At 44.1% G+C, this 57,671-nt stretch carries 61 protein-coding genes, 1 riboswitch and 1 other annotated feature (2 of these 63 only partly in view); of the genes, 41 read left to right on the top strand and 20 right to left on the bottom strand.

Annotation, left to right across the window (positions count from 1 at the left end; all coding sequences use genetic code 11):
* Positions 1–556: the 3' portion of a metal ABC transporter permease gene (locus tag NSS75_RS16490; protein ID WP_339233962.1), read on the top strand. 332 nt of this gene lie to the left of the window's left edge; only the last 556 of its 888 coding nucleotides appear in the window; its start codon lies beyond the left edge, outside the window; its stop codon occupies positions 554–556.
* A gap of 22 nt (positions 557–578) precedes the next feature.
* Here NSS75_RS16490 and NSS75_RS16485 read toward each other — a convergent pair whose 3' ends face one another.
* Genes NSS75_RS16485 through NSS75_RS16475 form a run of 3 tightly spaced genes read right to left on the bottom strand, consistent with a single transcriptional unit; the run spans position 579 to position 3,208 of the window.
* Complete coding sequence (locus tag NSS75_RS16485) at positions 579–737, bottom strand: DUF1540 domain-containing protein (protein WP_010331596.1); 159 nt, start codon at positions 735–737, stop codon at positions 579–581.
* A gap of 53 nt (positions 738–790) precedes the next feature.
* Positions 791–1,834, bottom strand: coding sequence for a cytochrome d ubiquinol oxidase subunit II (locus NSS75_RS16480; RefSeq protein WP_024122596.1), 1,044 nt, complete (start codon positions 1,832–1,834; stop codon positions 791–793).
* A 42-nt stretch (positions 1,835–1,876) separates the two neighbouring features.
* Positions 1,877–3,208 carry a cytochrome ubiquinol oxidase subunit I gene (locus NSS75_RS16475; RefSeq protein WP_024122595.1) on the bottom strand — a complete coding sequence of 444 codons (1,332 nt, stop codon included), beginning with the start codon at positions 3,206–3,208 and terminating at the stop codon, positions 1,877–1,879.
* Positions 3,209–3,409: 201 nt separating this feature from the next.
* On the opposite strand from NSS75_RS16475, the gene NSS75_RS16470 reads away from it, so the two are divergent.
* Both NSS75_RS16470 and NSS75_RS16465 read left to right on the top strand, forming a co-directional pair.
* Positions 3,410–3,658: a type B 50S ribosomal protein L31 gene (locus NSS75_RS16470; RefSeq protein WP_010331593.1), complete on the top strand. Its 249-nt coding sequence runs from the start codon at positions 3,410–3,412 to the stop codon at positions 3,656–3,658.
* Positions 3,659–3,768: 110 nt separating this feature from the next.
* Positions 3,769–4,332, top strand: coding sequence for a carbonic anhydrase (locus tag NSS75_RS16465; protein ID WP_024122594.1), 564 nt, complete (start codon positions 3,769–3,771; stop codon positions 4,330–4,332).
* Here the strand turns inward: NSS75_RS16465 and yidD are convergent.
* Entirely contained in the window at positions 4,329–4,556 is a 228-nt protein-coding gene (gene yidD / locus NSS75_RS16460) for a membrane protein insertion efficiency factor YidD (RefSeq protein ID WP_010331591.1), read from the bottom strand. The genes NSS75_RS16465 and yidD overlap by 4 nt on opposite strands.
* Positions 4,557–4,683: 127 nt before the next feature.
* Between yidD and NSS75_RS16455 the strand changes: the two genes are divergently transcribed.
* Both NSS75_RS16455 and NSS75_RS16450 read left to right on the top strand, forming a co-directional pair.
* Positions 4,684–5,157, top strand: a complete 474-nt coding sequence (locus tag NSS75_RS16455) for an S-ribosylhomocysteine lyase (protein WP_010331590.1) — start codon at positions 4,684–4,686, stop codon at positions 5,155–5,157.
* 121 nt (positions 5,158–5,278) lie between these two features.
* A complete protein-coding gene (locus NSS75_RS16450; protein WP_268498575.1) occupies positions 5,279–5,722 on the top strand; it encodes a FixH family protein in 444 nt (147 codons plus the stop codon).
* Here the strand turns inward: NSS75_RS16450 and ytzI are convergent.
* On the bottom strand, positions 5,716–5,865 hold the full coding sequence (gene ytzI / locus NSS75_RS16445) for a YtzI protein (RefSeq protein WP_024122592.1): 150 nt from the start codon (positions 5,863–5,865) through the stop codon (positions 5,716–5,718). The genes NSS75_RS16450 and ytzI overlap by 7 nt on opposite strands.
* Positions 5,866–5,988: 123 nt before the next feature.
* On the opposite strand from ytzI, the gene NSS75_RS16440 reads away from it, so the two are divergent.
* From NSS75_RS16440 to ytkD, 3 genes are all read left to right on the top strand, one after another.
* Entirely contained in the window at positions 5,989–6,426 is a 438-nt protein-coding gene (locus NSS75_RS16440) for a Dps family protein (protein ID WP_010331587.1), read from the top strand.
* A 158-nt stretch (positions 6,427–6,584) separates the two neighbouring features.
* Complete coding sequence (locus NSS75_RS16435) at positions 6,585–6,989, top strand: holin family protein (protein ID WP_024122591.1); 405 nt, start codon at positions 6,585–6,587, stop codon at positions 6,987–6,989.
* 212 nt (positions 6,990–7,201) lie between these two features.
* Complete coding sequence (gene ytkD, locus NSS75_RS16430; RefSeq protein ID WP_024122590.1) at positions 7,202–7,678, top strand: RNA deprotection pyrophosphohydrolase; 477 nt, start codon at positions 7,202–7,204, stop codon at positions 7,676–7,678.
* Positions 7,679–7,701: 23 nt separating this feature from the next.
* Here the strand turns inward: ytkD and NSS75_RS16425 are convergent, their stop codons facing one another.
* Genes NSS75_RS16425 through NSS75_RS16415 form a run of 3 tightly spaced genes read right to left on the bottom strand, consistent with a single transcriptional unit; the run spans position 7,702 to position 10,288 of the window.
* Positions 7,702–8,514 (bottom strand): ABC transporter permease, encoded by an 813-nt coding sequence (locus tag NSS75_RS16425; RefSeq protein ID WP_024122589.1) that lies wholly within the window; start codon positions 8,512–8,514, stop codon positions 7,702–7,704.
* Positions 8,489–9,271, bottom strand: coding sequence for an ABC transporter ATP-binding protein (locus NSS75_RS16420; protein ID WP_024122588.1), 783 nt, complete (start codon positions 9,269–9,271; stop codon positions 8,489–8,491). Before NSS75_RS16420 ends, NSS75_RS16425 begins: the two co-directional genes overlap by 26 nt.
* 12 nt (positions 9,272–9,283) lie before the next feature.
* Entirely contained in the window at positions 9,284–10,288 is a 1,005-nt protein-coding gene (locus NSS75_RS16415; protein ID WP_339233955.1) for an ABC transporter substrate-binding protein, read from the bottom strand.
* A gap of 149 nt (positions 10,289–10,437) precedes the next feature.
* Here NSS75_RS16415 and NSS75_RS16410 point away from each other — a divergent pair, with 149 nt between their 5' ends.
* Positions 10,438–11,211 (top strand): prolyl oligopeptidase family serine peptidase, encoded by a 774-nt coding sequence (locus tag NSS75_RS16410; RefSeq protein WP_095714577.1) that lies wholly within the window; start codon positions 10,438–10,440, stop codon positions 11,209–11,211.
* A 51-nt stretch (positions 11,212–11,262) separates the two neighbouring features.
* Complete coding sequence (locus NSS75_RS16405; RefSeq protein WP_024122585.1) at positions 11,263–11,505, top strand: DUF2584 domain-containing protein; 243 nt, start codon at positions 11,263–11,265, stop codon at positions 11,503–11,505.
* 39 nt (positions 11,506–11,544) lie between these two features.
* Here the strand turns inward: NSS75_RS16405 and pckA are convergent, their stop codons facing one another.
* Positions 11,545–13,128, bottom strand: coding sequence for a phosphoenolpyruvate carboxykinase (ATP) (gene pckA / locus NSS75_RS16400; protein ID WP_095714576.1), 1,584 nt, complete (start codon positions 13,126–13,128; stop codon positions 11,545–11,547).
* Positions 13,129–13,325: 197 nt separating this feature from the next.
* A riboswitch (SAM riboswitch) is annotated at positions 13,326–13,465 on the top strand.
* 168 nt (positions 13,466–13,633) lie between these two features.
* Here pckA and metK point away from each other — a divergent pair.
* From metK to alaP, 3 genes are all read left to right on the top strand, one after another.
* A complete protein-coding gene (gene metK / locus NSS75_RS16395) occupies positions 13,634–14,836 on the top strand; it encodes a methionine adenosyltransferase (protein WP_010331578.1) in 1,203 nt (400 codons plus the stop codon).
* 149 nt (positions 14,837–14,985) lie between these two features.
* The gene (gene asnB / locus NSS75_RS16390; protein ID WP_101860080.1) at positions 14,986–16,884 is read left to right on the top strand and encodes an asparagine synthase (glutamine-hydrolyzing); all 1,899 of its coding nucleotides are present in this window, start codon (positions 14,986–14,988) and stop codon (positions 16,882–16,884) included.
* Positions 16,885–17,020: 136 nt separating this feature from the next.
* Positions 17,021–18,412: an alanine permease AlaP gene (gene alaP, locus NSS75_RS16385; RefSeq protein ID WP_339233948.1), complete on the top strand. Its 1,392-nt coding sequence runs from the start codon at positions 17,021–17,023 to the stop codon at positions 18,410–18,412.
* Positions 18,413–18,667: 255 nt separating this feature from the next.
* On the opposite strand, the gene NSS75_RS16380 is transcribed toward alaP, so the two are convergent.
* A complete protein-coding gene (locus NSS75_RS16380) occupies positions 18,668–19,183 on the bottom strand; it encodes a gamma carbonic anhydrase family protein (RefSeq protein WP_216394990.1) in 516 nt (171 codons plus the stop codon).
* Positions 19,184–19,233: 50 nt separating this feature from the next.
* Here NSS75_RS16380 and NSS75_RS16375 point away from each other — a divergent pair, with 50 nt between their 5' ends.
* Positions 19,234–20,013 (top strand): alpha/beta hydrolase, encoded by a 780-nt coding sequence (locus NSS75_RS16375; protein ID WP_101860081.1) that lies wholly within the window; start codon positions 19,234–19,236, stop codon positions 20,011–20,013.
* A gap of 18 nt (positions 20,014–20,031) precedes the next feature.
* Complete coding sequence (gene tbcS / locus NSS75_RS16370; RefSeq protein WP_339237660.1) at positions 20,032–21,135, top strand: tetraprenyl-beta-curcumene synthase; 1,104 nt, start codon at positions 20,032–20,034, stop codon at positions 21,133–21,135.
* Here the strand turns inward: tbcS and NSS75_RS16365 are convergent.
* Both NSS75_RS16365 and NSS75_RS16360 read right to left on the bottom strand, forming a co-directional pair.
* Positions 21,125–21,709, bottom strand: a complete 585-nt coding sequence (locus NSS75_RS16365; protein ID WP_339233943.1) for a class I SAM-dependent methyltransferase — start codon at positions 21,707–21,709, stop codon at positions 21,125–21,127. The two genes, tbcS and NSS75_RS16365, sit on opposite strands and share 11 nt — an antisense overlap.
* Complete coding sequence (locus NSS75_RS16360) at positions 21,706–22,674, bottom strand: TIGR01212 family radical SAM protein (RefSeq protein WP_213417855.1); 969 nt, start codon at positions 22,672–22,674, stop codon at positions 21,706–21,708. The genes NSS75_RS16365 and NSS75_RS16360 overlap by 4 nt, the downstream gene beginning before the upstream one ends.
* A 161-nt stretch (positions 22,675–22,835) precedes the next feature.
* Here NSS75_RS16360 and NSS75_RS16355 point away from each other — a divergent pair, with 161 nt between their 5' ends.
* The 12 genes from NSS75_RS16355 to NSS75_RS16300 all read left to right on the top strand — a co-directional run bounded on the left by NSS75_RS16355 (position 22,836) and on the right by NSS75_RS16300 (position 33,280).
* Complete coding sequence (locus NSS75_RS16355) at positions 22,836–23,108, top strand: YtzC family protein (RefSeq protein WP_010331570.1); 273 nt, start codon at positions 22,836–22,838, stop codon at positions 23,106–23,108.
* A gap of 157 nt (positions 23,109–23,265) precedes the next feature.
* A complete protein-coding gene (locus tag NSS75_RS16350; RefSeq protein WP_339233938.1) occupies positions 23,266–23,403 on the top strand; it encodes a hypothetical protein in 138 nt (45 codons plus the stop codon).
* 33 nt (positions 23,404–23,436) lie between these two features.
* Positions 23,437–23,829 carry a GntR family transcriptional regulator YtrA gene (ytrA, locus tag NSS75_RS16345; protein WP_024122575.1) on the top strand — a complete coding sequence of 131 codons (393 nt, stop codon included), beginning with the start codon at positions 23,437–23,439 and terminating at the stop codon, positions 23,827–23,829.
* Positions 23,822–24,700 (top strand): ABC transporter ATP-binding protein YtrB, encoded by an 879-nt coding sequence (gene ytrB, locus NSS75_RS16340; protein WP_095714569.1) that lies wholly within the window; start codon positions 23,822–23,824, stop codon positions 24,698–24,700. Before ytrA ends, ytrB begins: the two co-directional genes overlap by 8 nt.
* Positions 24,694–25,677, top strand: coding sequence for an ABC transporter permease YtrC (ytrC, locus tag NSS75_RS16335; protein ID WP_216394992.1), 984 nt, complete (start codon positions 24,694–24,696; stop codon positions 25,675–25,677). Before ytrB ends, ytrC begins: the two co-directional genes overlap by 7 nt.
* 30 nt (positions 25,678–25,707) lie before the next feature.
* Positions 25,708–26,685 (top strand): ABC transporter permease, encoded by a 978-nt coding sequence (locus NSS75_RS16330; RefSeq protein WP_339233931.1) that lies wholly within the window; start codon positions 25,708–25,710, stop codon positions 26,683–26,685.
* Between the two features lie 14 nt (positions 26,686–26,699).
* The gene (gene ytrE / locus NSS75_RS16325; RefSeq protein WP_095714566.1) at positions 26,700–27,395 is read left to right on the top strand and encodes an ABC transporter ATP-binding protein YtrE; all 696 of its coding nucleotides are present in this window, start codon (positions 26,700–26,702) and stop codon (positions 27,393–27,395) included.
* Positions 27,385–28,695: an ABC transporter permease YtrF gene (gene ytrF / locus NSS75_RS16320; RefSeq protein ID WP_095714565.1), complete on the top strand. Its 1,311-nt coding sequence runs from the start codon at positions 27,385–27,387 to the stop codon at positions 28,693–28,695. The genes ytrE and ytrF overlap by 11 nt, the downstream gene beginning before the upstream one ends.
* A gap of 99 nt (positions 28,696–28,794) precedes the next feature.
* Positions 28,795–29,490 carry a response regulator transcription factor gene (locus NSS75_RS16315; protein ID WP_024122569.1) on the top strand — a complete coding sequence of 232 codons (696 nt, stop codon included), beginning with the start codon at positions 28,795–28,797 and terminating at the stop codon, positions 29,488–29,490.
* Entirely contained in the window at positions 29,483–30,487 is a 1,005-nt protein-coding gene (locus NSS75_RS16310; protein ID WP_198097391.1) for a sensor histidine kinase, read from the top strand. Before NSS75_RS16315 ends, NSS75_RS16310 begins: the two co-directional genes overlap by 8 nt.
* A 101-nt stretch (positions 30,488–30,588) precedes the next feature.
* The gene (gene bceA / locus NSS75_RS16305) at positions 30,589–31,350 is read left to right on the top strand and encodes a bacitracin ABC transporter ATP-binding protein BceA (protein WP_024122567.1); all 762 of its coding nucleotides are present in this window, start codon (positions 30,589–30,591) and stop codon (positions 31,348–31,350) included.
* Positions 31,340–33,280 (top strand): FtsX-like permease family protein, encoded by a 1,941-nt coding sequence (locus tag NSS75_RS16300; protein ID WP_095714562.1) that lies wholly within the window; start codon positions 31,340–31,342, stop codon positions 33,278–33,280. The genes bceA and NSS75_RS16300 overlap by 11 nt, the downstream gene beginning before the upstream one ends.
* Positions 33,281–33,316: 36 nt before the next feature.
* Here NSS75_RS16300 and NSS75_RS16295 read toward each other — a convergent pair whose 3' ends face one another.
* The gene (locus NSS75_RS16295) at positions 33,317–34,063 is read right to left on the bottom strand and encodes an LMBR1 domain-containing protein (protein ID WP_024122565.1); all 747 of its coding nucleotides are present in this window, start codon (positions 34,061–34,063) and stop codon (positions 33,317–33,319) included.
* A gap of 189 nt (positions 34,064–34,252) precedes the next feature.
* On the opposite strand from NSS75_RS16295, the gene NSS75_RS16290 reads away from it, so the two are divergent.
* Complete coding sequence (locus tag NSS75_RS16290; protein WP_044153739.1) at positions 34,253–35,446, top strand: MFS transporter; 1,194 nt, start codon at positions 34,253–34,255, stop codon at positions 35,444–35,446.
* A gap of 30 nt (positions 35,447–35,476) precedes the next feature.
* Here the strand turns inward: NSS75_RS16290 and NSS75_RS16285 are convergent, their stop codons facing one another.
* Positions 35,477–36,262, bottom strand: a complete 786-nt coding sequence (locus tag NSS75_RS16285; protein ID WP_095714559.1) for a blue-light photoreceptor — start codon at positions 36,260–36,262, stop codon at positions 35,477–35,479.
* Between the two features lie 402 nt (positions 36,263–36,664).
* On the opposite strand from NSS75_RS16285, the gene NSS75_RS16280 reads away from it, so the two are divergent.
* The 3 genes from NSS75_RS16280 to NSS75_RS16270 all read left to right on the top strand — a co-directional run bounded on the left by NSS75_RS16280 (position 36,665) and on the right by NSS75_RS16270 (position 40,271).
* Positions 36,665–37,000 (top strand): DUF4257 domain-containing protein, encoded by a 336-nt coding sequence (locus NSS75_RS16280; protein ID WP_003223352.1) that lies wholly within the window; start codon positions 36,665–36,667, stop codon positions 36,998–37,000.
* A gap of 103 nt (positions 37,001–37,103) precedes the next feature.
* Positions 37,104–37,318, top strand: a binding site (T-box leader).
* 110 nt (positions 37,319–37,428) lie between these two features.
* Complete coding sequence (gene leuS / locus NSS75_RS16275; protein ID WP_095714558.1) at positions 37,429–39,843, top strand: leucine--tRNA ligase; 2,415 nt, start codon at positions 37,429–37,431, stop codon at positions 39,841–39,843.
* A 116-nt stretch (positions 39,844–39,959) separates the two neighbouring features.
* The gene (locus NSS75_RS16270; protein WP_024122561.1) at positions 39,960–40,271 is read left to right on the top strand and encodes a rhodanese-like domain-containing protein; all 312 of its coding nucleotides are present in this window, start codon (positions 39,960–39,962) and stop codon (positions 40,269–40,271) included.
* Positions 40,272–40,295: 24 nt separating this feature from the next.
* On the opposite strand, the gene melA is transcribed toward NSS75_RS16270, so the two are convergent.
* Genes melA through NSS75_RS16245 form a run of 5 tightly spaced genes read right to left on the bottom strand, consistent with a single transcriptional unit; the run spans position 40,296 to position 45,693 of the window.
* A complete protein-coding gene (melA, locus tag NSS75_RS16265) occupies positions 40,296–41,594 on the bottom strand; it encodes an alpha-galactosidase MelA (protein WP_024122560.1) in 1,299 nt (432 codons plus the stop codon).
* A 21-nt stretch (positions 41,595–41,615) separates the two neighbouring features.
* Complete coding sequence (locus NSS75_RS16260) at positions 41,616–42,446, bottom strand: carbohydrate ABC transporter permease (protein ID WP_024122559.1); 831 nt, start codon at positions 42,444–42,446, stop codon at positions 41,616–41,618.
* Positions 42,443–43,354 (bottom strand): sugar ABC transporter permease, encoded by a 912-nt coding sequence (locus NSS75_RS16255; protein WP_095714556.1) that lies wholly within the window; start codon positions 43,352–43,354, stop codon positions 42,443–42,445. The genes NSS75_RS16260 and NSS75_RS16255 overlap by 4 nt, the downstream gene beginning before the upstream one ends.
* A complete protein-coding gene (locus tag NSS75_RS16250; RefSeq protein WP_185848702.1) occupies positions 43,347–44,624 on the bottom strand; it encodes an ABC transporter substrate-binding protein in 1,278 nt (425 codons plus the stop codon). Before NSS75_RS16250 ends, NSS75_RS16255 begins: the two co-directional genes overlap by 8 nt.
* A gap of 10 nt (positions 44,625–44,634) precedes the next feature.
* Entirely contained in the window at positions 44,635–45,693 is a 1,059-nt protein-coding gene (locus tag NSS75_RS16245; protein WP_339233914.1) for a LacI family DNA-binding transcriptional regulator, read from the bottom strand.
* Between the two features lie 246 nt (positions 45,694–45,939).
* Between NSS75_RS16245 and NSS75_RS16240 the strand changes: the two genes are divergently transcribed.
* The 10 genes from NSS75_RS16240 (at position 45,940) to NSS75_RS16195 (ending at position 56,795) form a co-directional block, all read left to right on the top strand.
* On the top strand, positions 45,940–46,839 hold the full coding sequence (locus NSS75_RS16240; RefSeq protein ID WP_339233911.1) for an alpha/beta fold hydrolase: 900 nt from the start codon (positions 45,940–45,942) through the stop codon (positions 46,837–46,839).
* Between the two features lie 268 nt (positions 46,840–47,107).
* Positions 47,108–47,902, top strand: coding sequence for a 6-carboxyhexanoate--CoA ligase (bioW, locus tag NSS75_RS16235; protein WP_339233908.1), 795 nt, complete (start codon positions 47,108–47,110; stop codon positions 47,900–47,902).
* A complete protein-coding gene (gene bioA / locus NSS75_RS16230; RefSeq protein ID WP_339233905.1) occupies positions 47,874–49,220 on the top strand; it encodes an adenosylmethionine--8-amino-7-oxononanoate transaminase in 1,347 nt (448 codons plus the stop codon). The genes bioW and bioA overlap by 29 nt, the downstream gene beginning before the upstream one ends.
* The gene (gene bioF / locus NSS75_RS16225; RefSeq protein WP_339233902.1) at positions 49,210–50,382 is read left to right on the top strand and encodes an 8-amino-7-oxononanoate synthase; all 1,173 of its coding nucleotides are present in this window, start codon (positions 49,210–49,212) and stop codon (positions 50,380–50,382) included. Before bioA ends, bioF begins: the two co-directional genes overlap by 11 nt.
* Complete coding sequence (gene bioD / locus NSS75_RS16220; protein WP_339233899.1) at positions 50,379–51,074, top strand: dethiobiotin synthase; 696 nt, start codon at positions 50,379–50,381, stop codon at positions 51,072–51,074. The genes bioF and bioD overlap by 4 nt, the downstream gene beginning before the upstream one ends.
* Before the next feature lie 2 nt (positions 51,075–51,076).
* Positions 51,077–52,084 (top strand): biotin synthase BioB, encoded by a 1,008-nt coding sequence (gene bioB / locus NSS75_RS16215; protein ID WP_216394416.1) that lies wholly within the window; start codon positions 51,077–51,079, stop codon positions 52,082–52,084.
* 89 nt (positions 52,085–52,173) lie between these two features.
* Entirely contained in the window at positions 52,174–53,358 is a 1,185-nt protein-coding gene (locus NSS75_RS16210; protein ID WP_339233896.1) for a cytochrome P450, read from the top strand.
* An 86-nt stretch (positions 53,359–53,444) separates the two neighbouring features.
* Positions 53,445–54,215, top strand: a complete 771-nt coding sequence (locus NSS75_RS16205) for an NAD(P)-dependent oxidoreductase (protein WP_268498586.1) — start codon at positions 53,445–53,447, stop codon at positions 54,213–54,215.
* A 205-nt stretch (positions 54,216–54,420) separates the two neighbouring features.
* On the top strand, positions 54,421–55,281 hold the full coding sequence (locus NSS75_RS16200) for a carbohydrate ABC transporter permease (protein ID WP_081638357.1): 861 nt from the start codon (positions 54,421–54,423) through the stop codon (positions 55,279–55,281).
* A 23-nt stretch (positions 55,282–55,304) separates the two neighbouring features.
* Positions 55,305–56,795: an extracellular solute-binding protein gene (locus NSS75_RS16195; protein WP_024122547.1), complete on the top strand. Its 1,491-nt coding sequence runs from the start codon at positions 55,305–55,307 to the stop codon at positions 56,793–56,795.
* A 39-nt stretch (positions 56,796–56,834) separates the two neighbouring features.
* Here the strand turns inward: NSS75_RS16195 and NSS75_RS16190 are convergent, their stop codons facing one another.
* Positions 56,835–57,671, bottom strand: the 3' portion of a protein-coding gene (locus NSS75_RS16190) for a helix-turn-helix domain-containing protein (protein ID WP_339233892.1). The gene runs 1,479 nt beyond the window's last position; only the last 837 of its 2,316 coding nucleotides appear in the window; its start codon lies beyond the right edge, outside the window; it ends in the stop codon at positions 56,835–56,837.

Raw genomic sequence — 57,671 nt, 5'->3', positions numbered from 1 at the left:
CCATCTCGATATTGAACATTCATTAATGGGAGAAATCGCTTTTGTGCCATGGAATACGATCACGGTATTCGGAGTGGACATCGGGCCAAAAGCGTTTTGGATGCTGGTTGTTGTGCTGATTTTCAATATAACGATGGTCAGTGTGTGTTATAAGGAGTTCAAAATTTCTTCGTTTGATCCGCAAATGGCTTTGGCCATCGGAATACCGGTCATGCTGATTCATTACCTCCAGATGGGGATGCTGTCGCTTACGACCGTTGCCTCCTTTGATTCGGTCGGCGCCATATTGGTTGTGGCGATGCTGATTGTTCCGCCTGCTGCCGCCCATCTATTAACGGACCGGCTGCTTTATATGCTGATTATCAGCGCGGTGATCGGAGGGCTGTCAGCTCTATTGGGCTATATCTGCGCAACATGGCTCAATGTTTCCATCTCCGGAGCGATGGCGGCAATGACAGGAGTTTTTTATGCAGGTGCCTTTTTATTTTCGCCGTCAAACGGAGTGATGACGAAAAAGATAAGAATGCTCAAAACAGAAAAAGAAAGAGCTGTCTGATGCCAGCTCTTTCTTTTGATTTTTACAAATCTTGCGGTTTAAACGTTTTGCAGTCTGTTTCCCGGCTGTTTTCGGCAGTCTCGCCAGTATGGCTGACAACATAAATGGCATCGGCTGTGCATCTGTTGCCTTTGTCCCAATAAGAACAGTTGTTGACCTCGCATAGGATTTTCTGGTCCATGCCATCCCCTCCTTATAAAGGTTCAAGCTTAGTATAGCCGGAGGGCTTGGGCCCTATTCTTCCTGCTGGCGGATATACCGTTTATCCTTCATAAACAGCTTCCAGAAGAAGTAGAAGCCTGGGAACAGGATAATGAATGCAACGATATATGTCATAAACAGCGCTCTGAACGTGGCGGGCTCGGTGAAACCGGACATGATCGTCACGTCCGGATAAATCATATAAGGGAGGTGGGCGCGGCCGTACGCGTAGCTTGCCAGGAAATACTGTATCGCAATCGCGACAAGCGCCAGTCTGGGTTTCCCAATCTTTTTGCCGAAGCTTTTGTTAGGCAGAAAAAGAGCTATGCCTGCGATGATGAATGTAATAAACGACGCAATAATCCAGGAAAAATCATTCATCATTCCAGTATAAAGCCAGTTTGCTTCATTCCGCATCGTCAGCATAATGCATACGGCAAATAGGAGCGAAATCGGGCCGGTGATTAAGGCGCTTTTTCTGTACGCCGTGTAGGCGTCCTGTTCCTCAGCCACATTCGAAACATCCGCCAGCAGCAGGGAGGATAAAAATAAAGTGCTTAAAATCGCAAACCCTATAAATGAATAGGCGTTTGGGCTTGTCAAAATGGTAGACATATTCAAGCTGTATACGCCGTCTGTGTTTTCGATAAATCCACCGTGTGTCACCGGGAGAACCAAAATCAGAACAGCGGGAATAATAAAACCGGAGATGCCGGAAATATATCTGAGCAATTTCCTTTCCTTCGCTGTGTTTGAAAAAACGAGAAATCCGCTTCGGATTGCTAAAAGCAATAAAATAATGCTGCCGGGAATTAATAAAACAGTTCCGAGCACAAACGTCGCACCTGGAAAAAAGCTGAAAAGTGCAACGACGATGGCCACGATAAAGACGTTAGTGACCTCCCAAGTCGGCGACAGAAAGCGGTTTGCGATATCAGTCGCCTTCATATGCTCCTTATTTAAATAGATCATAGACCAAAATCCCGCTCCGAAATCCATTGTGGCCATGACGGCGTAAATAAACACAAAACCCCAAATAATTGAGATGGCGATCAGAGCGTCAGTTGAAATGTCCATTTGTCGATCTTCCTTCCATTTAGTTTCCTGCTTGCGAAGCTATTAAGACTCCGCCGTATTTAAATCCTCATCCACAGGGTGCTTTTTGAAATAGTAAAGCAGCACATAAACGACAGCTGCGCCCAACACGGCGTAAACAAATGTGAAAAACAGAAAGAGCACACCGATCGAGCCTGTCGTCGTGACGACATCTGATGTTTTCAGCAGATGATAGATGACCCACGGCTGTCTCCCCGTACAAGCAAAAATCCAGCCGAATTCAATTCCGATAATGCTGAGAGGACCGGCCGTCATGAAAATCAACAGCAGCCAGGTTGGAAAACGATCTTTCTTTAATACTTTTCTCCAGACGACACCGATAATGGAATAAAGAATGAGCAGCATTCCGACACCGACCATCGCATTAAATAACGTGTGGATAAAAAGCGGCGGCCATTCGTCTCTCGGAAACGCATTTAATCCTTTTACAACAGTGTCAAAACTGTTGGCTGCCAAAAAGCTTAATGCCCACGGAATCTCGATTGCCCATTTCACTTTTTCCTCTTCCGGATCGGTAAATCCGCCGATTGCAAGCGGGGCATGGGATCTTGTTTCAAACAGGCCCTCTGCTCCGGCGAGTTTTTCCGGCTGATATTCATGCAGCATCTGTGCTGATTCGTGGCCGTTTAAGGCTGTTATCAATGAAAAGATACCGCCGATCGTCAGCGCGAGCAGCAGGGCCTTCCGGTGAAAGCGATAGACGTTTTCTTGTTTTCTCGACCGGATCATTTTGTATGCGGCAACAGAAGCAACGATAAAGGCTCCTGTCATGAACGCAGACAGAACGACATGGCCGGCGGTTACAAAAAAGCTTGGGTTAAAAAACGCGGCCCACGGATCAACGTCAGTTATCTTTCCGTTTATAATTTTAAATCCGGCCGGGGTTCCTTCAAAGGCATGGACATTCGTGATCAGAATGGCAGACGCCGCGGCCCCGATCAGCACAAAGACAACAGCGATAATCCTCATGACCGGCGATAAGCGGTCTGCGGCATATACATAAATCGACATAAACAGGGCTTCGATAAAAAAAGCGTAGATTTCAATTTGGAATGGCAGGGACATGACCCGGCCGATGACTTCCATAAAACCCGGCCATAAAAGCGCGAGCTGAGTACCGGCAATGGTTCCGGTCGGAATGGCGACCCCCAGCAAAACAGCCTGTGCTTTTGTCCATCTCTTCGCCATGATGGCATAATGGTCATCCTTCGTTTTTTGATAGATCAATTCAGCTATTAAAATCATGAGCGGCAGACCGACTCCCAAGGTTGCGAAAATGATATGAAAGCCCATTGTCGTACCAAAAAGACTCCTAGCCAAAACTAAATCATCCACAATAATAAACCACCTTTCTCAAAACGATCTGTATGTAATATGGGTTTATTATTTGCTTCCTCGGTTAGATTATTCTTCCTGTTCTTAAAAGCATGAGGTTTATGAAGCGAAAGATCGGGAAACCTGTAAGGAGATTGACAAAATGTTTGTTAGGATATAAAATAAAACGTAATTATTACGATTTAATAAGGAGAGATAGACATGAAGGAAGGAATTCATCCGAAGAATCACAAAGTAATATTTCAGGATGTAAACAGCGGATACCGCTTTTTGAGCAGGTCTACCAAAACATCGGAAGAAACAGCGGAGTGGGAAGATGGAAACACATATCCGGTTATTAAAGTAGAGGTAAGCTCAGATACTCATCCGTTTTATACAGGCCGCCAGAAATTCAATGAAAAAGGCGGAAGAGTCGAGCAGTTCAACAAAAGATATAACATGGGAAAATGAGGCAGCCGCGGGGCTTGCCTTTTTTTCTGGCCTCAACATCTTGCCGATAGGATGACGAAAGGCAGAGGCTGTGATATATTGAAGAAAAAAGACCGGAAAGGAATACCGCTATGAGTCTTCTAAATGATATTCTTGACTTTAATAAAACTTTTATTGAACAAAAAGATTATGAAAAATATCAGACATCAAAATTCCCGGATAAAAAAATGGCGATTCTTTCTTGCATGGACACTCGTTTGGTTGAATTGCTGCCGCATGCGATGAATATGCGAAACGGTGACATCAAAATTATAAAGAGTGCCGGTGCGCTTGTTACACACCCGTTCGGAAGCATTATGAGAAGTTTACTGGTTGCAGTGTACGAGCTGAACGCAGATGAAGTCTGTGTAATCGGACACCACGATTGCGGTATGAGCAAAATCAGCAGTGAAAGCATGCTTAATAGAATAAAGGAAAGAGGAATTCCGGAAGAACGCATCGAAACATTGAAGTACTCCGGAGTTGACTTTGACCAATGGTTTAAAAGCTTCGATTCAGTGGAAGCGAGCGTAAAAGACAGCGTGGACGTCATTAAACATCATCCGCTGTTCCCGGAAACTGTGCCTGTCCATGGTTTAGTCATTGATCCTGAGACAGGAAAACTGGATGTTGTCGTAAACGGCTATAACGCTTAATCTTTGCGCTTTTTTTCAGGGACGGGGTCGACTCCGCCCGGATGAAATGGATGGCATTTCAAAATCCGTATGAGAGTCAGCCATCCGCCTTTAAGGGCGCCGTGCGTTTTAATGGCTTCGATTCCATATTGTGAACAAGTCGGATAAAAGCGGCATGTTGGCGGCGTCAGCGGCGAGATGAATTTTTGGTACCCTCTGATCAGAGCAATAAATATGGTTTTCATGTGTCTTCAGCAACCTTTCTGATGCAAGTATAAAAAAAATAACGCGGTTTGAAAAGTTATTCGATAATTCTTATCGGAAAGGTATGTTATAATAAAAATACATTTTTAAAAAAGGGAGAGTGCCATTATGCCTTCAGTAGAAAGTTTTGAACTTGACCATAATGCGGTTGTTGCCCCATACGTAAGACATTGCGGTGTGCATAAAGTAGGAACAGACGGTGTTGTAAATAAATTTGATATTCGTTTTTGCCAGCCGAATAAACAGGCGATGAAGCCTGATACGATCCATACACTTGAGCATTTGCTCGCTTTTACGATTCGCACTCATGCTGAGAAATATGATCATTTTGATATTATTGATATTTCGCCAATGGGCTGCCAAACCGGCTACTATCTTGTTGTCAGCGGAGAGCCGACTCCTGCGGAAATCGTTGACTTGCTTGAAGACACAATGAAGGAAGCTGTAGAAATTACCGAAATTCCGGCTGCCAATGAAAAGCAGTGCGGCCAGGCGAAGCTTCATGACCTGGAAGGCGCAAAACGTTTGATGCGTTTCTGGCTGTCACAGGATAAAGAAGAATTGCTAAAAGTATTTGGCTAAATAGAAAAAAGACCTTTTTGCCCGAAAGCAAAAAGGTCTTTTTTGTGACGTTACAGATTTTGTATACCATTTGCTGTAAGCGTTTGCTACTATTGATGTAAACGACGAAAAGGGTGATGGAATGAAAAAGACGGTCGCTGCAGTACTTTTTTCTGCTGTTTTTTTATTGAACGGGTGCGGATCTGAGGAGAATAAAGCACATACAGCAGCTGAGACGCCTGAGGTATTAGATGTAAAACTCACCGGACCGGAAAAAGTGAAGCCGGGAGAGAATGCTGCTTATGAAGCGGCGGTTTCTTACGGAGATAAAGCGGTGACAGATGCTGATGAAGTGGAGTTTGAGGTATGGAAAGACGGAGAAAAAAACGACAGCAAGATGTTTAAAGCCAAACAGGAAGATGGCGTATATCGATTTGAGACAGAGTTTAAGGAAGATGGCGTATACACTGTCCAATCTCATGTAACTGCAAAAAAACAGCACAGCATGCCGACCTTAAAAGTCCAAGTCGGAGACGCCGATGCTGCCACCAAGCAACCTGAAGAAGAGCAATCACACCATCATTGACTTTTTGGGTCTGAACCGGGAGCATTTCCTTCTTGAGGAGGGTCAATCGTGTGTTTTACATTATAGGCTTTTACAGTCGTCCAAACACTTACGAGCAAAACAGCCAGCACAATCAAAATACTTATCGTGATGAGAAGCGTCATGATTCCACCTCCGTTTTCAATAATTGTAACATAGTGGAAGACATTGTGACAGACGGGTAAAATAAAGGTTTTAGCGTACGATATGAAGGGTATACACCTAATATAAATAAGGAGGAAGATAATATGTCAGAACAATTGATTCAAGCCGTGAACAAACAAGTAGCCAACTGGACAGTCATGTATGTGAAACTACATAATTATCACTGGTATGTAAAAGGGAAAGATTTCTTTACACTGCATGAAAAATTTGAAGAGCTTTATAACGAGACAGCAACTTATATTGATGATTTGGCAGAGCGTCTTTTGGCTTTGAACGGAAAACCGATCGCGACAATGAAAGAATCTTTGGAAACAGCTTCTGTAAAAGAAGCGAACGGAAACGAAACAGCAGAACAAATGGTTCAGAGTGTGTATGATGATTTTACAGTTATCGCGGAAGAACTGAAAAGCGGCATGGACTTAGCTGATGAAGTCGGAGACGAAACAACAGGGGACATGCTTCTTGCCATTCACCAAAATATTGAAAAACATAACTGGATGCTGAAAGCTTACCTTGGATAATAGAAAAGAAAGACCGGATATCTTTGAAGATGTCCGGTTTTTATTTTGCCTCGCAAAAATAGGCGACAACTAGTCCATTTTTCTGAAAAATCCAATCCGTTCGGCGTGCTTTCCATAGAATATGGTAAGGCCGTTTCTGTGAAAGGATGTTGGGATAAATGGATAGAGACTTTGGCATCTTTTCGTTTTTTGCAGTCAGCGTTTCAGCAGCGGGGTTTTTCTTCGGAGGTTTTCAGTACTCACTCCTCATTCTGCTGTCTCTTATGGCAATTGAATTTATCAGTACGACCTTGAAGGAAACGATTATTCACAAACTGGCGTTCAAGAAGGTTTTTGCCCGTTTCGTCAAAAAATTAGTTACGTTGGCTCTGATCTCTGTCTGCCACTTTTTTGACCAGCTGCTGAATACACAGGGATCAATACGTGACTTGGCCATTATGTTTTATATTCTTTATGAATCTGTGCAAATTGTCGTGACAGCCAGCTCTCTCGGTATACCTGTTCCGGAAATGCTTGTGGATCTATTAGAAACGTTAAAAAATAAATTCAGGCGCAAACCGTAACTTTTATCTGTTCGCGGGTCATAATAAAGCCCAGAGCGTCAGTCATTTACATTTTGACAAGAGCTGCGGCCAAAAGCTGTACGAGCTGGTCTATCGTTTCAGATCCGGATGGCGTGCTGGGTTTCCCTTATTTTTTGATAAAAAGCTTCCGAAGAAACGTAACTGTGGTATGATGTATGGAAGATAGCTAGGAACGGATTTGAGGGATAAACATGTACGAGTTTAAAGATTATTATCAGAATACTGTTCAGCTCTCCTTTGACAATCAGCCCTTTTCGGACAGCCCGAAGCATGTCTGGGTCATCTGCCGTTTTGGTGACAAATGGCTTTTGACAGAACATGAGGACAGAGGCTTTGAGTTTCCGGGCGGGAAAGTGGAACCGATGGAGTGCGCGGAAGAGGCGGCGCTTCGAGAAGTAAAGGAAGAAACAGGGGCGAGAGTGAAAAGCCTCAAGTATCTCGGACAGTATAAAGTTCTCGGAAAAGAAAAGGTTATTGTGAAGAATATATATTTTGCAGATATAGAGAAACTTGAAAAGCAAAGCGATTACTTTGAAACGAAAGGGCCGGTTCTGTTTCATGAACTTCCGGAAAACCTGCCCCGCAATAAAAAATTCAGTTTTATTATGAAGGATTCTGTGCTTCCCATCAGTTTGAAAAAACTGAAAGAAGCGGGATGGATCAACTAAAAACCCGGCTATCCGCCGGGTTTTTATGTTCTGCCCTTCGTCCATTTCTTTTCTAACAGTTCTACGCCCTGATACATCAGGGTGGCAAATACAGCAATAATCAACAGGCTTAAGAAGACGAGTGTAAAATTGAAGACTTGGAATCCGTAAATAATCATGTATCCTAATCCGACCTTTGAAACAAGGAACTCGCCTACGATGACACCGACCCACGATAAACCGACGTTTACCTTCAGGGTTGAAATAATAGCGGGCGAAGATGCGGGAAGAATCGCTTCTTTAAAAATAACCCACTTGTTTGCGCCGAATGTTTTCATTACTTTAATATAGTTTTCATCCACCTCTTGAAAGGCGGTATAAACGACGATGGTTGTAATAATGACGCTGATGACCGCTCCCATCGCGATAATGCTGACAAAGCCGGGACCGAGCGCGACAATCAGGATAGGTCCGAGCGCCACTTTCGGCATCGCATTTAAAATGACCAGATATGGATCTAATATCCTGGCAAGCCGATTGGACCACCATAACAACGCGGCAAGACACGTGCCCAGGAAAGTCCCCAGTAAAAAGCCAAGCACCGTCTCAAATAAAGTAACGCCGATATGCGACAGCAATGAGCCGTCAGCAACCTTTTCAATCAGTAAACGCCATACGGCTGACGGCGAGCTGAAGATCAGAGGATCAATCCAGCTCTGTCTGCTTGCGATTTCCCATCCGGAGAAAAAGAGGATAAATATCGCAAGCTGAAAAGAATGCACATTCCATTTCTCTTTTTTCTGTTTAAATTGAAATTGCTCATGAAGCAGATCAATTGTTTCTTTGCTGTTTCTCAAGAGAATTCAGCTCCTTCCATATCGTTTGAAACAGCGTCTGGAAGGATGGCTCCTGACGGGCGTCAAAAGGCATCATCGCAGCCAATTCTCTAGGGATTGTGAAAATTTGATGAATGGTGCCCGGCTGATTAGAAAATAAAAAGATGGTATCACTCATCGCAATCGCTTCCCCTATATCATGAGTGACAAGCACCGCTGTTTTTTGATACTCCTTTAATGTGCGGAAAACGAGGTTTTCCAAAGACAGCTTCGTTTGAAAATCAAGCGCGGAAAATGGCTCATCCAGCAAAAGCAGACTTGGGTTTGGGGCAAGAGTTCTTGCAAGCGCGGCCCGCTGCCTCATCCCGCCTGACAGCTCCTTAGGATATTTCTTTTCAACATCAACGAGACCCAGATCCGGCAAAAGACCAAGTGCTGCGGCCTTGTTTTCTTCAGTAAGCGTGTCGGCAATTTTTAAACCGAGGAGCACATTTTCCTCAATGGATTTCCAGGGAAATAAGTAATCCTGCTGAAGCATGTAGCCAATGTTATGTTCTTTTTGATTCGGCTCGCGGCCTTCAATCAGAACTCTGCCTTCCGAGGGTTCAATCAAGCCTGCAATTATGGAAAGCAGTGTTGTTTTTCCGCAGCCGCTCGGACCGAGAAATGAGATGAAATCGCCTTTTTCGGCATCAAAATGAATGTCCTGTACGGCGGTTGTTTTTTCTTTAATAGAAAAATAAGTATGAGTTACATGGTCGACATGTAAAAAAGACATAGATGGCGCCTCCTATTTTTCCGAGGTGACTTTTTCGGCGATGTGTTTGTTCACAAGCTGACTGTATGGTATATGCTTTGGCAGTTCACCCGACTGATCCATAATCGTTTGGAGCAGTTCCCATTCTTTTTCGTTGAGGAGCGGGTCTGGAGAATACGAATTTTGTTTTTTGTAGCGTTCAATGGACGTTTCGATGACATCGGGATCTGTATCGTCAAATTCATTTTTAATCACTTCTGTGATGTCCTTCGCTGAGTGGTTTTCCACCCACTGCTGCGCTTTATAAATAGCTCTCGTGAATTTGACGGCTGTATCCTCGTTTTTCTTTAAATAGCTTTGTTTTGCCATAAATGTTGTATAAGGAACCTGGCCTGATTCTTCTCCGAACGAAGCAACGATGTGGCCGATGCCTTCTTTTTCAAAGAGTGAAGCAGTCGGTTCAAAAAGCTGGACATATTCACCGGTTCCAGAAGCAAAGGCATTGGATATATTGGCGAAGTCTACGTTTTGGATGAGTTCAATATCCTTATGCGGATCAATGTGATGTTGGTTCAGCGCATACTCGCCGACCATTTGCGGCATACCGCCTTTTCTCTGGCCGAGAAAAGTCTTTCCTTTCAGCTGATCCCAGCTGAAATTTTCGGCATCTTCTCTTGCGACAAGGAACGTTCCGTCTGTCTGAGTCAGCTGTGCGAAGTTAATGACAGGGTCTTTAGCCCCTTGCGATTCGACATAAATGGATGTTTCTGATCCGACAAGAGCAATGTCCGAGCCGTTTGAAAGAAGCGAAGTCATCGTTTTATCGCCGCCCCAGGTCGTATTGACGTCGACATCAAGGCCCTCATCCTTGAAAAAGCCTTTAGATTCTGCAACATATAAAGGTGCATAAAAAATGGAATGGGTCACTTCGGCTACTTTTACTTTCGTGAGTGTTGCTTCCTGCTTGCAAGCGCTCAGGGCAATGATGAGAAACACACTGCAAACGCAGAAACAGCCCAGCCTTAACCATTTGTTCACATGACAACCTCCTTATTTAGCATCAAGTTAATATCCTTTTTTGCTTTACATATCGTATGATGGGTATAAAAATGTGTGAATGCCTAATCCGGGTTACAGGATTTATTTTTAAAGGCAGGAAAGAATAAAGAAAAAAGGAGGCGGGAGCATTGATTGTTGAGAAAAGAAGATTTCCGTCGCCGAGCCGGCATGTGCGTTTGTTTACCATCTGCTACCTTTCAAATGGCTTAAAAGTGAAAGGGCTGCTGGCGGAGCCGGCGGCACCTGGGCAATATGACGGATTTTTATATTTGCGCGGCGGTATTAAAAGTGTTGGAATGGTGAGACCGGGCCGAATTATCCAGTTTGCGTCCCAAGGATTTGTTGTATTTGCCCCCTTTTACAGAGGGAATCAGGGAGGGGAGGGCAACGAGGATTTTGCAGGAGAAGACAGAGAGGATGCTTTTTCCGCTTTTCGCCTGCTCCAGCAGCATCCGCAAGTGAAAAAGAACAGAATTCATATTTTCGGTTTCTCCAGAGGCGGCATAATGGGAATGCTTACTGCGATTGAAATGGGACGGCATGCGGCTTCATTCGTTTCGTGGGGAGGCGTCAGTGATATGATTCTTACATATGAAGAGCGGCAGGATTTACGAAGAATGATGAAAAGAGTGATTGGGGGAACGCCGAAAAAGGTGCCTGACGAATACAAATGGCGAACGCCTTTTGACGAAGTGAACAAAATTGAGGCACCCGTTTTATTAATTCACGGAGAAAAAGATCAAAACGTTTCCATTCAGCATTCGTATTTATTTGAGGAGAAATTAAAACAGCTGCACAAGCCTGTAGAGACGTGGTACTACAGTACATTCACACATTATTTTCCGCCGAAGGAAAACCGGCGTATTGTGCGGCAGCTCACGCAGTGGATGAAAAACCGCTGACGGTGAAATATGTTATGATATAGAAAAAAGAGAACGAAAGGGGATTTCAATTTGGGAATGCCTGTTGAATTTAATACATTGATTGTGACAAAAGGAAAAGAAGTTCGCATAGATGAAAATATATTCAGATTAGAGAAAGACGGGTATCGCATTTATCCAATGGAGATTCCGATGGATGTCAGCAAAACAAAGTTTGGTGAAAAGTCAGGCACAGCCGAAGTGCAGAAGCTTGAATGGACAGACGGGCGGACAATCATTACGTACAAGCTGACTTCTTTGCATACAGTCAATTAAAACAAGCCAAGAGCTTAATTGCTCTTGGCTTTTGCTTTTTTAAACGAGAGGCCCGCCAGCTTGTGCGATGGCATCTGTATTTGTGAACTTTTTGAAGTTTTCTTTGAATTCGTTTGCCAGATACACAGCCTTTTCTCTGTATTCCTCTTTGTTATTCCACGTGTTTTCCGGCTGAAGGATATGATCGGGAACACCCGGAACATGAACCGGGATGTGCAGGCCGAAAATATCGTCAGTGGTCATTTGCACATTTTCTAATTTGCCTTCAATCGCTGCTTTTACCATCGCCCGTGTGTATGAAAGCTTCATGCGTTCGCCTGTGCCGTAGCCGCCGCCGGTCCAGCCGGTGTTGACCAAGTAAACGTCTGCACCGTGTTCGTCGATCTTTTTGCCGAGCATTTCCGCATATACATGGGCCGGGAGCGGAAGGAACGGTGAACCGAAGCATGTGGAGAATGTCGTCTCAGGAGACGTGACACCGCGTTCGGTGCCGGCTAGTTTACTCGTATAACCGCTTAAGAAGTGGTACATAGCCTGCTCCTTCGTCAGCTTGCTGATTGGCGGCAGAACACCGAATGCATCAGCCGTCAGAAATACAATCGCTGACGGGTGGCCCGCAATGCTCGGAGAGACAATGTTGTCGATCATATGAATCGGGTAAGCGGCACGTGTGTTTTCTGTATAGAAGGAATCATCGTAATTGGCTTCACGCGTATCTTCATCTACAACAACATTTTCGAGAACGGATCCAAACCGAATCGCTTTAAAAATCTGCGGTTCCTTTTCTTCGCTTAAATGAATGCACTTGGCATAGCATCCGCCTTCGATATTGAAGACACCAGTATCCGACCAGCCGTGTTCATCATCACCGATCAGTTTCCGGTCAGCATCCGCCGAAAGGGTGGTCTTTCCTGTTCCCGACAGGCCGAAGAAAAGCGCGACATCGCCTTTTTCACCGACATTGGCGGAGCAATGCATGGATAAAATATCTCGCTCAGGCAGCAGGAAATTCATGATGGAGAAAATCGATTTTTTCATTTCTCCGGCATACTCCGTTCCGCCGATTAAAATCGTGCGCTTTTCGAAAGAAACAATAATAAAGGTTTCTGAATGTGTGCCGTCTGTTTTTGGGTCCGCTTTGAAATGCGGAGCGGAAAGAATGGTAAACGGCTGTTCGACTGTTTTTTTATCATTGTCTTCAGGACGGATAAACAGCTGTCTGGCAAATAAATTGTGCCATGCAAATTCATTAACGACCGTGATCGGCAGTCTGTATTTTTCATCGGCACCGGCAAATCCTTCGAAAACAAACAGCTCATCACGTTGTTTCAGATAGCTGACAACTTTCGTGTACAGCCGGTCAAATGCTTCCTCGGAAATAGGCTGATTCACCGGACCCCAATCAATCTTACTCTTTGTGCTTGCTTCTTCTACAATAAATTTATCCTTCGGCGAACGTCCCGTGTAAGCGCCTGTGGTCGCCCGGACGGCACCCGTGGATGTCAAAATGCCTTCGTTGCGGGAAAGTACTTTTTCTGTAAGCTGAGCTGCAGATAAATTATGCTGCACATTAGGACTTGTTAATAAGGCTTGCAAATCAGCGGTTAAATCAACTGAGTTCATAAGAAACCTTCCTTTATCATTTTATTTGTGTTTTGCTAATTGTGAATTAGTATAACATATATTTTCAAATAGTCTATACTATTTATCGTTTTTTGTGTGTGCATTTCCATTGTTTTCCGCAATAAAGGCGTCTATTTCTCCTGATTCATATTGACATTGCAAACCCTTTTACGATAAGATATTTCATTGAGCGGATACTCTTATCCCGAGCTGGCGGAGGGACAGGCCCTATGAAGCCCAGCAACCGGTTTCTCTATTATTCATTATGTTCAAATTGTGTGAGACAACCAAGGTGCTAACCTGATGCAAGGTTGAATGATTCCTTGAGCGATAAGAGTGAAAGGCACAAAGACCAAACCCTTTCCTCGAACGGAAAAGGTTTTTTTATTTCATAAATATGCCAATTAACATCTCTAATATAAACGTAACATTGTATAAGAGGGAGCGAGTTCCGTATCATATATATAAGGTCTTTCGGGAGGCCTTGTGCAGGAGGAAGCAAATCATGAGTAAAAATCGTCGTTTATTTACATCAGAATCTGTTACGGAGGGGCATCCGGATAAAATCTGTGACCAGATTTCTGACAGCATTTTAGATGAAATTTTAAAGAAAGACCCTAACGCGCGTGTTGCTTGTGAAACGTCTGTGACAACTGGTTTGGTTCTTGTCAGCGGAGAAATCACAACTTCTACGTATGTTGACATTCCAAAAACGGTTCGTGAAACGATTAAAGAAATCGGATACACACGTGCAAAATACGGATTTGATGCGGAAACTTGTGCAGTTTTAACATCAATTGACGAGCAGTCTGCTGATATTGCGATGGGTGTAGACCAAGCGCTTGAAGCCCGTGAAGGCACAATGAGCGACGAAGAAATTGAAGCAATCGGAGCGGGTGACCAAGGTTTAATGTTCGGTTATGCGTGCAACGAAACGAAAGAGCTCATGCCTCTTCCGATTTCACTTGCTCATAAATTAGCCCGCCGCTTGAGTGAAGTGCGTAAAGAAGATGTTCTTCCTTACCTTCGCCCTGACGGCAAAACACAGGTAACGGTTGAGTATGATGAAAATAACAAACCTGTCCGCATTGACGCGATTGTTATTTCAACTCAGCACCACCCTGAAATTACGCTTGAGCAAATTCAGCGCAACATTAAAGAACATGTCATCAATCCGGTTGTTCCTGAAGAATTAATTGATGAAGAAACAAAATACTTCATTAACCCTACAGGCCGTTTCGTCATCGGAGGACCTCAAGGGGATGCGGGGCTCACAGGACGTAAAATCATCGTTGATACGTACGGCGGCTACGCACGTCACGGCGGCGGCGCGTTCTCTGGTAAAGATGCGACGAAAGTAGACCGTTCAGCTGCTTATGCTGCAAGATACGTTGCGAAAAACATCGTTGCGGCTGAGCTTGCAGATTCTTGCGAAGTGCAGCTTGCTTACGCGATCGGTGTTGCACAGCCTGTGTCTATCTCAATCAACACATTCGGTTCCGGAAAAGCTTCGGAGGAAAAACTGATTGAAGTTGTGCGCAATAACTTTGATTTACGACCTGCCGGCATTATCAAAATGCTTGATTTACGCCGTCCGATCTACAAACAGACTGCTGCGTACGGCCACTTTGGACGCCACGATGTTGACCTTCCGTGGGAGCGTACAGACAAAGCGGAACAGCTGCGTAAAGAAGCGTTAGGAGAATAATTTTATAGCCGCTTACTGGTTAAGCGGCTTTCCCTTTTTTATCGATGTATCCATGTTTATTTTTTTACATAACTGTGAAACCAAACACTGTTCACAGCGTCTATAAATAGGGGTTCAATGATGACAATTTTAAATATGGAGGCAATACTATGTGTGGATTTGTCGGGGTTTTTAACAAGCATCCGTTAACTCAAACCGCTGATCAAGAAGAACTAATCAAACAAATGAACCAAATGATCGTTCACCGCGGTCCTGACAGTGATGGATATTACCATGATGAGCACGTTGGATTCGGATTCAGACGGCTCAGCATTATTGATGTGGAAAATGGCGGACAGCCTTTATCATATGAAGATGAAAAATATTGGATTATTTTTAACGGGGAAATCTATAACTATATCGAACTGAGAGAAGAGCTTGAAGCAAAGGGATATACTTTCAACACAGATTCTGACACAGAGGTTCTTCTTGCGACTTACCGTCACTATAAAGAAGAAGCGGCTTCCAAGCTGCGCGGCATGTTTGCCTTTCTGATTTGGAATAAAAACGATCATGTTCTTTATGGAGCAAGAGATCCATTCGGCATTAAGCCGTTGTATTACACAACGATCAATGATCAGGTTTATTTTGCCTCAGAGAGAAAAAGTTTAATGGCAGCCCAAAATGATATTGAAATAGATAAAGAAGCATTACAGCAGTATATGTCTTTCCAATTCGTTCCTGAGCCAAGTACGCTTGATATTGATGTGAAAAAAGTAGAGCCGGGTTCTCAGTTTACAATCCGTCCTGACGGTGATATCACATTCAAAACGTATTTCAAGGCGCGCTTCCAGCCTGTTCAGACGGAAGAAGATAAACTTGTCAAAGAAGTCAGAGACGCTATCTATGACTCTGTAAACGTTCATATGAGAAGTGATGTGCCTGTCGGTTCATTCCTATCAGGCGGAATCGATTCTTCGTTTATTGTATCCGTTGCGAAAGAATTTCATCCAAACCTGAAAACATTTTCTGTCGGATTTGAACAGCAGGGCTTCAGTGAAGTTGATGTAGCGAAAGAAACTGCCGCTGCACTGGGCATTGAAAATATCAGCAAAGTCATTTCACCTGAAGAATACATGAACGAGCTTCCTAAAATCGTATGGCACTTTGATGATCCGCTTGCAGATCCGGCTGCGATTCCATTGTATTTCGTGGCGAAAGAAGCGAAAAAACACGTAACGGTTGCGTTATCTGGCGAAGGTGCGGACGAGCTGTTCGGCGGATACAACATCTACCGTGAACCGCTTTCTCTTAAACCGTTTGAACGCATTCCGTCCGGCTTGAAAAAGATGCTTCTGCACGTAGCGGCCGTTATGCCTGAGGGAATGAGAGGAAAGAGCTTGCTTGAGCGCGGCTGCACTCCGCTTCCGGAGCGTTATATCGGCAACGCGAAGATCTTTGAAGAATCCGTGAAGAAACAGCTGCTGAAGCACTATGATTCGAGCCTTTCGTATCGCGATGTGACGAAGCCTTACTTTACAGAAAGCAGCTCATACAGCGATATTAACAAAATGCAGTATGTCGATATCCACACTTGGATGCGAGGCGACATTTTGCTAAAAGCGGATAAAATGACGATGGCGAATTCTTTGGAATTGCGTGTGCCGTTCCTTGATAAAGTCGTATTTGACGTTGCTTCTAAAATTCCTGATGAATTGAAAACAAAGAACGGTACGACTAAGTATCTCCTTCGCAAAGCTGCTGAAGGCATTGTGCCGGATCATGTATTAAACCGCAAAAAGCTCGGTTTCCCTGTACCGATCCGTCATTGGCTGAAAAACGAAATGAACGAATGGGTGCGCAGCATTATTCAGGAAAGCCAAACGGACGCTTATATCCATAAGGATTACGTTCTTCAGCTTCTTGAAGACCATTGTGCCGACAAGGCTGATAACAGCCGTAAAATTTGGACAGTGCTCATCTTTATGATCTGGCACAGCATCAATATCGAAAAACGGTATATGCCTGAAGAGCTGAGCCATCAGCCTAAAGAAGTCATCTTTGTCTAACAGATAAGGCTTTCGATTCGTCGAAAGCCTTGTTATTATACCAGTATTTCTCCATCATCATTGATTACCCTGCACATTCGTGTGAAATATTCAGAAAAATGATGTAATGATATTTTTTTCTAGGGGAGAAGGGAACATGCAAAAACAAAAACAAGAATTGCATCGCGGTCTGGAAGAAAGGCATATTTCTTTGATGTCTTTAGGGGCTGCCATAGGAGTGGGACTTTTCCTTGGCTCTGCATCAGCTATTCAATTAGCAGGGCCGGGTATTTTGGTGGCATATGCCTGCAGCGGCCTGGTTATGTTTTTTATTATGAGGGCGCTTGGGGAAATGGCGATTCAAAAGCCGGTCGCGGGCTCCTTCAGCAGGTATGCGCGTGACTACTTAGGTCCGCTTGCAGGCTACTTAACCGGGTGGAATTACTGGTTCTTATGGGTTGTAACCTGTATGGCGGAAATCACCGCTGTCGGAATTTATATGGGATACTGGTTTCCGGATGTGCCCAATTGGATTTGGGCATTGTCGGCGCTGGTGATTATGACTGGTGTCAATTTCCTGGCCGTAAAGGCGTATGGAGAGCTGGAGTTTTGGTTCGCATTGATTAAAATTGTCGCGATCCTTTCTATGATTGCTGTCGGTTTATTAATGATCATTACAGGAGTCGGCAATGGAGGCATTGCGACTGGCATCAGCAACTTGTGGAGCAACGGCGGATTTTTTCCTCATGGAATAAAAGGGGTTTTATTGTCACTTCAAATGGTGATGTTCGCGTATTTAGGCATTGAGATGATAGGGGTGACGGCCGGCGAAGTCAAAAATCCGCAAAAATCATTAGCGAAAGCGATTGATACGGTATTTTGGCGTATCCTGATTTTTTACGTCGGTGCTTTATTTGTTATCATGTCCATTTATCCGTGGCAGGAAATCGGATCGCAAGGAAGCCCTTTTGTACTCACGTTTGAAAAAGTGGGGATTCCATATGCGGCAGGCATCATTAACTTTGTCGTTCTGACGGCAGCGCTGTCTTCTTGCAACAGCGGCATATTCAGCACCGGACGTATGCTCTTTAACTTAGCGGAGCAGAGCGAGGCGCCAAAAGCATACGGTAAGCTGACCAAAGGCGGCATTCCGGGTAAAGCCGTACTGGCTTCTGCGGGTGCGTTATTAGTCGGTGTGCTGTTAAACTATGTCGTGCCTGCGAAGGTATTTACTTGGGTCACAAGCATTGCGACGTTCGGAGCGATTTGGACGTGGGCGATCATCTTGCTTTCTCAGATCAAATATCGTAAAGGCATGCAGCCAAAGGATCAAAAGCAATTAAAATACAAAATGCCTTTTTACCCGTTCACGTCATATTTATCTTTGGCCTTTTTAGCATTTGTCATTATCCTGATGGCTTATAGCCCGGAAACAAGAGTCGCCGTAATTGTCGGTCCGATTTGGTTTCTGATTTTGATAGCCGTTTATTATGGCAAAAGCTTTCATAAGAAAAACGCAGCTGTGTCAACTGAACAACAGATCAGCTGACAAAAAGAGCTCCCGGAGGGCTCTTTTTTGTTTAAGTAAAGCTGCTCATAGAGAGCAGAGAATAGGAATATGTTTTTTGCAGAGACTGCTTACAGTGGCGTCTTGTTTTTTATGATAAGATAAAAGTCACACGTTTATTTTTACATGTGAACGTTTTATGGAAAATGAAAAACCCGAACTGCATTTGGTTCGGGTCAGCGATGGTTATCGCTTAAATAATATTTTGAAAAATGGTAAAGTAAAACGAAGCTGGTCTTACATTTGCTGAAGTGATTTATAATATTGACCCTTTGCTACATATTCAGACCGTATTCTCTGCATGTCTTTTCGGTCTTCATCCGTCAAAGGACGGATGACTTTTGCCGGGCGGCCGAAGGCTAGATGGTCTGGCGGAATGATTTTTCCCGGCGGAACAAGGCTGCCGGCACCGATAAATGCGCCTTCACCGATTTCGGCTCCGTCTAAAATGATTGAACCCATGCCGATTAAGGCGTTCTTGCGGATCACGGCGCTATGGAGTGTAACCTGGTGGCCTATCGTGGCGTCATCTTCAATGAGAAGCGTCCGATTCGGGCTTTGATGGAGGCAGCTTAAATCCTGGATATTGACTCTGTTACCGATTCTGGTCGGGGCTACATCGCCTCTTATGACAACCGAGAACCAAATGCTGGATTGTTCCCCGATGACCACATCACCGGTAATTGTTGCATTATCGGCTACAAAAGCCGTTGGGTGGATTTCCGGCGTGTATTCCTTATAAGGGTAAATCATATATCTTTCATCCTTCTTTCTCTATTTAATTTTTGTATGAGGTGAACCGCATGTGGACCTGGAAAGCAGACAGACCTGTGGCAGTGATTGTTATGATCCACGGGGCAAGTGAACATCATGGACGTTATAAATGGCTGAGTGAAATGTGGAGATCTTCGGGTTATCACGTTGTAATGGGTGATCTGCCGGGACAAGGGACAACCACCCGGGCCAGAGGTCATATTCGCTCATTTCAAGAATACATTGATGAAGTAGATACTTGGATAGATAAAGCGCGAACCTTTGAGCTGCCTGTTTTTCTTCTCGGCCACAGCATGGGCGGCCTGATTGCGATTGAATGGTTTAAACAGCAGAGAAACCCCCGCATTACGGGAATTATTTTATCATCACCGTGTCTCGGGCTGCAAATTAAAGTCAATAAAGTGCTTGATCTTGCATCAAAGGGGCTGAATGTCATTGCTCCGTCGCTTAAAGTTGATTCAGGATTATCGATTGATATGGCGACACGCAACGAAGATGTCATCGAAGCAGGCCAGAACGATCCCCTTTTTGTGACGAAGGTTTCTGTCAGATGGTACAGAGAGCTGTTAAAAACTCTCGAGTCTGCCATGGTGCCGACAGAGGCTTTTCTGAGGGTGCCGCTTTTGGTCATGCAGGCCGGAGATGACAAGCTGGTCGATAAAACGAAGGTCATCAAGTGGTTTTCAGGGGTTGCTTCCCACAATAAGTCATATAGGGAATGGGAAGGGCTTTATCATGAAATATTTAATGAACCGGAAAGAGAAGACGTTTTTAAAGCCGCAAGAGCATTTACTGATCAATATATATGAACTAGGGGGGTGCATGTGTTGACAGTACCGGAACATCCTTTTGGACTGATGGCAAAAGTATATCGTGATATTTTTCCGCTCGTTCATCAAGAGCTGAACATATGGAAGCAAAAATCAGAAGCAATTAAAAACAGTGAATTAAAAGCACAGGCAACCGCAAGTATTCGAGATAAAACGTTTCACTGCGAAGGCGGCGGCATATTGGCTTTATTGTCAGGAAATCATAAGCAGAAATGTGTTGAGTTCATCATCGCATACCAAACGATCAGCGATTACCTGGACAATTTGTGCGACCGCAGCACATCACTTGACCCGGAAGATTTTCGAATGCTTCATACCTCTATGCAGGACGCATTGACAGTGGGAGCTGAACCGCAAAATTATTATCAATTCAGGGACGAGCAGGATGACAGCGGATATTTGCAGGAATTGGTGAAAACGTGCCAGCGAGTCCTCGGTTCTATTGAACACTACGAAATGATTAAACCTTATCTGCTTGAGCTTTGCGGCTATTACTGCGATTTGCAGGTGCATAAGCACGTTGTTGAGCATGAGCGTGTCCCGCGCCTTGAAAAGTGGTTTACCCAATATGAATCAGAGCTTCCCGAGATGAAATGGTATGAATTCTCAGCTTGTGCAGGCTCCACGCTAGGCATTTTCTGTCTTGTCGCATATTCGTTTCAGCCCGATTTTACTGAAAGCACCGCAAAAAAAATCCGCAACAGTTATTTTCCTTACATACAAGGTCTTCATATTCTGCTTGATTATTTGATTGACCAGGAGGAGGACTTGCTTGAAGGGGACTTGAATTTCTGCTCGTATTATCAGTCACATGAAGAAATGATGAATCGGCTGCAGCACTTTATTCAGAAAGCCGATGAACATCTGCACGGCATTCCGCACGAAAACTTCCACCGCTTAATCAACCGCGGCTTGCTGGGTGTCTATTTGTCTGATGATAAAGTGGCGGGCCAAAAGGAAATGGGCCGGCTCGCGAAAAAGCTGATCAAAGCAAGCGGAAAAACCTCCTTTTTCTTTTATATCAACGGCAGAGCCTACAGAAAGTTTCAAAAAATGGCCTGGATGAAAAACTCAAAGAAAAAAGCTCAAATCATTTGCTGATTTGAGCTTTTTTTTCGATAGCAATAATAAACGGCGGGTCATTTTGCTGATTGATAAATCCGTATGTCAAGACACGGGCTGTTTGCTGATCCAAGTCCCGGCAAAAGTCGAGCACGTCGTTTTTTTCAGCTTTACCTTCCGGATGGCCGTGATAGACGACCAAAACAATCAGACCTTCATCTTTCATAATGCCGAGAAGCTGTTCAATTGCTTGAATCGTTGAATTGCCGTTTGTCGTAATCGATTTGTCTCCGCCTGGCAGATAGCCGAGGTTAAACACAGCGGCCGCCACTTTCCCGTGTGTTTCCTGCGGAAGTGATTCAGCAATTTTGTCATGGCTTTTATGAAATAAAGTTGTCCGGTTTTGATAGGTGTCACCGAGCCGCTCCTTCGTATTGGCCACTGCTGATTCTTGTATATCAAATGCGTATACATGGCCGTTTTCACCGACAAGCTCAGCTAAAAACAGGGTGTCGTGCCCGTTCCCCATTGTGGCGTCAACAACGATGTCTCCGTCCCCTGCGGCCATTTTTAGCAGCTCTTTACTGTAGGGAAGAATTTTTTTCAGAATCATAAGGCCGATTCCTCCTGAAGACGCTGAAAGAACTTACCTTGGTAGCTGCCTCGGTTTTCAAGTTCTTTATTGATAGCGCCAAGCACTTCCCATTTGTTCACACTCCACATCGGCCCAATCATCAATTCAATCGGCCCGTCACCAGTGATACGGTGTACAATCATTTCTGGCGGGATGATTTCAAGCTGGTCACAGACGAGCTGCACATAATCGTCTTGAGAGAGAAATTCCAGCTTTCCTTTTTCGTATTGCTTCACCATCGGCGTGCCCTTTAGCAGGTGAAGCAAATGGATTTTAATACCCTGGACGTCCAAATCTGCCACTGCTTTTGCCGTTTCCATCATCATATCGCGGTCTTCCAGAGGAAGTCCGTTGATTATATGCGAGCAGACGCGTATGCCGTGTTTTCTTAGCTTATTCACACCTTCAACGTAGCAGTCAAAGTCATGTGCCCGGTTGATCAGAAGAGCTGTGCGTTCGTGAACTGTCTGAAGCCCGAGCTCTACCCAAAGATATGTGCGTTCATTCAGTTCTGCCAAATACTCAACAACGTCGTCCGGCAGGCAGTCCGGACGTGTGGCGATTGAAAGGCCGACCACATCATCGAGCGCGAGAACAGACTCGAATTTCTCTCGCAGCACGTCAACCGGAGCATGCGTATTGGTGAAAGCCTGGAAATAAGCGATATATTTCCCGTCCTTCCATTTTTCGTGCATGCGGTTTTTAATGTCGTGGAATTGCGTCATTAAATCATCGGCCCGGTTTCCTGCAAAATCACCGGATCCCGCAGCGCTGCAAAAGGTACAGCCGCCGTGAGCGACAGTGCCGTCCCGGTTCGGGCAGTCGAAGCCGCCGTCAAGCGCTACTTTAAATACCTTATGCCCGAAATGATCTCTGAGATGATAATTTAATGTATGATAGCGTTTTTCCGTATTTGAATAAGGAAAAGGATTGTTCTGAATCACGATTAATGTGCCTCCTTGCGTACAATTGCATCCTAAAATTGTAGCACGCATTTCATATGAGAACAAATGAATATCGACCATAAATTTCTTTATTGAATCGTGTCGGATGAGGCTACACTATGGATGATGGATTGTTTCCATTACCAAGAGGAGGGGTTACTGTGGCAACAAGACAATCAGTAGATGAACATCTCCAACAATGTATGCAGGCGTATGATTATGCTGAAGAACAGCTGAAAATCGCTTCTAAACAAGAGCATTATAACGACCAAGAATACAGTGATGCGCAAATGCAGATTGAAAATGCGGTAAATGCCTTGAATAAACTATGGCTGTCATCAAATGATCAGCAGAGAGAACAGCTGTACAGAATGAGACTTCAGCTTCAAGCTTTGCAAAATAATATGATCTTGCAGCACCCTCTTGATGTGTAAGAAACGGACCCTTTTGATAAGGGTCCGTTTTTTTTTGTAAAAAAAGGATTGACTTTGCACAGTAAAGTATTTATTGTATTGAGTGTACTAATTGAAGTAATACACTATAGACACTGATGAAACAGTCATTTATATATTGAAATTAAGGGAGGCAGTTATGAAACACAAAAAACAAAACAAACGTAACATGCCAATGCTGATCGCGGCATCTGTGATCGCTTGTTCTTTTTTTCTTGTACTCGTTATGATCGGTTTTGAATGGCAAAAAAGTATAATTGATCCATTTTATTTATGAAAGGTTCAGATCGTATAGAAAGTAGGGAAGTAAATGATTCAAATCGATCCAAGAAGCTCAACGCCCATTTACGAACAAATTATTCAGCAAATGAAAGAGCTTTGTTTGAAAGGGATCATGAAGCCTGGTGATAAGCTTCCTTCTGTCAGAGAATTGGCGACGATCATTATTGCGAATCCGAATACTGTCAGCAAAGCGTACAAAGAGCTTGAGCGAGAGGGTATTATTGAAACGCTGCGTGGCAGAGGGACCTATATATCGGAAAATGCAAAAACGACACTGGTTGAAGGGAAGATGACGATGATTAAAGAGCAACTCAAACAGCTCATCATCGATGCACATTATGCGGGGGTTGAGCTGGATAAACTGCAAGAATGGATAAAGGAAATCAGCGCTGATGTGAAAGGGGGCAAGAGCGATGATTGAATTAAGACAGCTATCAAAAACGATTGACGGAAATCAAGTATTAAAAGATGTTTCATTAACAATTGAAAAAGGAGAAATCTTCGGGCTGCTCGGCCGCAATGGGTCAGGCAAAACGACAATGCTTCGCTTAATCCAGCAAATCATTTTCGCCGACAGCGGGACGATTTTATTTGATGGCGTAGAAATCAAAAAGCATCCGAAGGTCAAACAGAATATCATCTACATGCCTGTTCAAAATCCTTTTTATGATAAGTATACATACAAGCAGCTTGTTGACATCCTGAGAAGGATTTATCCGAAATTTGATGTCACGTACGCGAATGAGCTGATGAACAGATATGAAATTCCAGAAACGAAAAAATACCGCGAGCTGTCGACAGGTTTGAAAAAACAGCTGTCGCTCGTTCTGTCGTTTGCAGCGAGACCGGCACTGATTCTCCTTGATGAACCGACGGACGGTATTGACGCGGTAACAAGACATGATGTGCTGCAGCTGATGGTTGATGAAGTGGCTGAGCGTGATACGAGCATCCTGATCACCTCCCATCGCCTTGAGGACATTGAACGGATGTGCAACCGAATTGGTTTTCTCGAAGATAACAGACTGACAAATGTAATGGATCTTGATGAATTAAAAGAAGAATACATCAAAATTCAAATGGCGTTTGATGAAGATGTCAATCTGGCGATCAGAGAGCAAAACATTCCGATGCTTGATCAGGCCGGTGTGTTTTACACGGTGCTGATTCCGAAAAGCGATGAGAAGAACAAGAGCTTTTTGAGAGAGCTGAAGCCAAAAGTGTGGAACGAGCTTCCTGTCAACTTGGAAGAAGTATTCATTGCGAAGTTTGGAGGGAAGCGGAGATGGTAGACCGAGGTCTCCTCTATCGAGAGTGGAAGCAGAATCAAGTGGTGATTTTGTTAAGTATTGTGTTTTTGGTGCTGGCAAATCCGCTCTCTATTGTGAATTGGTATTTGTCTTATCAAGGATGTCTTGCTCATCAAGACCCGCAATATTGTGATTTTATAGTGAATTACACGAGCAACTTGATAGATATCAACTGGGTGCCGGGTGTCATTTTGGCGGTCTGCTTCCTGGGAATGGAACGTTCGAAAGGCACGATGGATTTTATATTAAGCCTCCCATATAACAGAAGCCAAATTTTCCAGACGAAATTTTGGTTAGGCGGTTTTGTGATTGTACTGTCACAACTGATTGGTTTTTTACTTGCATGGCTGCTGATTCTTGTTTATCAACCTGAGCATGTCTACTATTTTGAGCACAGCAGTGTTGGAGTAATCGTGATTAGCTTTATGGCTTACTCACTTGTGATGGCCGCCGGAGCGTTAACTGGAAATGCTTTTGCCCAGCTATTAACGGCATTTGCTGCTACGGTACTGCCGTATTTAATTGTTGTTTTGCCGATTCTAAACATAGAATATATTTTTGATGTAAATATATGGGATTATTTTCCTTCTGTTGAGGATTATTTTGCATTGGTTCGTAAGTTATACTATCTTGTGCCTATGGGATATGTTGCAAATGACTGGCTAACCGACAGTAAATATATTCTACTCATTCCGGCTGTCATGAGCATTCTGTTTTACTTGATTGGCTATATAAGCTTTAAAAAGCATCCAAGTGAACGAAACGGATACTTTTTCCTTTGGAACAGCTTAGATCGTCCGGTACAAATTTTGGTTATTGCTTTTGGCATTCTTGGGTTTGGCTTGTTTGGATATTCTGCCGGACATTCCATGATTGGTTATATTTTTGGAATGATCATTGGTGCGGTTGTCGGCTTTTTTGTAAGCTACTTTGCAATTTATAAGAAAACAAAACATTAAAGAAGTGCTTTCAGTTGGGAGGGAAGTGATGTGCCGGATTCCGGGCTGTTTTATAAAGAGTGGAAGCAAAATAAAGCTCTGTTAACCATGATTTTTTTGGTATTTATGCTTAGCAATCCTTTTACTGTATTAAATACGTACATCTCATACCAAGGCTGCGTGGCTAATCAGAACGAGTGGGTCGGAACCTGCGTATTTACGATTAACTATTTAAATGGCACATTTATCTCGCTGTTTTGGATTTGGGGTGTCGTTTTGGCTGTCAGCCAGCTTGGAATAGAACGAAGCAAGGGCCTTTTTGATTTTACATTAAGCCTTCCTTATACGAGAGGCCAGATATTTAATATGAAGTTCCTTACCGGCGGGATGGTGATTGTGGCACCGCAAATTTTTGGATATATATTATCCGTTTTGCTTCTAGTGCTTTTGAAACCCGAACAAGCCGTTTATTTTCATCACTACAGCCTGGGAATGATCATCGTCAGTTTGCTGGCTTATTCTCTGGTCATGGCGGGGGGAGCTTTGACGGGCCATATTTTTGCACAGCTTTTGGTTTCAGCTACTGTTACGATTTTGCCTTTTTTGCTCATGACTCTTCCTGCTATCAACCTGGAAATCCTTCTTGGCGGAACAGTAGAATTTATACATGGTCCTGTGCCCGAATGGGTGAAGTATCTATTCCCGGTTACTTACGTTGTGCCGAACTGGGTTGAGGATTCTCCGTATTATTTAGTGATTCCGGCCATCATGACGATCATCTTTTACATCATCGGCTACATCAGTTTTGTCAAACTATCTAATGAACGGAACGGATATTTCTTTTTGTGGAAAACGCTTGACCGCCCGGTACAGGTCATTGTCATTATCATTGGAATCATGGGCTTCGGGTATTTTGGATTTGCCGCAACGGAAAGCTTCGCCGGCTACATATTTGGCATGACTGCTGGCGCTGTGATTGGTTTTCTTATCAGCTATTTTGCGATTTATAAAAAAACAAAACATTTATAAGGGAGAGAGAAAAGATGATTGATGTTCAGCATATTAACCATTCCTTCACGATCGGAAAAAAGGGCCGTGAGAATGAAGTGCCTGTCTTAAAAGATGTCTCGTTGACTGTTGCGAAAGGAGAAATCGCCTGTATCGTCGGACGAAGCGGGTCGGGGAAGTCAACGCTTCTGAATTTGATTTCAGGCTACATCTCACCGACAAAAGGGCGTATTGTGATTAACGGAACTGATGTCACGGGCTTTAATGAAAAGGAATGGGCGCAGTTCCGCCTTGAACACTTTGGGTTTATTTTTCAAAGCTTTCAGCTCATCCCGGGCTTAACGACGTATGAAAATGTCGAAATGCCGCTGGCGCTAAAAGGGATCAAACCGTCTGAGCGCAAGAAAAAGGTACAGGACATGCTGAAACGCGTCGGTCTTGAAAACCATGCTGCTCACTATCCTAATGAACTGTCAGGCGGCCAGCAGCAGCGTGTCAGCATTGCGAGAGCGCTGATTTTAAATCCGTCGATTATTTTAGCGGATGAGCCAACGGGAAGCCTTGATTCAGAAACGGAACAGGAAGTGCTGGAATTGATTCAGCAGCTGAACCGTGAGCGGGGCATTACATTTGTGATTATTACTCATGATGATGAAGTAGCTTCAATCGGACACTCAAAATTCCAGCTGCATGACGGTGTGTTAAAAGGAGGTATTACCGTTGAGATTTAAGGATCAGGTTCATTTTATCAGAAGAAATATGAAGAAAAACAGGCTCCGCGTCTTTATGACAATTCTTGCGACAACAATGGCGTGTGCGTTTTTGGTTGTGCTATCGTCTGTAGGATTTGGGATTCAAAAGACAATCACAGATATGACAATGAGCCAGCAAATTGTGACTAAAGTCAGTGTAATGGGCAAGGAAGGGGATAAGCCTATTAAAAAAGCTGATTTAGAGAAGTATGATCATGTAAGGTCAGTTGTAGAAAGAACGCAAGTGTATGAGCCAAACAAAGCAACTTTAGGCAATCGCACAAATGAAAGCTCTAATCTTATCTTTACCAATATGAACGATGAATTAAAGGCCAATATGGAATTAGAAAAGGGAAGAGTCGCAAAGTCGGAAAATGAAATCGTAGTAGGATACGACTTTGCAAAGAGATTATTGACGAAAAAAGAATCTGAAGCATATAACAAAAAAATCGAAGAAGCAAAAGGAAACCCCGAAGATATAGAAGAACCAAAGGGCTACACGAAAGACATCCTGAACAAAACGATCGAATTAAGTGTATCAAAAACAGATCCTAAAACAGGGGATGTTACGAAAACAAAAACATATGACTTTAAAATTGTCGGTATTACAAAAAAACCATCTCAAGATTGGATGGAGGATTCAAACATCTTCATTAGTGATCAGTTCAAGAAGGACTTTTCGGAATTTTTGGACTTCAAGGGCGGGAATGTTGAAAAAAATATTGGCGTTTTTGCTGATAAATTTGAGAATGTGGAACAGCTGACAAATGATCTGACAGATGACGGATACTATGTCACATCAGTTACTACCGAGCTTGAAGGAGCCAACACCTTCTTCATGGTCTTCAAAATCGGCCTGATCTTTGTCGGATGTATCGCGGTTATCATTTCAGCCATTGGGATATTTAACACGATGACGATGGCGGTTACAGAAAGAACGCAGGAGATCGGCATTATGAAAGCGATTGGGGCGAGTCCGTCAATCATTCGCCGAATGTTCTTGATGGAAAGCGCGTATATCGGAATTTTAGGCTGTGTGATTGGGATTATCATTTCTTACGGCGTGAGCTACCTTGTCAACCTTGCCGTTCCGATGATTCTCGCGGCGACAGGCGGAGGCGAAGCGGGCGATCTGAATTATACGTTTTCTTATATTCCGCTCAGCCTTGTCATCATTGCGGTTGTGATTTGCGGCGGTGTCGCTGTGATCTCGGGTATGAACCCGGCCCGAAAAGCAACAAAAACCAACGTGCTGACAGCATTAAGAAGAGAATTGTAATCAGAAAAAGCCGGCTGAACCAGCCGGCTTTTCTGTATAGCGCATCAACAAGATTTGCTATACACTTGACATAAAAAAGGAAAAAGTGCGGTGAGTCCATTGTTTAAACTTTTGCTGATAGAAGATGATAAATCGCTGTTTCATGAAATCAAGGAGCGCTTAACGGGATGGTCCTATGATGTATACGGCATACAGGATTTCAGCCAAGTAATGCAGGAATTTGCGTCAATCAAACCTGATTGCGTCATTATCGATGTTCAGCTCCCTAAATTTGACGGGTTTCATTGGTGCCGGCTGATCCGTTCCCGGTCAAATGTTCCGATTCTCTTTTTATCCTCTCGTGACCACCCTGCTGATATGGTCATGTCGATGCAGCTGGGAGCGGATGACTTTATTCAAAAGCCGTTTCATTTTGATGTGCTGATTGCGAAAATCCAAGCGATTTTCCGGCGCGTGCATCATTATAATACGGAGCCGAGCACGATCAAAACATGGTGCGGGGCTGCCATAGACGCAGAGCAGAACCTCGTCAGCAATAACGAAGGCTCTGTTGAACTGACTAAAAATGAAATGTTCATTCTAAAACAGCTAATAGAACAAAAAAACAAGATCGTCAGCCGGGAAGAGCTGATCAGAAGCTTGTGGAATGATGAGCGTTTTGTCAGCGATAATACACTGACCGTCAATGTCAACCGCCTGCGGAAAAAATTGGATGAACTGCAGCTTGGAACATATATCGAGACGAAGGTCGGCCAAGGCTACATGGCGAAGGAAGAGGATCATTTCTATGATTAAAGCATTCCTCATCGAAAGACGAAGCTGGATTGCCGCATTTTTGCTGCAGCAAATTCTGATTTTGCTGATAGCCTTTGTTGATCCGTCTATTCCATTTAAAAATGTTCTTTATATTGTTTATTTGTGTGTCCTGATCTTTGTTGTGTTTGTTATCATCCGTTTTCGGAAAGAAATCGCATTCTATAAAAGCCTCGAAGAATGGGAAAATAATCTTGATGTCACAGCCATAAGTGAACCGGAGACGCCGTTTGAAGAGATGATTGAAAAAAGCATCACCGGACAAACGGAACAATTGAAGCAATCTGCATTGCAGAATCGCTTGGCATTAGAAAATGAAAAAGATGAACTGATGGCGTGGATACATGAGGTCAAAACGCCATTAACAGCGCTGCATTTAATCATCGATCGGATGGAAGACCCATCATTAAAATCCCAGCTATCGTATGAGTGGCTGCGCATCCATCTGCTTCTTGATCAGCAGCTTCATCAAAAGCGCATGTCCTTTATTGAAAATGATCTGTCTTTAGAGATGATCAAGCTTAAGCCATTGATTATCAAAGAGATCAGAGACTTGCAATCGTGGTGTATACAGAAAGGAATCGGTTTTGACATTCAGCTGGAGGCAGAGGAAGTCTTGAGCGATGCGAAATGGCTGGCCTTTATCATCAGGCAGCTGCTGACCAACGCCGTAAAATACAGTGAAGCCGCTGATATTGTGATCAACAGCTATGAAAAAGACGAACGGAAGGTTCTTGAGGTGAAAGATTTTGGACGGGGCATTGACAGGAAAGATGTCTCACGAATTTTTGATAAAGGGTTTACATCCACAACCGATCATCATAATCAGTCTTCTACGGGCATGGGGCTGTATCTGGCGAAGAGAGCCGCAGGACCGTTGCTGATCGATATCAATGTGCATTCAGAGCTTGGGGATGGAACAATCTTTACTTTAACCTTTCCGAAACGAAATCAATTCGAACGTGTCATTAGCGTGTGACGAAAATGTCACATGCTTTTCTTTTTTGTTCGCCTAATCGAAGGAAAAACCCGTCAATCCTTTTTATAATAACAGTATCCAATATAAAGGAGACTACGGATATGATGATTTTAGAAGCGAATAAAATTCGAAAAAGCTATGGTAACAAGCTAAATAAACAGGAAGTGCTGAAGGGCATCGATATTCACATTGAAAAGGGCGAATTCGTCAGTATTATGGGTGCTTCAGGGTCGGGCAAAACGACTTTGCTTAACGTTCTGTCCTCGATTGATAAGGTAAGCCACGGAACGATCAACATTAACGGAAACGAAATGACGTCCTTGAAGGAAAAGCAGCTGGCTGAATTTAGAAAACAGCACTTAGGCTTTATCTTTCAAGATTACAATTTGTTAGACACATTAACAGTGAAAGAAAATATCCTTCTGCCGTTATCGATCACGAAAATATCAAAAAAGGAAGCAAACCGCAAGTTTGAGGAAGTGGCGAAGGAATTGGGTATTTATGAATTGCGGGATAAGTACCCGAATGAAATTTCCGGCGGCCAGAAGCAGAGAACATCCGCCGGGAGAGCGTTTATTCATGACCCGAGCATTATTTTCGCTGATGAGCCGACCGGCGCGCTCGATTCAAAATCAGCCTCTGATCTATTAAACAAGCTGAGCCAGCTCAATCAAAAACGCAGCGCCACAATTATTATGGTTACCCATGATCCCGTTGCAGCGAGCTACTGCGGCAGAGTCATTTTTATTAAGGATGGCCTGATGTATACGCAGCTGAATAAAGGAGGCCAAGACAGGCAGACGTTTTTCCAGGATATCATGAAAACACAAGGCGTGTTAGGCGGGGTGCAGCATGAACATTAATCAGCTCATACTGCGAAATCTGAAAAAGAATATCAGGAATTATTACCTCTATGTGTTTGCTTTGATCTTTAGTGTGGCGCTTTATTTCGCATTTGTCACACTCCAATATGACCCGGCCATTAATGAAGTAAAAGCTTCCATTAAAGGCGCCGCGGCTATTAAAACCGCTTCAATTTTGCTTGTGGCTGTTGTATCAATCTTTATTTTGTACGCCAATACCATTTTTATTAAAAGGCGGAGTAAAGAGATCGGGCTGTTTCAATTAATCGGAATGACAAAGCACAAAATCTTTCGAATCTTAAGTGCGGAAAACATCATGCTGTATTTCGGCTCGTTAGCCATCGGGGTTTTTGCCGGATTTTCAATCTCAAAGCTTGTGCTCATGATCTTGTTCAAAATCGTCGATGTCAAAGCTGATGCGAAACTGCATTTTTCTGAGCAAGCCTTGGTTCAAACAATCATTGTGTTCTGCGGCATTTACCTTTTGATTATGATCATGAATTATACGTTTATCAAAAAACAAAGCATTTTATCTTTGTTTAAAGTAACGTCTTCCACTGAGGATAAAGTGAAGAGAATCTCTTTTTTCCAGATGCTGATCGGGGCGCTGGGCATCGTGTTGATTTTAACGGGATACTACGTGTCTTCCGAGCTATTTAGCGGAAAATTCAAGACCATAAACGAACTGTTTTTCGCAATGAGTCTTATCTTAGGTTCCGTCATTATTGGGACGTTTCTCTTTTATAAAGGATCGGTTACGTTTATCTCGAACATCATTCGGAAAAGCAAGGGCGGCTACTTGAATATCTCAGAGGTTCTGTCACTGTCATCGATTATGTTCAGAATGAAATCGAACGCTTTGCTTCTGACAATTATCACAACCGTTTCAGCGCTCGCCATCGGGCTGTTATCCCTTGCTTATATTTCGTATTACTCGGCAGAAAAGACTGCTGAACAAAATGTAGCGGCGGATTTTTCATTCATGAATGAGAAAGATGCCAAACGATTTGAAAGCAGTTTGAGTGAAAATGACATGTCGTACGTCAAAAAAGAAATGCCTGTCCTGCAATCGTCTTTTGATCTCACAAATATCATGGATGGAACTTCGAAAGAGATGCAGAGCGATCCCAGCAACACACAGCTCGCTGTTGTTAGCGATAAAGATGTAAAAGGAGTCGATGTGGCGGCTGGGGAAGCGGTTTTCTCAGGATATACTGACTTGCTGCAAAAGATAATGGTTTTAAAAGACTCCGGCAGCATTAAAGTCAAAAGCAAGAATGAGACAAAATCATTACACTATAAAGGATTAAGAGAAGAGTTTCTTGTATCCTACACGTTTACAAGCGGGGGAATGCCCGCAGTCATAGTGGATGACAACCTGTTTAAACAGCTGAATAAAGATAAAGACCCTCGCATTCAGCTGGCGCAATCTGAATTTATCGGCATCAATATGAAACATGGAGATCAGCTTGAAAAAGCAAATGAGCTCTTTCAAAAGGTCAACAAGAAAGATCTACATTTATCAAGGCTGGATACAAGTATTGCGCAAAAATCTCTTTTTGGTATGGTCATGTTCATCGTTGGTTTCTTAGGATTAACATTTCTCATCACATCGGGGTGTATCCTTTACTTTAAACAAATGGGTGAAAGTGAAGAAGAAAAACCGAATTATACCATCCTAAGAAAACTCGGTTTTACACAGGGCGACCTGCTGAAGGGGATACGCATCAAACAAATGTATAACTTCGGCATTCCATTGGTGATCGGCCTCTTTCACAGTTACTTTGCCGTACAATCCGGCTGGTTCTTATTCGGATCAGAGGTATGGTCGCCGATGATTATGGTGATGGTGTTATATACTGCACTCTATTCTATTTTCGGTATTCTGTCGGTTCTTTATTATAAAAAGGTGATTAAGTCGGCATTGTAAAACAGTAAAAGCTCCAGAGAACTGGAGCTTTTTTGTTTATCGTTTCGGCGCCCGATACCCGGCTGCCTCAGCCTCTTCAACTGAACAAAACATTTCAGCAGGGTCTGTCGTCCGGTCATAGTATGTACTGCCTGGCGTATGATAAATGCCGTTTTTGCTGCCTTTGATAAGACAGCCTTCTGCTGTATCAGCTGAGCTGGTTTCGTTGCTTTTATTTGTGCTGGTTGAAGAATGTTCGCTGTTTTCTTTTGTGCTGGCTGTTCGGTTTTGTGCCTCTTTTAATTGCTTTTCAAGTTTTGTTTTATCTTGTTGAAGGGCTTCATTTTCAGCCTTTGCTGTTTTGGTATCATCTTTGAGCTGTTTTTGTTTTTCTTGAAGTTCTTTATTTTCTGCTTTTAATGATTTCTGAGTCTTTTTTAGTTCACTATTTTCTTTCTCCAGCTGCTTGAGCTTGTCTTGATCTTTTGTGTCGTCTTTCAGTTTCTTTGCTTCAGAGCTGATGGCTTCATACTCTTTCTCAAGTGCTTCATGCTCTTGTTTAAGACTTTTATATTCAGTGTTTAGTGCTGAATATTTTTTATCAGCATTTGCTGCGGCAGCGTCAGGTTCTGTCAAAGCTGCTCCGGTGAAGAGCAGAATGAGGCCTCCAATGAAAAGCGGCCAAAAGAGTTTTTTAGAGAATCGTTTTTCTTTTTTCAGCACATATCTGACGAGATGGTACACTCCATAGCCAAGCGAAAAGAGAAATGCAAAAAAACCGAGGAATGCGAATGCCATTTCCATGAAATTTACCCCTTTTTCTATTTATTTTACAATTTTTGAGCAATATTTGTTAGATGTTTTCACACTCATCTGTTGAAAAATATGAGATAGACAGATAGAATGAATGTGCTATGATAACTGGATTCGTACGGAGCCTGTTGAGGTTTCCGTTTTTTCATGAGCTTTTATAGATAAGAAAGGGGGATCAGTATGCCGCGCGCATTGAAAATTTTAGTGATAGGGATGTTTATTAATGTGACAGGGGCATCCTTTTTATGGCCGCTTAACACGATCTATATTCATAATCATTTAGGAAAGTCGTTAACGGTCGCGGGGATTGTCCTTATGCTGAATTCCGGCGCCAGTGTGGCAGGGAATTTATGCGGCGGGTTTTTGTTTGATAAAATCGGCGGGTTCAAATCCATCATGCTCGGAATTGCGATTACGTTAGCAAGTCTGGTGGGTCTCGTCTTTTTTCATGATTGGCCGTTTTATATCGTGCTGCTTACGATTGTCGGGTTTGGTTCGGGTGTTGTTTTTCCGGCCAGTTACGCAATGGCTGGATCAGTGTGGCCTGAAGGGGGAAGAAGGGCATTTAATGCGATTTATGTCGCGCAAAACGCAGGTGTTGCCGTCGGTTCTGCGCTTGGCGGCGTGGTGGCGTCTTTCTCGTTTTCATACGTATTTTTGGCGAATGCCGCGCTGTATGTGGTCTTTTTCTTTATCGTATATTTCGGATTTCGAAATATTCAGACGAAGGATGTGTCTCAAACGTCTGTGCTTGATTATGACGCTGTAAGCAGCAAAGCAAAATTTACGGCTCTGGTTATTTTGAGCAGCGGGTATGTGCTCGGATGGCTGGCATATTCTCAATGGTCTACCACCATTGCATCGTACACGCAAAGCATCGGAATGTCTCTTTCTTTATATAGTGTGCTGTGGACGATTAACGGAATTTTAATTGTGGTTGGACAGCCGCTTGTCAGCTTTTTTGTGAAAAAATGGGCTGAGTCGCTGAAAGCGCAAATGATCATTGGTTTTGTCATTTTTATTGTGTCTTACAGCATGCTGCTGACTGCGAAGCAATTTCCAATGTTTCTGGCTGCCATGGTGATCTTGACCATCGGGGAAATGCTTGTTTGGCCTGCCGTGCCGACGATTGCCAACCAGCTTGCGCCTAAAGGGAAAGAAGGATTTTATCAAGGGTTTGTGAACAGCGCTGCGACAGGTGGCAGAATGATAGGGCCTTTGTTCGGAGGAGTGCTCGTCGATCATTCCGGCATTCACGCTCTTGTTTTATCACTTTTGGTTTTGCTTATGATCAGCATAGCCACGACGATTTTATACGACAAACGGTTAAAATCAGCTGATAAAGCGAATAAGCAAGCTTCAGTTTCTTCATAAGAAAGATCCCGCCGGATGAGCGGGATCTTTTTACATAATCGGAAGCACGTTCACGGCATCCTTTACATTAGAATATGTTTTCAGCGATGAGAAATTGGCATCCAGTTTATTCATTTTCATAGCCAATTCGGGCTTAATGCCGGTAATGATTAATTCGGTACCGGTCAATTTCAGCAAATGGCTCAGCTTGAAAATCTGGTCGGCGGTTTGTTCATTTACTTGGGCCAATCCTGATAAATCAATGATCAAATAATCATCTTTGGATGTTGATAAGATATTCGTCAATGTGCTGACGATGGAATTAAATCGCTCCTCTGTCAGGTTGCCGACTAGCGGAAGAGCCGAAATGCCGTTGCGAATCGGCACAATAGGAGTTGAAAGTGCAGTAATTTCTGTGAGGGAATCCTCGAGAAGCTGTTCATACTCTTTTTGCTTGGTAATGTCATTTTGAATTCCGACAAAATAGGTTTTGTCTTCTATTTCCAGCGGATCAATATATAACTCATTCCAGAACATCGTTCCGTCTTTTTTGTAGTTTTGAATCTGAACTGTAACCGGCTCTTTATTTTGTAAACCGGCTCTGATGTTGTCCACTTCACCAGCGTCTGTATCTTTCCCCTGTAAGAAGCGGCAGTTCTTTCCTAAAATTTCCTCGGCCTCATAGCCGGTCATTTGAACAAAGCCTTGGTTTACGTAGACAATCGGATTATCTTCAAGTGCAGGATCTGTAATCACTACACCGACTCGCGCGTGATCAAGCGCTTTTTTGATAACGTCCAGCTGTCCTTTTATTCCGAATGATTGAAAACTACCCATATAATTCCCCCTTAGGCCGCCAGCTTGCTGTGCGAAAGCCTGATATTCCCCTTTTTTTAATGAATTCTACAGTAACCGTAGCACAACACATGTTCTGATTCAAGCAAGCGCAGTTTGTTGTTTGTCATTCGGGCTTGTCCTCGTATACACTAAAAATAAGAACAGAGTTTGAACATATGAACGGAAAGGTTTCTACATGCTAAATAAGTGACTAGGTCAATGTCACTGGGTGAAAAATGAATCTAATGCATCAAGCTTACCGATCATGTGTTCACATATAATGGAAGAAACAAGCTTTTTTCAGATTTGCCAGTATGTAGATATCGAAAATCATCGGAATCGTTTAAGGGGGCTGGATGGCCTGAAGTCGCTTTACGAAATAAGGGCTTTAGGAAGGTGATGATGAAGATGCTGCATCAGGTATTAATTGCTTGTGTAATTGGAGGAATCATGGGGATTCTCGGTCATGTGAAAAAGAGAGGCAGACTGGAGAAACCCAGGATGACAAAGCGGTTTATCTATCTTGGATTTTTGGAAGATTGGTTTATCGGCATGACGGCTTCCATTTTACTTGTACTATCCGCTGACCCCGATTCAGGAATTCAACTTGTCATCTTATCCATTATCTCAGGCTACGGCGGTGAAGCTGTTCTCAGAAGCTTTGATTTTGTAAGAGAAATGAACAGCGGCGGCGAACCGGCCGAGTCGAAACGTCAAACCAAAACTCCACCAGAATAATTGTCCTCAATCTTCGCCCGTTCAGGGTACATTCCCATTGTATACAAACCTGCTTGCACTTATGAACAGAATTCTATAAAATACAGTTAAGATTACGGTTGCGATAAGAACAATGAAGAGGAGCAGTAAGAAGCAGATATTGTTTCAGAGAGTTGACGGCTGGTGAAAGTCAATCAAGTTTGTTTCCGAACTCACCTCAGAGTTGCAGCGGTGAAAAGCCGCTGACGCATAACTGCGTTAAAAGTATCAAGTGAGTGCGGCGTCTGCCGCGCTAACGAGGGTGGTACCGCGGGAAAACGAAAGTCTCTCGTCCCTTTTAGGGATGAGGGAGTTTTTTTTAGTTTGGGAATATTCTGAATATAATTGTCCCTTTCCCGTCAATACTTGAACCATAAAACGCCGTATTCAATCAGAAGGAGGTTTTTACTTTGAGTTTTCAGCACAAAGAGATAGAAAAGAAATGGCAAAATTATTGGCTGGAAAACAAAACATTTGCCACTCTTGATCATAATGAGAAACAAAAATTTTACGCGCTGGACATGTTTCCTTATCCGTCTGGAGCGGGTCTGCACGTCGGACACCCTGAAGGCTATACAGCAACGGATATCCTCTCCCGCATGAAGCGCATGCAGGGGTATGACGTTCTTCATCCGATGGGCTGGGACGCATTCGGTCTGCCGGCTGAGCAATACGCTCTCGACACCGGGAATGACCCGGCAGTGTTTACGAAGCAGAATATTGATAATTTCCGCCGCCAAATTCAGGCGCTCGGTTTTTCATATGATTGGGATCGCGAAATCAACACGACAGATCCTGAATACTATAAATGGACACAATGGATTTTCTTAAAGCTTTATGAAAAGGGCCTTGCTTACGTTGATGAGGTGCCGGTAAACTGGTGCCCTGCACTCGGTACGGTTCTTGCCAACGAAGAAGTCATCGACGGAAAGAGTGAACGCGGCGGCCATCCGGTCGAAAGACGCCCGATGAAGCAGTGGATGCTGAAAATCACAGCTTATGCGGACAGGCTTCTTGATGACTTGGAAGAGCTTGATTGGCCGGAAAGCATTAAAGACATGCAGCGCAACTGGATCGGCCGTTCTGAAGGTGCGCACGTTCATTTTGGCATAGACGGACATGATGAATCATTTACGGTGTTTACAACAAGACCTGATACATTGTTTGGCGCTACATACACTGTACTTGCTCCGGAGCATGCATTGGTAGAAAAAATCACAGCTGCTGAGCAAAAAGAAGCTGTCGAAGCTTATATCAAAGAAATTCAATCAAAGAGTGACCTTGAGCGCACGGATCTCGCGAAAACAAAGACAGGCGTCTTCACGGGAGCTTATGCGATCAATCCTGTAAACGGTGAAAAACTGCCGATCTGGATCGCAGATTACGTTCTTGCTTCATACGGAACAGGTGCAGTCATGGCTGTTCCCGGTCACGATGAGCGTGATTTTGAATTCGCCAACACATTCGGCCTTCCAGTCAAGGAAGTCGTGAAAGGCGGAAACGTGGAAGAAGAAGCGTACACAGGCGACGGAGAGCACGTAAACTCTGACTTCCTGAACGGGCTTAATAAACAGGAAGCGATTGAAAAAATGATCGCTTGGCTGGAAGAAACGAAAAACGGCGAAAAGAAAGTCACTTACCGTCTGCGCGACTGGCTCTTCAGCCGCCAGCGCTACTGGGGCGAGCCGATTCCGATCATTCATTGGGAGGACGGAACGTCAACAGCTGTGCCGGAGGAAGAACTGCCGTTGATTCTGCCGAAAACAAACGAAATCAAACCGAGCGGCACCGGCGAATCACCGCTTGCGAACATTAAAGAGTGGGTTGAAGTCACAGACCCTGAAACAGGGAAAAAAGGAAGAAGAGAAACGAATACAATGCCGCAATGGGCGGGAAGCTGCTGGTATTTCTTGCGCTACATTGATCCGCACAATCCGGATCAGCTGGCATCACCTGAGAAAATGGAAAAATGGCTTCCGGTTGATATGTATATCGGCGGCGCGGAGCATGCTGTGCTTCACCTTCTGTATGCCCGTTTCTGGCACAAGTTCCTTTATGATATCGGGGTAGTGCCGACGAAAGAACCGTTCCAAAAGCTGTATAACCAAGGAATGATTCTCGGTGAAAACAACGAGAAAATGAGTAAGTCAAAAGGGAACGTTGTCAACCCTGATGAAATCGTTGCCTCTCACGGCGCTGATACGCTGAGATTGTACGAAATGTTCATGGGACCGCTTGATGCTTCAATTGCCTGGTCTGAATCAGGCTTAGACGGCGCACGCCGCTTCCTTGACCGCGTATGGCGCTTGTTTGTTGAAGACAGCGGTGAGCTTAATGGCAAAATCGTTGAAGGCGCCGGTGAAACATTGGAGCGCGTCTATCATGAAACAGTCATGAAAGTGACAGACCACTATGAGGGCCTGCGTTTTAACACAGGTATTTCTCAGCTGATGGTCTTTATCAATGAAGCCTACAAAGCGTCAGAGCTGCCGAAGGAATATATGGAAGGTTTTGTGAAGCTTCTTTCTCCTATCGCGCCTCACCTCGCGGAAGAGCTGTGGGAAAAATTAGGCCATAGCGGTACGATTGCATATGAGGCTTGGCCTGTATATGATGAAGCAAAACTTGTTGACGACGAAGTTGAAATCGTTGTTCAGCTGAACGGAAAAGTGAAAGCGAAACTACAGGTTCCTGCAGATGCGACGAAGGAACAGCTCGAACAGCTTGCTCAAGCAGATGAAAAGGTCAAAGAGCAGCTTGAAGGCAAAACCATTCGTAAAATCATCGCGGTGCCGGGCAAGCTTGTCAATATTGTGGCAAACTAATCCTGAAAAAATCCCCTTTGTCAAAAAGGGGATTTTTTTCATCAGTCTCAAAATAGCAATCGTCCAGCTGACTTTGATATACTGAACATGATTATTGGTGAATAGGAGTGTTTTCTTTGGAAATAAAAGAAATCAGCACAGCTGCTTTGCAAGAAAAAATCGAGGCGGATGAAGAATTGTATTTGATTGATGTCAGAGAAGATGAAGAGGTTGCGGAAGGCATGATCCCGCAAGCGGTTCATATTCGCATGGGGGATATTCCTGAAAAAATGGACACCCTCGATAAAGACAAAGAGTACACTTTTATCTGCCGATCAGGGATGCGCAGCATGAATGTCTGCAGGTATTTGGATGAGCAAGGCTTTAAAACAGTCAACGTAGAAGGCGGCATGATGGCCTGGGAAGGCGAAACGAAACCGAAAAACTAGGGGAGAGATCACCCCTAGTTTTTTTTATTTGTATGCTGGAAGCCAATCGCCGTGCGCTTCAAATAAATCATCACACATAGAAATAATGTCATTGATGGACAGCTCCGCACTTGTATGCGGGTCAAGCATGGCTGCCTGGTAGACAGCTTCTTTTTTTCGTGTAACAGCAGCTTCAATGGTCATCAGCTGTGTGTTGATATTCGTTCTGTTTAACGCTGCGAGCTGCTCAGGAAGTTCTCCGGCAAAGCACGGGGTTATTTTTTTTCTGTCGGCGACGCATGTCACTTCAACTACCGCTTTGGAAGGAAGGTTTGTGATGAGTCCGGTATTTAAGACGTTTCCTCCGAAGGTGAACGGCTGATTCGTTTCCATTGCTTCTATTATTCTTGAGCCATATTCCTTTGAGCGTTTATGGGTGAGGTTTTTATTGTTAACAATGTCATCCCTCATTTTCTCCCAATCTTCTATCTGTTTCACGCATCTTCTTGGATATTCGTCCAGCGGGATCTGCAGCTCGTTGATCAATTCAGGATAATTCCGCTTAATAAAATAAGGATGGTATTCTGCGTTGTGCTCTGAAGATTCCGTGACGTAATAACCGAACTTATCCATCAATTCAAATCGCACCATGTCATGATGCTTTGTTTTTTGCTTTTCTCTCGCTCTCTTTTTGATTTCGGGATATAAATCAGCGCCGTCCTTTTTCACTTCCAACAGCCATGCCATATGATTGATGCCTGCGATTCGTTCTTCAATCCCGTCGTGCTCCATACCGAGAGATCTAAATAAATCTCTTGTGCACACTTGGACGCTGTGGCAGAGCCCGATCGTTTTCACATCCGTATAGCGAAGCATAGCGCCAGTCAGGGAGGCCATTGGGTTTGTATAGTTTAAAAACCAGGCGTCGGGACACATTTCCTCAATATCTCTTGCGATATCAAATAACACGGGGATTGTCCTGAGTGATCTGAATATCCCGCCGATGCCCACTGTGTCGGCAATCGTCTGCCGCAATCCGTATCGTTTAGGAATCTCAAAATCGATGACTGTGCTTGGTTTATAGCCTCCGACCTGAATGGCATTAATCACATAGCCCGCTTGCTGCAAAGCCAGTTTTCTGTCGTCATAGCTGTTGATAACCACGCTCGGATTATAGCGGTCTCTCAAATTTTCGAGCATAAGCTGAGATTCCTGCAAGCGTTTTGGGTCAATGTCGTAAAGCGCAAATTCAAATCCATTTAACGCCTCCGTTAACAAGCAGTCCCCTAAAACATTTTTTGCGAAAATTGTGCTCCCTGCACCGATAAATGTGATTTTTTTCATGTCGGTTCCTCCTTTATTTCATTATCCTTTTACCGCGCCTGATGACAGCCCGGCAATAAAGTATTTTTGCAGCGCCAGAAACAGAATGACCATCGGCAGCATTGCCATGATGGCAGCCGCGGCGACCAAATGCAGATTGTTGGCGTTTTCTCCGAAAAAACCGGCCATTGCGACAGTAAGTGTCTGCACCTTCTGATCCTGTAAAAAGAAAATCGCAAATTGATAGTCATTCCATATAAAGACACAGGAAATAATACAGATGGTGGCAGTGATCGGCTTCAGCAAAGGAAATACGATCGTAAAAAAGATTTTCAGCATTCCCGCTCCATCCATTCTTGCCGCTTCTTCAAGCTCTTTTGGAATGGTTGAACGGATAAAGCCGGAATACAAAAACACGGTTAACGGCATATACGCCGCTGTATTGATCAAAATGGCGACTGCGTGCGTATTGACCATGCCGGCGTCCACAACCATTCTGTACAAAGGCACCATGGACGTTAACGGAGGGATGATCATAATTGAAATCAGCAGCGCGAAAACGGCTTTATTCAGCTTGGTTTCCCGCCGGGCAAGAGGATAGGCGGCCAGTGAGCCGAATATGATTAATAACAATGCCGAAACACCTGTGATGATGATTGTGTTGATAAACGAGTTGCCAAGTGAAGCGCGCTCCCATGCCTCAGAAAAATTTTGAAAGGAAATATCAGCTGGAAACAGCCATTTGGAACTGTAATCTCCTTTTGCTTTCAATGAAGTGGTCAGCAGAATGTAAAAAGGAATGAAATGCGCACAGGCTACAATGGCAGCGAGAAGTGTAATAAACCGCAGTTTGTTTGAGCGGGCGGCTCTCATGACATTTCCGTCTCCTTTCTTTTAAAGTACGCAAGCGCGCAAAAGCTGATGATCAAAATGACAAATGCCATAAATATGCCTTGTGTCGCAGCATATCCGGCATCCTGCCGTTTAAAATACAGGTCATACATAAACGTTGACATGGATTGCGACGCGTTTCCGGGTCCGCCTGCAGTGAGCGCAATTATCACGTCAAACAGCTTTAAGCCTCCGATAATGTTGATGACCATATTGATCGTGATCGAGGGCATTAACAGCGGCAGGGTGATGCCGAAAAACTGCTGGCCCCGTGTCGCGCCATCCATTTCCGCTGCTTCATAGTAATCTTTCGGAATGCTTTGCAGGCCTGCCAAATAGACAATCATGGCGATGCCGACATATTGGTACGTGTTAATCATGACGATGATCCATGGGTTCGAAGACGGACTGGCGAGCGCGTTGATCGGGGTGATGCCGAAAACGCCAAGCAGGTCATTAAGCGCACCTCCGTCATATGAAAAGAAAAAGTACCAAATGTAGCCCATAATGAGCGGACTGATCATAACCGGCAAATACACAATGGTTCTTGTTATCGCTTTCATTTTTATGCTTTGATTTAGCAGCAGGGCGTACAGAAGCCCAATGCCGTTTTGAAAAAAGGTGCTGCCGAGTCCGTATAGCAGCGTGTTTTTTAAGATATGCCATGTGTCCGGATCAGCAAACAGCCTTTCATACTGAGCGAAACCGACCCACTGATAAACCTGAGAAAATCCGTTCCAGTTTGTGAAGGTGATAAAAGCGCCTTTTACAAACGGATAAATCATGAAGATCAAAACGGAGAGCAGAGCCGGAATATACATCCACCAAAGTGAGGATTGTTTTTTCGGCTTGACCTGTTTCACATGAACATCTCTTGCGATCTCACTCATTGTTTTCAGCTCCCTGTGTTCCAGATTGCTCCCGGAGTCGTTTATATTCTCTTCCCAGCTTTTTAGAAATCTCGTTGGGTGTCAAAATGTCTGCCGCAAGCTCCTGGCCGACCGTTCCCATCACATCCCACATCCCGTTCGGCAGGTACAATCGGTCGAAATAGGGCTCGACTTTCATATTCTGATAATGCTGATAGTCTTTGGCATAGAAAATATCAGCTTTTACATTGGTCAGCCCTGAAGGAAGCGATGTGGCTTCAGCCATTTCTTTCGCATGGGCGGGACGAGCCATAAATGCGATAAATTGCTTTGCTTCCTTTAAATGAGGCGAGTCTTTCCATGCTGCCAGTGTATAGCGCTCGCCGCCAATCCATATCGGGTCATCACCGGAGTGTATAGCTGGTGTCGGGATAATCCCAACCTTTACATTCGGGTTAATTTGGGCGACGTCTTGGCCGAGGGTGCCGCCCTGCATGGTAAAAGCAATTTTGTTTTGAGCCATTAACTCAATGAGCTGTGATTTTTTTGCTGTTACGGCATCGATATTGATGAGTTTTTCTTTCTGCATTTGTTTGAGGGTATCTGAAAGATAAGTAAATTTGCTCCAATTGAAGGTGCCGTCAATGAGCTGTTTCTTTTCATTATGGGCAGGATCTGTGATGAGAAGAGGTGTTGCGAATTGGTCATAATATTGGGCGAAAGAGCTTTTATCATATCCGGCGAACCAGAAAGGAACGATTTCTCCATTGCTTTTTTCTTTAATCGTTCTCAGTGCTTTTATAAAGTCATCCATCGTTTCCGGCGGATCAATGCCGAAACGGTCTAACATATTGCGGTTGTACGCCAGGCCGTCCTTTGCTTGGTTGATCGGATATGCGTATACCTTTCCGCTTTTGTTTTTAAGGATGCTGTTTAAATTTGGATCAAGATTCTGAGTCCAGTCCATATCCCGGAGATCGGCTGTATACTCCCCGTACCTGATTTTCCCCCAGCCATGAGTATCAAAGAGATCAGGCAGATCATTGGCGGCCATTCTGACACGCATCATATTTTCATAGTCATTGCCTGGGAAATGAATGCTGACGCGAATGCCGCTTTCCTTTTCGAACGCTGAGGCTAGTTTTCTGAATGTGTTTCTTTCACTGTCCGTTGACATCGTAGAATAAATGGTTAACGTCTTTTTGCCTGTATCTGTAGCGCTTTCTTCAGATGAGCAGCCCGGCATAATCAGCAGAATAAGAGAGAGAAATAAAACAAATATGTGTTTCATCTTTTCCTCCTTATGATCTTGATGAACGTTTGTCTTGCGTCACCTCCTTAGCTGTATATCCGCAGCTTTGCCTGATGATCAGTGTTGTCGGCAGGGTGACTTGATGAGGAATTGTTCGGCCGTTAAAGCGGTCGAGAAGCTGTTTTACGCCTGTTCGGCCCATTTCCTCTGTATGCACTTTCACGGTGGTTAAAGGTGTGCTTGCAAACTCGGCCTCTTCAATGCCGTTAAAGCTGACAATGGCTGTATCCCGCGGCACATGCAGATCGGCTTCCTGAAGTGCTTTCAATGCGCCGATGGCCATAGAATCACTTGCGATAAAAAAGGCTTCAGGCAGCTTGCCTTGAGTGATGGCTTTTTTCATCAGACGATAGCCCTCGCGCATGCTGTAATCGCCGACCAGGACGTGTTCAGGCTGAGGATGGGCGGACTGCAAAAAGGCAGTCTGGCGTTTGTCCTCAATTGTTCTGCGAATGCTTTGGCCGTCCCTCAGTGTATGCTCCTTCTCCTGCCCGCCGATATAGCCTAATCGTTGGTAACCTAAATCGAAAAGGTGATCAATTGCCTGGCGTGCGGCGGCTTCAAAATCAATCTCAATCGAGTCGTATATCTGCGGATCGGGAGAATGATTGATAAATACGGCATGCTCCAATCGGCCGCTGATATGTTGAACGGCTTCGTCATGGACACGGCCGATAACAATGATACCGTCTAATTCCCGAAAAATATGCTCCTGGAAGGAACCGAGATGGATGGAGTTTGTAATGAAAATTTCCTGTTCAAAGCATTCTTTTTCAATTCCTTTGCGAATAGAAGAAAAATAAGGATCCTGCCGTTCTTCATCGGGAGATAAGCAGCTCAGCACCCCGATAAGCGGCTGGGCGCGCTGTTTTTGTCCGCGGGCTTTTCGGCGTTTAGCGACAGTTTGATAGCCTAGCTCTTCAGCGATACTGATCACTCTTTGTCTCGTTTCACCAGCCACAGAAAGCGAATGATCTTCATTTAAAATTCTCGAAACAGTAGCATTTGAAACGTTCGCTTTTAAGGCGATATCTTTTATACGAACCATGGTTGCTCCCTTTCATTTGAATGAGATTTACTAAAACAAAAGAAATATTTTACTCATACGTTTTTGATAAATTGATACTATCATATGAAAGTAAGCGGTTACAATAATGAATTTCAGAATATTTTGTTATATTTAGTGAAAGTTTAGTAAACTACGATTTTTGTTTCTATATACTGTGTGAAAAATAAAGGGAATAACAAATCCGTCTCGTACATTGAAGATAAGCGAAGAAGGAAGGGTGATGGGATGAGTAACGAAAAAAGAGAGCTGCTGTTTCGATTGCTTGGTGATTTACCTGATCGGAAGCATACGGGGGCGGAAACGCTGCGTATTGAGGAAAAAGAGGGATATATAATTGAAACGCTGCTGCTTGATATAAATGGGCTTGAAAAGGTGCCTGCATATATTGTGAAGCCGAAAGCCGCAAAAGGACGGTGCCCGGTTATATTATTTCAGCATTCGCATGGCGGGCAGTATGAACGGGGAAAAAGTGAACTGCTTGAGGGAGCGGATTATTTGAAAGCGCCTTCTTTTGCTCGGGAGCTGACTTCTCTCGGATATGGCGTATTGGCAATCGACCATTGGGGATTTGGAGACAGACGGGGAAAATCAGAAAGCGAGATTTTTAAAGAGATGCTTCTGACGGGCAGGGTGATGTGGGGCATGATGATTTACGACAGTATAAGAGCCATTGATTATGTGCAGAGCCGCCCTGATATTCAGCCTGACAGAATCGGAACGATCGGCATGTCTATGGGGGGCTTGATGGCTTGGTGGACAGCGGCGCTTGATGAACGGATTAAGGCATGTGTGGATTTATGCAGTCAGGTTGACCATCATGTACTGATTGAAACACAGAATCTTGACCGGCATGGCTTTTATTATTACGTTCCGTCTCTTGCCAAGCACTTTTCTGCATCAGATATCCAAAGCCTGATCGCACCGCGACCGCATCTTAGTCTTGCCGGCATACATGATCGGCTAACACCCGCTGAGGGAGTGAACAAAATCGAAAAAGAATTAACAGCTTTGTATGCTGAAAAAGGGGCTTCTGATTGTTACCGTATGGTGCGCTCCGCTTCAGGGCATTTTGAAACAGCTATGATGAGGCATGAAGCTCTGCAGTTTTTGAAAAAGTGGCTGTGACATGAAAAAGGGCAGGCTTTACGTGTTTTTCTGAAATGGTTCTAAACAGGTAAGGAGGCGAGCATCTGCCCGTCTCTTCTTTTTTTAGTGGATCAATACAGTTATCAGGAATATACATGATAAATAGATTTTGTTTATGAGGAAATGGCGTTCTGATATTGACAGAATTGTGTATACATAATAGTATTCTAATTGTTAACCTTAATTTATAAATGGTTAACAAATAGAATGCTTTCTTCTGTAATCAAAGCTGAAAGGGCGAGAAGGTATGCAAGAAGAAACATTTTACAGTGTCAGAATGAGAGCTTCTATGAATGGGTCTCACGAAGATGGAGGAAAGCATATATCCGGCGGAGAACGGCTCATCACGTTCGATAATATGAAACGTACGGTGAATGCTTTATTAGAAAAAGGGTTATCTCACTCTAGAGGAAAACCGGATTTTATGCAAATTCAATTTGAAGAGGTTCATGAGCCGGTTAAGAAGATTCATCCATTACCAATGAAGACAAATGAAGTAGAATCCCCGGAAGAGGGACAAAGTCTTGCCCGATTCTTATTGGGGAAAGCGGGTGTTCCAAGAAAAGTGATTGAAAAAGCATATCAACAAATTTCTGAATGGTCAGGTATCAGGGGAGCAGTGGTGTTTGATATTCACACTGGCGAACGAATTGATCAAACACACGATAAAGGTGTACGGGTGTCCAGAATGGATTGGCCGGACGCCAATTTTGAAAATTGGGCGTTCCGCAATAACATGCCGTCCAATTCAAGAATAAAAGAGGCCCTTGCACTTGCTTCAAAAGTGAGTGAGCATCCGGCAACTGTTGCAGAATTATGCTGGTCAGATGACCCTGATTACATAACAGGCTACGTCGCGGGTAAAAAATTGGGCTATCAGCGTATTACAGCAATGAAAGAATACGGGACTGAAGAGGGCTGCCGAATCTTTTTTGCTGACGGCTCTGTAAATGTAAACACATACATAAATGATCTCGAGAAGCAGCCTATTTTGATAGAGTGGGAGGAAGATGATGACTCAAGATTTGATAGAAAAAAGTAAAAAACATCTTTGGCTGCCTTTTACTCAAATGAAAGACTATGATGAACATCCCTTGATCATCGAAAGCGGCAACGGAATCAAAGTAAAAGACATTAACGGCAAGGAATATTATGACGGCTTTTCTTCCGTTTGGCTTAATGTGCACGGGCACCGCAAAAAGGAATTAGATGAGGCCATCATAAAACAGCTTGGCAAAATTGCTCACTCCACATTATTGGGCATGACCAACGTTCCGGCGACTGAACTTGCCGAGACCTTAATCGAGATCAGTCCGGAGAAGCTGACGCGTGTTTTTTATTCGGACAGCGGTGCAGAAGCGATGGAAATTGCTCTTAAAATGGCGTTTCAATATTGGAAGAACATCGGGAAGCCTGAGAAACAAAAATTTATTGCAATGAAAAATGGGTATCACGGCGATACGATCGGTGCCGTCAGTGTCGGTTCAATTGAACTGTTCCACCACGTCTATGGCCCGTTAATGTTTGATAGTTATAAAGCTCCGATCCCTTATGTATACCGCTCTGAAAGCGGCGATTCTGTGCAGAGCCGTGATGAGTGTCTCTATGCGCTTGAACAGCTGCTGAAGGAACACCATCACGAAATTGCAGCACTTTCGATTGAATCAATGGTTCAAGGAGCATCCGGCATGATTGTGATGCCGGAAGGATACTTGGCAGGTGTGCGCGAGCTTTGTACAGCTTACGATGTCTTAATGATTGTTGATGAAGTTGCCACTGGTTTTGGGCGTACGGGGAAAATGTTTGCATGTGAGCACGAAAATGTTCAGCCTGATCTAATGGCTGCCGGCAAAGGCATTACAGGAGGCTATTTGCCGATAGCTGTCACTTTTGCCACCGAAGACATCTACCATGCATTCTACGATGATTACAAAGAACAAAAAACCTTTTTCCACGGTCACTCCTATACAGGAAATCAGCTTGGCTGTGCGGTTGCTCTTGAAAACCTGAGATTATTTGAATCTGAAAACATCGTTGAACAAGTCGCGCAAAAAAGTAAAAAGCTCCATTTACTTCTTCAAGACCTGCATGCACATCCTCACGTTGGGGATATTCGGCAGCTCGGCTTTATGTGCGGCGCAGAGCTTGTTCAGTCAAAGGAAACCAAACGGCCTTATCCTGCTGATCGGCGAGTGGGGTACAAAGTTTCTTTGAAAATGAGAGAGCTCGGGATGCTGACGAGACCGCTCGGCGATGTAATTGCATTTCTGCCTCCGCTTGCCAGCACAGCTGAAGAGCTCGAAGCAATGGTGTCTATTATGAAAGAAGCGATCCAAGAGGTAACCAGCCTTGAGCATTGACAGCTGGTTAAGCCGCCGGTTAGACAAAGCGAAGGGAGCCGGCGTATACCGTACACTGCGAACAATGAATGGGCCTCCAATTCCGGAGATGACGATTGATGGCAAAAATCAAACGGTCTGGTCGTCAAACAATTATTTAGGTCTCGCAAACCATAACCGCTTGATCTCTGCAGCTCAAGAAGCACTGCAGCAATTTGGAGCAGGAAGCACCGGCTCGCGTTTAACGACGGGCAATTCGATCTGGCATGAAAAACTCGAAAAAAAGATTGCCGGCTTTAAACGGACAGAAGCGGCTTTACTGTTTTCAAGCGGCTATTTAGCCAATGTCGGTGTCCTTTCTTCGTTACCTGAAAAAGGGGACGTCATTTTAAGTGATCAATTAAATCATGCAAGTATCATCGATGGCTGCCGCCTGTCTAAGGCTGATACGGTCATTTATCGCCATATCGAAATGGCTGATCTTGAAGAAAAACTGAAAGAAACACAGCGGTACCAGCGCCGTTTTATCGTAACAGACGGGGTATTCAGCATGGATGGCACGATTGCCCCTCTTGATCAGATCATCTCTCTTGCTAAAAGCTGCAATGCTTACGTGATCGTTGATGATGCGCATGCAACAGGTGTTTTGGGAGAATCAGGAGGAGGGACGAGTGAACATTTCGGTGTTTGTCCTGACATTGTCATCGGCACGTTAAGCAAAGCTGCCGGAGCGGAAGGGGGATTCGCTGCAGGTTCAGCGGTATTCATCGACTTTCTGCTGAACCATGCCAGAACGTTTATCTTTCAAACCGCTATTCCGCCGGCAAGCTGTGCAGCTGCCCATGAGGCGTTAGACATCATGGAGGCCAGCAAGGAAAAACGACAGCTTTTATATTCTTATATCCAGATGATCAAAACGAATCTGAAGCACATGGGCTATGTGGTGAAGGGGCATCATACACCGATTATTCCGGTGGTCATCGGCGATACCCGAAAAACGGTCACGTTTGCTGAAAAACTGCAGGACAAAGGAATCTATGCCCCTGCCATTCGTCCGCCGACCGTTGCGCCAGGAGAAAGCCGTATCCGATTAACCATCACTGCTGGGCACAGTATGAGGGATATTGATCATTTGCTGGAAGCATTTCGTTCAATCGGAAAGGAGCTGAACATCATTCCATGAGAGGTTTTTTTGTAACCGGAACAGATACAGAAGTGGGGAAAACGGTGATATCCTGCGGTCTTGCAGCCTTATTGCGGGAAAATAAGATGGATGTCGGAGTATTTAAACCATTTTTAAGCGGGATCTCCCCTCATCATCCAGAGAGCGATACAAGCCTGCTGAAAGAGATGTCGCAAACGAGTCTTTCGCATGAAGAGATTACGCCTTTTGCATTCAAAGAGCCGCTAGCTCCATACGTTGCAGGAAAGCTGGAGGGCAAGGCTGTCAAAATGCAAGAAGTCGTACGCCATTGGGAGCGGATAAGAGAAAAACATGGATGCTTCATCGTAGAAGGTGCGGGCGGGATTTCTGTGCCATTAGGAGAGGATTTTTTAGTCAGTCATGTCATAAAAGCGTTACAGCTTCCAGTGATTATTGTGGCCCGCCCTCATCTTGGAACGATTAATCACACCTTTTTAACTGTTCAATATGCCAAAAGCATGGGTCTTCCAATCGCCGGAATCGTCATCAATGGAATCAGTGATTCTCCTGATCATGATGAAAAAACCAATCCTGAAATGATTGAGAGCCTATGCGGTGTGCCGCTATTAGGAGTGACGCCAAAGCTGATAAACACAACAAAAGAAACGATTCAGGATATGGTGAAGGACCATATAGATTTATCATTACTGATCAATCGAGTGGGGGCATGAAAATGAATCAATGGATGGAACTTGCAGACCGGGTGCTGGACGGAGCAGAGGTGACCAACGAAGAGGCGCTTTCGATTTTAAACTGTCCAGATGAAGACATCTTGCTTTTGATGCATGGAGCTTTTCACATCAGAAAACGATTTTATGGAAAAAAAGTAAAGCTCAATATGATTATGAATGCAAAATCAGGGCTCTGTCCGGAGAATTGCGGCTATTGTTCCCAGTCTGCGATTTCGAAAGCGCCGATTGAGACTTACCGGATGGTGAAAAAGGAAACCCTTCTGGAAGGCGCAAAGCGGGCGCATGATTTGAACATAGGTACATACTGTATCGTGGCAAGCGGCAGGGGGCCGTCCAACAGAGAGGTCGATCAGGTCGTAGAAGCAGTACAGGAAATAAAAGAGACGTATGGGCTGAAAATTTGTGCGTGTCTCGGACTGCTAAAGCCGGAGCAGGCGAAGCGGCTGAAAGCAGCCGGAGTAGACCGCTATAATCATAATGTCAATACATCTCAGAGAAATCATTCAAACATTACCACGTCACATACGTACGAGGACAGGGTCAATACGGTTGAGATTGCAAAAACCTCCGGCATGTCTCCATGTTCAGGCGCCATTATCGGGATGAAGGAAACGAAGCAGGATGTCATCGATATAGCACAAAGCTTGAAAGCCCTTGACGCTGATTCCATTCCGGTGAATTTTTTGCATGCGATTGACGGCACACCATTAGAAGGCGTAAATGAATTAAACCCGCTGTATTGTTTAAAAGTGCTGGCGCTGTTCCGTTATATCAATCCGTCAAAAGAAATCCGCATTTCTGGTGGAAGAGAGGTCAATCTCCGCTCATTGCAGCCATTGGGGCTGTATGCCGCCAACTCCATCTTTGTCGGAGATTATTTAACGACTTCCGGACAGGAGGAGACGGAGGATCATAAAATGCTGAGTGATTTAGGATTTGAAGTAGAATCGGTCGAAGAAATGAAAGCCAGTTTAAGTGCAAATAGCTGAAAGCAAGAATAGAAGCAATCGGTGTCATGTCGATTGCTTTTATTTTTATAGAGTCAAAATGATGATGTCAGAATCATGAGAGGGAGCATATGACAATTCCAATTTCACTTACACCTTCTGCGTTTTTTAAAAACCCTTATCCTTATTACGATACATTACGTTCTGCACACCCTTTATATAAAGGGAATGTTTTGAAGTATCCAGGCTGGTATGTCACGGGATATGAGGAAGCGGCAGCAATTCTGAAAGATACCAGATTCAAAACACGTGTCCCGCTGCCCGAGACGTCTATGAAATATAAGGATCTAAATCATGTCCAGAAGCAGATGATGCTGTTTCAGAATCAGCCTGATCATAGGCGTCTGCGTCTACCGGTCAGCGGCGTATTTACTCCGAGAATGACAGAGGGCTATCGCCCATTTATAAATGAAACTGTCCATCAGTTGCTTGATCAAGTGCAAGGGAAAAAAAAGATGGAGCTGATTTCTGACCTTGCTTTTCCTTTGGCAAGCAGCATTATAGCTAAGATCATAGGTGTGCCGGCAGAAGGAAGGGATCAATTTAAAGAGTGGTCGTCAAGCCTTGTTCAAACGATTGATTTTACCCGATCAAGAAAGGTGTTAACAGACGGCGATCAGATCACTGTAGTGATGAGGGAGTATTTTAGAGAGCTCATTCAAAAACGAAAACAAAAACCGCAGCATGACGTGGTCAGCATGCTGCTGAAGGAAGGACAGGCTGGTAAGCTGACGGAGGAGGAAGTGGCATCAACGTGTATATTGCTGGCGATCGCCGGACATGAAACAACAGTGAATCTCATCAGCAACTCAATTCTTTGTCTGCTGCAGCATCAAGAACAGCTTTTGCAGCTCAAAGAAAACCCAGCTCTGATTCATACCGCAGTTGAGGAATGTTTACGTTATGAAAGCCCCACACAAATGACAGCCCGTGTTGCGTCAGAAGATATTGAAATGAATGGCGTAACGATTCGACAAGGGGAGCATGTCTATATTCTGCTGGGGGCTGCCAATCGAGACCCAAAAGTATTCGCGCATGCCAATGAGTTCGATATCACCAGAAGCCCTAATCCCCATCTTTCATTCGGACAGGGCCACCATATTTGTATAGGTTCCTCACTGGCACGGCTAGAAGCACAAATTGCAATTAACACTCTTCTGCAGCGCATGCCCGGCCTGCAGCTCGCTGTTTCTGAAGTGCGATACCGGAAGCTAATTGGTTTTAGAGCGCTTATGGAGCTGCCGGTTATTTTTTAATGAAGGTTAAAGGAAGCCATGTGAATGCTGAAAACGTGTCATCCCCGGCGAAAATGGGCAATCTATAAAAAAAGGGGAGTGAACATATGAGAAAAGTGCTGATCGCCGGCGGAAATGGTGTGATTGGGAGGATATTGGCTAAAGGGCTTATGTCTGAGTACGAGGTGACGGTGCTGGATAAAGACCGTTACGAGGGCTTAGTACACGCTATTCAGGCAGACGCGTCAAACTATGATGATCTATTGAAAAAGATTCCGAGAGATACAGACGTGATCGTGAACTTACTCGCTGTCAAAATCAAATACGATGTCATGGACACAGCTGAATTTGAAAAAATGACGGATATTTTTTATAGAGCAAGCTACTATTTGTGCCGCGCGGCAGCAGAGCTCGGCATCCCAAAGGTTGTTTTCGCCAGCAGCAATCATGTGACAGATGTGTACGAAAAAGACGGGCGTTCGCTCTTAGGGCGGGAAATCACAACCGACGATTATCCGCTGTCAAAAAATCTATATGGCGTCCTAAAGCTGACCTCGGAACATATCGGCCACCTGTTTTATCTAGAAAATAAGCTCTCTGTCATCAACCTTCGAATCGGAACGGTCGTCACAGATGAAATGGATACACTGCATGAGAACGACCGGACGAAAAAAACGCTTCTTTCCCACCCGGACTTGCTGTCGATTTTTAAAGCAGCCATTGAAACGAATATCCGTTACGGCACTTATTACGCCGTCTCTGACAATCCCGGCAAGCCGTGGTCAATAGAATCCGCGGTTCAGGAGCTTGGGTTTGCGCCTCAAATTAATACCGCTGAGCTTCTGAAAGAGGAAGAGAACGGCAATAACAGAGCATAATCATTTTCTAAGATTATGCTCTTTTTCTTTTATGATCGGTTTCAAGCCAGTTCCGATGCCGCCGGGCAAGGGACAGTGTTCAAATGATTATAGACATGGCAATCGCACATTTGCTACATTTTAGACACGATATCGTCACAAGCTGCAGCTCGTTTATTAAAAATGATAACGCTTACAAAGGGAGGTGGGAACGATCGCACATTCACTGAAAAATCGCCTGTTTGATATTTTGATTTACGGATTTTTGCTGATGTTCGCTTTAATATGCGTACTTCCGTTTATTCATGTCATTGCGGCATCCTTTGCCACAGTAGAGGAAGTGGTTTCGAAAAAATTCATTTTAATACCGACCACTTTTTCGCTCGATGCCTATCGTTACATTTTTTCGACAGATATCATTTATAAAAGCTTGCTCGTTTCTGTGTTTGTGACAGTTGTAGGCACGGCGGTCAGCATGTTTCTTTCTTCATTGATGGCTTACGGTTTATCCCGCCGCGACTTAATTGGGCGGCAGCCGCTCATGTTTCTCGTCGTATTTACGATGCTCTTCAGCGGCGGAATGATTCCGACTTTCCTTGTGGTCAAATCGCTTGGATTGCTCGATTCTTACTGGGCCCTTATTTTGCCGACAGCGATTAATGCCTTTAACTTGATCATTCTGAAAAACTTCTTTCAAAACATCCCGGCGAGCCTGGAAGAGTCCGCAAAAATTGACGGCTGCAATGACTTGGGGATTTTCTTCAAAATTGTGCTGCCGCTGTCTCTTCCAGCGATCGCAACGATTTCACTGTTTTATGCGGTGACGTACTGGAATACGTATATGACGGCGATCTTGTACTTAAATGATTCAGCTAAGTGGCCGATTCAGGTGCTTTTGCGCCAAATCGTTATTGTATCAAGCGGGGTACAAGGGGATATGTCGGAAATGGGCTCGGGCAGCCCGCCGCCTGAGCAAACGATCAAAATGGCAGTAATAGTCGTAGCGACCATTCCGGTTCTGCTGGTCTATCCATTTATTCAAAAGCATTTTGCAAAAGGGGCTTTGCTGGGGTCTGTCAAAGGATAAAGAATATGAAACGGAGGGATATGATGGGAAACAAATGGAGGGTGCTTCTGATTGTGCTTGTATTTGCTCTCGGAGGAGTGCTGGCGGGCTGTAAAGGAGCTGATCAATCATCAGGCAAGGCGGACTCGGATTCAAAGGTAAAGCTGTCTATGATGGCGATTTTGTATCACCAGCAGCCGCCGAAAGACAGGGCGATCAAAGAAATTGAGAAGCTGACAAATACAGAATTGGACATCACGTGGGTTCCTGATGCGGTGAAAGAAGACAGACTGAATGCGGCGCTTGCAGCCGGCAATCTTCCGCAAATCGTGACGATTCAAGACATTAAAAATTCGTCTGTCATGAATGCCTTCAGATCGGGAATGTTCTGGGAAATCGGCGATTATATCAAAGATTATCCGAATTTAAACAAGATGAATAAACTCATTAATAAAAATGTCACAATCGATGGCAAGCTTTACGGGATATACAGAGAGCGTCCCCTCTCGAGACAAGGCATCGTCATTCGGAAGGACTGGCTGGACAATTTGAATTTGAAAACGCCGGAAACACTGGATGATCTTTATGAAGTTGCCAAAGCGTTTACAGAGAACGACCCGGACAAGGATGGAAAAGATGATACATTCGGATTGACTGACCGAAATGATCTGATTTACGGCGCTTTTAAGACGCTTGGCTCATATGAAGGCATGCCGACAGACTGGAAGGAATCAAACGGCACATTTACGCCTGATTTCATGACGAAAGAATACAAAGACACAATGGATTACATGAAAAAACTGCGTGATAACGGCTACATGAATAAAGACTTTCCGGTCACAAGCAAAACCCAGCAGCAGGAGCTGTTTTCTCAAGGAAAAGCCGGCATTTATATCGGGAATATGGTGGATGCTGTCAATTTGCGTGACAATGCTTCCGATAAATCAATGGAGCTGGAGATCATCAACCGCATAAAAGGTCCTGACGGAAAAGAGCGTGTATGGGCGTCAGGAGGGCATAACGGTGTATTTGCTTTTCCGAAAACGAGTGTGAAATCAGAAGCCGAGCTGAAACGGATCTTGGCGTTCTTTGACCGAATAGCCGAAGAGGACGTCTACAGCCTGATGACATACGGCATTGACGGGGTTCATTACAATAAAGGAAAAGGCAAAACATTCACAAGAAAAGAAAGCCAGGTAAAAGATTGGCAGACTGATATTCAGCCGCTGTCCGCCTTAATCGCCATTGATAAAGCCTACTTAAAAAACACCGGTGATCCGCTGCGGACAGCGTACGAGGAGCTGACGGAAGACAATGAAAACATCATCGTCTCCAATCCGGCAGAGAGCTTGTATTCCGCCGCGGAGTCTGAGCGCGGAGATGAACTGAAAAAAATGATAGACGATGCCACCTATAAATATATGATCGGAGAAATTACAGAAAGCCAGTTTGATAAAGAAGTTGAAAAATGGGAAACAAGCGGAGGAAAGCAGATTATTCAGGAATACGAGGAAGCGTTTAAAAAAACAAAGTGATATTGAAAAAACCCAAAACGCACTAGCGGTTTTGGGTTTTTATATGCTTCTTTTTTGCTGGCGGTAGTTGCCCGGTGTGATGCCTTCCAGCTTTTTAAAGGATCTGATAAAGTTTTGCGAGTTTTTGTATTTGAGCTTTTCAGCTATGTCTTTCACCGCCATGTCGGATTCAGCCAGCCAGCTTTTTGCCATATGGTGGCGGTAATTCGAGACATACTCGCTGAATGAAATGCCCATTTCTTTTTTGAAAATACTGCTTAAGTAGTTTGGGTTGTAATGTAGCCTGCGGGCAATTTCGTCCAGCGTTAAATCGGATTCAAACTCATGGTGGATGATATGGATTATGTTGTCGGAAATATTTTTATACTGTGCATCGGCCCGGGCATTTACTTTGTCTGTCATCGGATCAATGAATTCTTGCTTCAGCCAGTTTTCAGTATCCTCGAATGTCTTCAGCTCAAAAATTTGGTCATACAGCATTTTGTTTTCTTCAAGCTCAAATAGTTCAATTCCGAGTACATGCATCAGTTCAATGACATGATTCAGAAAACGGGCGATTGCGATCTGAAATTGGTACGGGTTGGTGTTGTGTGTAAAAATCGACTGTAAAATCGCGTGCAGGCATTTGTCTGCTTTCTCCTTGTCACCGGCTTTTACAGCATCGAACAGCTCATGCTGAAGCTGCTTCGGAAAATGGGTTTTGAACGTTTTTTTCTGATCCAGGTCTTCATAAAAGATTATCGATTTGTTTTCTGCTTTCAGCCGGTATTTTAACGCTTCTAAGCCTTCCGCATAAGCGTTTTTCGCCATTGCTAATGCATCAAACGGCTGGCTGACGCCGATGCTGACAGACAGGTGCAGCTCAGCTTCAACTGT

Origin of the sequence: Bacillus sp. FSL K6-1012 (assembly GCF_037964915.1) — a bacterium.
In the GTDB taxonomy this organism is placed as follows: Bacteria; Bacillota; Bacilli; order Bacillales; family Bacillaceae; genus Bacillus; species Bacillus halotolerans.
The sequence above is the reverse complement of the archived record's forward strand: the minus strand, read 5'-3'. Positions and strand labels throughout refer to the sequence as shown.

Coding starts and splice junctions, on each gene's coding strand:
- bceA (WP_024122567.1), top strand. CDS start 30,589: ATGATGATTTTAGAAGCGAATAAAATTCGAAAAAGCTATGGTAACAAG.
- melA (WP_024122560.1), bottom strand. CDS start 41,594: ATGAAAAAAATCACATTTATCGGTGCAGGGAGCACAATTTTCGCAAAA.
- bioW (WP_339233908.1), top strand. CDS start 47,108: ATGCAAGAAGAAACATTTTACAGTGTCAGAATGAGAGCTTCTATGAAT.
- NSS75_RS16290 (WP_044153739.1), top strand. CDS start 34,253: ATGCCGCGCGCATTGAAAATTTTAGTGATAGGGATGTTTATTAATGTG.
- ytrC (WP_216394992.1), top strand. CDS start 24,694: ATGGTAGACCGAGGTCTCCTCTATCGAGAGTGGAAGCAGAATCAAGTG.
- alaP (WP_339233948.1), top strand. CDS start 17,021: ATGCAAAAACAAAAACAAGAATTGCATCGCGGTCTGGAAGAAAGGCAT.
- NSS75_RS16380 (WP_216394990.1), bottom strand. CDS start 19,183: ATGATTTACCCTTATAAGGAATACACGCCGGAAATCCACCCAACGGCT.
- ytrB (WP_095714569.1), top strand. CDS start 23,822: ATGATTGAATTAAGACAGCTATCAAAAACGATTGACGGAAATCAAGTA.
- NSS75_RS16250 (WP_185848702.1), bottom strand. CDS start 44,624: ATGAAACACATATTTGTTTTATTTCTCTCTCTTATTCTGCTGATTATG.
- bioB (WP_216394416.1), top strand. CDS start 51,077: ATGAATCAATGGATGGAACTTGCAGACCGGGTGCTGGACGGAGCAGAG.
- NSS75_RS16350 (WP_339233938.1), top strand. CDS start 23,266: ATGAAACACAAAAAACAAAACAAACGTAACATGCCAATGCTGATCGCG.
- metK (WP_010331578.1), top strand. CDS start 13,634: ATGAGTAAAAATCGTCGTTTATTTACATCAGAATCTGTTACGGAGGGG.
- NSS75_RS16470 (WP_010331593.1), top strand. CDS start 3,410: ATGAAGGAAGGAATTCATCCGAAGAATCACAAAGTAATATTTCAGGAT.
- NSS75_RS16210 (WP_339233896.1), top strand. CDS start 52,174: ATGACAATTCCAATTTCACTTACACCTTCTGCGTTTTTTAAAAACCCT.
- bioD (WP_339233899.1), top strand. CDS start 50,379: ATGAGAGGTTTTTTTGTAACCGGAACAGATACAGAAGTGGGGAAAACG.
- ytrA (WP_024122575.1), top strand. CDS start 23,437: ATGATTCAAATCGATCCAAGAAGCTCAACGCCCATTTACGAACAAATT.
- NSS75_RS16255 (WP_095714556.1), bottom strand. CDS start 43,354: ATGAGTGAGATCGCAAGAGATGTTCATGTGAAACAGGTCAAGCCGAAA.
- NSS75_RS16450 (WP_268498575.1), top strand. CDS start 5,279: ATGAAAAAGACGGTCGCTGCAGTACTTTTTTCTGCTGTTTTTTTATTG.
- NSS75_RS16375 (WP_101860081.1), top strand. CDS start 19,234: ATGTGGACCTGGAAAGCAGACAGACCTGTGGCAGTGATTGTTATGATC.
- NSS75_RS16280 (WP_003223352.1), top strand. CDS start 36,665: ATGAAGATGCTGCATCAGGTATTAATTGCTTGTGTAATTGGAGGAATC.
- NSS75_RS16455 (WP_010331590.1), top strand. CDS start 4,684: ATGCCTTCAGTAGAAAGTTTTGAACTTGACCATAATGCGGTTGTTGCC.
- bioA (WP_339233905.1), top strand. CDS start 47,874: ATGACTCAAGATTTGATAGAAAAAAGTAAAAAACATCTTTGGCTGCCT.
- NSS75_RS16285 (WP_095714559.1), bottom strand. CDS start 36,262: ATGGGTAGTTTTCAATCATTCGGAATAAAAGGACAGCTGGACGTTATC.
- NSS75_RS16485 (WP_010331596.1), bottom strand. CDS start 737: ATGGACCAGAAAATCCTATGCGAGGTCAACAACTGTTCTTATTGGGAC.
- NSS75_RS16440 (WP_010331587.1), top strand. CDS start 5,989: ATGTCAGAACAATTGATTCAAGCCGTGAACAAACAAGTAGCCAACTGG.
- yidD (WP_010331591.1), bottom strand. CDS start 4,556: ATGAAAACCATATTTATTGCTCTGATCAGAGGGTACCAAAAATTCATC.
- ytkD (WP_024122590.1), top strand. CDS start 7,202: ATGTACGAGTTTAAAGATTATTATCAGAATACTGTTCAGCTCTCCTTT.
- NSS75_RS16365 (WP_339233943.1), bottom strand. CDS start 21,709: ATGATTCTGAAAAAAATTCTTCCCTACAGTAAAGAGCTGCTAAAAATG.
- NSS75_RS16295 (WP_024122565.1), bottom strand. CDS start 34,063: ATGGAAATGGCATTCGCATTCCTCGGTTTTTTTGCATTTCTCTTTTCG.
- NSS75_RS16195 (WP_024122547.1), top strand. CDS start 55,305: ATGGGAAACAAATGGAGGGTGCTTCTGATTGTGCTTGTATTTGCTCTC.
- NSS75_RS16205 (WP_268498586.1), top strand. CDS start 53,445: ATGAGAAAAGTGCTGATCGCCGGCGGAAATGGTGTGATTGGGAGGATA.
- NSS75_RS16420 (WP_024122588.1), bottom strand. CDS start 9,271: ATGTCTTTTTTACATGTCGACCATGTAACTCATACTTATTTTTCTATT.
- asnB (WP_101860080.1), top strand. CDS start 14,986: ATGTGTGGATTTGTCGGGGTTTTTAACAAGCATCCGTTAACTCAAACC.
- NSS75_RS16435 (WP_024122591.1), top strand. CDS start 6,585: ATGGATAGAGACTTTGGCATCTTTTCGTTTTTTGCAGTCAGCGTTTCA.
- ytrE (WP_095714566.1), top strand. CDS start 26,700: ATGATTGATGTTCAGCATATTAACCATTCCTTCACGATCGGAAAAAAG.
- NSS75_RS16245 (WP_339233914.1), bottom strand. CDS start 45,693: ATGGTTCGTATAAAAGATATCGCCTTAAAAGCGAACGTTTCAAATGCT.
- pckA (WP_095714576.1), bottom strand. CDS start 13,128: ATGAACTCAGTTGATTTAACCGCTGATTTGCAAGCCTTATTAACAAGT.
- NSS75_RS16260 (WP_024122559.1), bottom strand. CDS start 42,446: ATGAGAGCCGCCCGCTCAAACAAACTGCGGTTTATTACACTTCTCGCT.
- NSS75_RS16480 (WP_024122596.1), bottom strand. CDS start 1,834: ATGGACATTTCAACTGACGCTCTGATCGCCATCTCAATTATTTGGGGT.
- NSS75_RS16465 (WP_024122594.1), top strand. CDS start 3,769: ATGAGTCTTCTAAATGATATTCTTGACTTTAATAAAACTTTTATTGAA.
- NSS75_RS16300 (WP_095714562.1), top strand. CDS start 31,340: ATGAACATTAATCAGCTCATACTGCGAAATCTGAAAAAGAATATCAGG.
- ytzI (WP_024122592.1), bottom strand. CDS start 5,865: ATGACGCTTCTCATCACGATAAGTATTTTGATTGTGCTGGCTGTTTTG.
- NSS75_RS16310 (WP_198097391.1), top strand. CDS start 29,483: ATGATTAAAGCATTCCTCATCGAAAGACGAAGCTGGATTGCCGCATTT.
- NSS75_RS16240 (WP_339233911.1), top strand. CDS start 45,940: ATGAGTAACGAAAAAAGAGAGCTGCTGTTTCGATTGCTTGGTGATTTA.